General features: G+C 69.2%; 55 protein-coding genes. 41 read left to right on the top strand and 14 right to left on the bottom strand.

Translation table 11 applies throughout. The features are described from left to right. Positions 1-129: 129 nt before the first annotated feature. Both AB0C26_RS45620 and AB0C26_RS45615 read right to left on the bottom strand, forming a co-directional pair. Entirely contained in the window at positions 130-1,407 is a 1,278-nt protein-coding gene (locus tag AB0C26_RS45620; RefSeq protein WP_360261408.1) for a tyrosine-type recombinase/integrase, read from the bottom strand. A gap of 220 nt (positions 1,408-1,627) precedes the next feature. Continuing rightward, positions 1,628-2,080, bottom strand: coding sequence for an XRE family transcriptional regulator (locus AB0C26_RS45615; RefSeq protein WP_360261405.1), 453 nt, complete (start codon positions 2,078-2,080; stop codon positions 1,628-1,630). A 219-nt stretch (positions 2,081-2,299) separates the two neighbouring features. Between AB0C26_RS45615 and AB0C26_RS45610 the strand changes: the two genes are divergently transcribed. From AB0C26_RS45610 to AB0C26_RS45520, 19 genes are all read left to right on the top strand, one after another. After that, positions 2,300-2,527 (top strand): helix-turn-helix domain-containing protein, encoded by a 228-nt coding sequence (locus AB0C26_RS45610; protein ID WP_360261402.1) that lies wholly within the window; start codon positions 2,300-2,302, stop codon positions 2,525-2,527. A gap of 209 nt (positions 2,528-2,736) precedes the next feature. Continuing rightward, on the top strand, positions 2,737-3,432 hold the full coding sequence (locus AB0C26_RS45605; protein WP_360261399.1) for a hypothetical protein: 696 nt from the start codon (positions 2,737-2,739) through the stop codon (positions 3,430-3,432). A 19-nt stretch (positions 3,433-3,451) separates the two neighbouring features. Continuing rightward, entirely contained in the window at positions 3,452-3,613 is a 162-nt protein-coding gene (locus AB0C26_RS45600; RefSeq protein WP_360261397.1) for a hypothetical protein, read from the top strand. After that, positions 3,610-3,801 (top strand): hypothetical protein, encoded by a 192-nt coding sequence (locus AB0C26_RS45595; protein ID WP_360261394.1) that lies wholly within the window; start codon positions 3,610-3,612, stop codon positions 3,799-3,801. The genes AB0C26_RS45600 and AB0C26_RS45595 overlap by 4 nt, the downstream gene beginning before the upstream one ends. Then, positions 3,798-3,935 carry a hypothetical protein gene (locus AB0C26_RS45590; RefSeq protein ID WP_360261391.1) on the top strand — a complete coding sequence of 46 codons (138 nt, stop codon included), beginning with the start codon at positions 3,798-3,800 and terminating at the stop codon, positions 3,933-3,935. The genes AB0C26_RS45595 and AB0C26_RS45590 overlap by 4 nt, the downstream gene beginning before the upstream one ends. Then, complete coding sequence (locus tag AB0C26_RS45585; RefSeq protein ID WP_360261389.1) at positions 3,932-5,053, top strand: ATP-binding protein; 1,122 nt, start codon at positions 3,932-3,934, stop codon at positions 5,051-5,053. The genes AB0C26_RS45590 and AB0C26_RS45585 overlap by 4 nt, the downstream gene beginning before the upstream one ends. Next, the gene (locus tag AB0C26_RS45580; RefSeq protein ID WP_360261387.1) at positions 5,050-6,891 is read left to right on the top strand and encodes an AAA family ATPase; all 1,842 of its coding nucleotides are present in this window, start codon (positions 5,050-5,052) and stop codon (positions 6,889-6,891) included. The genes AB0C26_RS45585 and AB0C26_RS45580 overlap by 4 nt, the downstream gene beginning before the upstream one ends. Continuing rightward, complete coding sequence (locus AB0C26_RS45575; RefSeq protein WP_360261385.1) at positions 6,888-7,112, top strand: hypothetical protein; 225 nt, start codon at positions 6,888-6,890, stop codon at positions 7,110-7,112. The genes AB0C26_RS45580 and AB0C26_RS45575 overlap by 4 nt, the downstream gene beginning before the upstream one ends. A gap of 1 nt (position 7,113) precedes the next feature. Further along, on the top strand, positions 7,114-7,542 hold the full coding sequence (locus AB0C26_RS45570; RefSeq protein WP_360261383.1) for a hypothetical protein: 429 nt from the start codon (positions 7,114-7,116) through the stop codon (positions 7,540-7,542). Positions 7,543-7,704: 162 nt separating this feature from the next. Continuing rightward, positions 7,705-8,550 (top strand): hypothetical protein, encoded by an 846-nt coding sequence (locus AB0C26_RS45565; RefSeq protein ID WP_360261381.1) that lies wholly within the window; start codon positions 7,705-7,707, stop codon positions 8,548-8,550. 183 nt (positions 8,551-8,733) lie between these two features. Next, positions 8,734-9,927 carry a hypothetical protein gene (locus AB0C26_RS45560; protein WP_360261378.1) on the top strand — a complete coding sequence of 398 codons (1,194 nt, stop codon included), beginning with the start codon at positions 8,734-8,736 and terminating at the stop codon, positions 9,925-9,927. 35 nt (positions 9,928-9,962) lie between these two features. Then, positions 9,963-10,160, top strand: coding sequence for a hypothetical protein (locus AB0C26_RS45555; protein WP_360261376.1), 198 nt, complete (start codon positions 9,963-9,965; stop codon positions 10,158-10,160). Then, on the top strand, positions 10,150-10,395 hold the full coding sequence (locus AB0C26_RS45550; RefSeq protein WP_360261374.1) for a hypothetical protein: 246 nt from the start codon (positions 10,150-10,152) through the stop codon (positions 10,393-10,395). Before AB0C26_RS45555 ends, AB0C26_RS45550 begins: the two co-directional genes overlap by 11 nt. Positions 10,396-10,543: 148 nt before the next feature. Beyond that, a complete protein-coding gene (locus tag AB0C26_RS45545) occupies positions 10,544-10,816 on the top strand; it encodes a hypothetical protein (protein ID WP_360261371.1) in 273 nt (90 codons plus the stop codon). After that, positions 10,813-11,385: a hypothetical protein gene (locus tag AB0C26_RS45540; RefSeq protein ID WP_360261369.1), complete on the top strand. Its 573-nt coding sequence runs from the start codon at positions 10,813-10,815 to the stop codon at positions 11,383-11,385. The genes AB0C26_RS45545 and AB0C26_RS45540 overlap by 4 nt, the downstream gene beginning before the upstream one ends. Continuing rightward, entirely contained in the window at positions 11,382-11,615 is a 234-nt protein-coding gene (locus AB0C26_RS45535; RefSeq protein WP_360261367.1) for a hypothetical protein, read from the top strand. The genes AB0C26_RS45540 and AB0C26_RS45535 overlap by 4 nt, the downstream gene beginning before the upstream one ends. Continuing rightward, complete coding sequence (locus AB0C26_RS45530) at positions 11,612-11,809, top strand: hypothetical protein (protein ID WP_360261365.1); 198 nt, start codon at positions 11,612-11,614, stop codon at positions 11,807-11,809. The genes AB0C26_RS45535 and AB0C26_RS45530 overlap by 4 nt, the downstream gene beginning before the upstream one ends. A gap of 327 nt (positions 11,810-12,136) precedes the next feature. Then, the gene (locus tag AB0C26_RS45525; RefSeq protein ID WP_360261363.1) at positions 12,137-12,664 is read left to right on the top strand and encodes a helix-turn-helix domain-containing protein; all 528 of its coding nucleotides are present in this window, start codon (positions 12,137-12,139) and stop codon (positions 12,662-12,664) included. Further along, complete coding sequence (locus AB0C26_RS45520; protein ID WP_360261361.1) at positions 12,654-13,940, top strand: phage terminase large subunit; 1,287 nt, start codon at positions 12,654-12,656, stop codon at positions 13,938-13,940. Before AB0C26_RS45525 ends, AB0C26_RS45520 begins: the two co-directional genes overlap by 11 nt. Here AB0C26_RS45520 and AB0C26_RS45515 read toward each other — a convergent pair. After that, the gene (locus AB0C26_RS45515; protein WP_360261359.1) at positions 13,879-14,496 is read right to left on the bottom strand and encodes a hypothetical protein; all 618 of its coding nucleotides are present in this window, start codon (positions 14,494-14,496) and stop codon (positions 13,879-13,881) included. The genes AB0C26_RS45520 and AB0C26_RS45515 overlap by 62 nt on opposite strands. A gap of 53 nt (positions 14,497-14,549) precedes the next feature. Here AB0C26_RS45515 and AB0C26_RS45510 point away from each other — a divergent pair, with 53 nt between their 5' ends. From AB0C26_RS45510 to AB0C26_RS45500, 3 genes are read left to right on the top strand one after another with little or no spacing between them, the layout of a single operon-like run. Next, the gene (locus AB0C26_RS45510; RefSeq protein ID WP_360261356.1) at positions 14,550-16,169 is read left to right on the top strand and encodes a phage capsid protein; all 1,620 of its coding nucleotides are present in this window, start codon (positions 14,550-14,552) and stop codon (positions 16,167-16,169) included. Between the two features lie 3 nt (positions 16,170-16,172). After that, positions 16,173-18,164 carry a phage minor capsid protein gene (locus tag AB0C26_RS45505; RefSeq protein ID WP_360261354.1) on the top strand — a complete coding sequence of 664 codons (1,992 nt, stop codon included), beginning with the start codon at positions 16,173-16,175 and terminating at the stop codon, positions 18,162-18,164. Continuing rightward, a complete protein-coding gene (locus AB0C26_RS45500) occupies positions 18,161-18,436 on the top strand; it encodes a hypothetical protein (RefSeq protein WP_360261352.1) in 276 nt (91 codons plus the stop codon). Before AB0C26_RS45505 ends, AB0C26_RS45500 begins: the two co-directional genes overlap by 4 nt. 17 nt (positions 18,437-18,453) lie before the next feature. On the opposite strand, the gene AB0C26_RS45495 is transcribed toward AB0C26_RS45500, so the two are convergent. Then, positions 18,454-18,900 (bottom strand): hypothetical protein, encoded by a 447-nt coding sequence (locus AB0C26_RS45495; protein ID WP_360261349.1) that lies wholly within the window; start codon positions 18,898-18,900, stop codon positions 18,454-18,456. A 118-nt stretch (positions 18,901-19,018) separates the two neighbouring features. Here AB0C26_RS45495 and AB0C26_RS45490 point away from each other — a divergent pair, with 118 nt between their 5' ends. The 15 genes from AB0C26_RS45490 to AB0C26_RS45420 all read left to right on the top strand — a co-directional run bounded on the left by AB0C26_RS45490 (position 19,019) and on the right by AB0C26_RS45420 (position 33,725). Continuing rightward, complete coding sequence (locus tag AB0C26_RS45490) at positions 19,019-19,750, top strand: hypothetical protein (protein WP_360261346.1); 732 nt, start codon at positions 19,019-19,021, stop codon at positions 19,748-19,750. A gap of 20 nt (positions 19,751-19,770) precedes the next feature. Then, positions 19,771-20,781: a major capsid protein gene (locus AB0C26_RS45485; protein WP_360261344.1), complete on the top strand. Its 1,011-nt coding sequence runs from the start codon at positions 19,771-19,773 to the stop codon at positions 20,779-20,781. A 2-nt stretch (positions 20,782-20,783) separates the two neighbouring features. Then, the gene (locus AB0C26_RS45480; protein ID WP_360261342.1) at positions 20,784-21,377 is read left to right on the top strand and encodes a hypothetical protein; all 594 of its coding nucleotides are present in this window, start codon (positions 20,784-20,786) and stop codon (positions 21,375-21,377) included. An 11-nt stretch (positions 21,378-21,388) separates the two neighbouring features. After that, positions 21,389-24,256 (top strand): fibronectin type III domain-containing protein, encoded by a 2,868-nt coding sequence (locus tag AB0C26_RS45475; RefSeq protein ID WP_360261340.1) that lies wholly within the window; start codon positions 21,389-21,391, stop codon positions 24,254-24,256. Then, on the top strand, positions 24,253-24,597 hold the full coding sequence (locus AB0C26_RS45470; protein ID WP_360261338.1) for a hypothetical protein: 345 nt from the start codon (positions 24,253-24,255) through the stop codon (positions 24,595-24,597). Before AB0C26_RS45475 ends, AB0C26_RS45470 begins: the two co-directional genes overlap by 4 nt. Positions 24,598-24,599: 2 nt before the next feature. Then, complete coding sequence (locus tag AB0C26_RS45465) at positions 24,600-24,956, top strand: hypothetical protein (protein ID WP_360261336.1); 357 nt, start codon at positions 24,600-24,602, stop codon at positions 24,954-24,956. A gap of 1 nt (position 24,957) precedes the next feature. Then, positions 24,958-25,401, top strand: a complete 444-nt coding sequence (locus AB0C26_RS45460) for a minor capsid protein (RefSeq protein ID WP_360261334.1) — start codon at positions 24,958-24,960, stop codon at positions 25,399-25,401. Positions 25,402-25,413: 12 nt separating this feature from the next. Beyond that, positions 25,414-26,175, top strand: coding sequence for a phage tail tube protein (locus AB0C26_RS45455; protein WP_360261332.1), 762 nt, complete (start codon positions 25,414-25,416; stop codon positions 26,173-26,175). 1 nt (position 26,176) lies between these two features. Then, complete coding sequence (locus AB0C26_RS45450) at positions 26,177-26,740, top strand: hypothetical protein (RefSeq protein ID WP_360261330.1); 564 nt, start codon at positions 26,177-26,179, stop codon at positions 26,738-26,740. 352 nt (positions 26,741-27,092) lie between these two features. Then, entirely contained in the window at positions 27,093-28,880 is a 1,788-nt protein-coding gene (locus tag AB0C26_RS45445) for a phage tail tape measure protein (protein WP_360261328.1), read from the top strand. Between the two features lie 2 nt (positions 28,881-28,882). Then, positions 28,883-31,660 carry a hypothetical protein gene (locus AB0C26_RS45440; RefSeq protein WP_360261326.1) on the top strand — a complete coding sequence of 926 codons (2,778 nt, stop codon included), beginning with the start codon at positions 28,883-28,885 and terminating at the stop codon, positions 31,658-31,660. 31 nt (positions 31,661-31,691) lie between these two features. Beyond that, on the top strand, positions 31,692-32,147 hold the full coding sequence (locus AB0C26_RS45435) for a hypothetical protein (RefSeq protein ID WP_360261324.1): 456 nt from the start codon (positions 31,692-31,694) through the stop codon (positions 32,145-32,147). An 8-nt stretch (positions 32,148-32,155) separates the two neighbouring features. Then, a complete protein-coding gene (locus tag AB0C26_RS45430; protein WP_360261321.1) occupies positions 32,156-32,887 on the top strand; it encodes a hypothetical protein in 732 nt (243 codons plus the stop codon). Continuing rightward, on the top strand, positions 32,884-33,357 hold the full coding sequence (locus tag AB0C26_RS45425; protein WP_360261319.1) for a hypothetical protein: 474 nt from the start codon (positions 32,884-32,886) through the stop codon (positions 33,355-33,357). The genes AB0C26_RS45430 and AB0C26_RS45425 overlap by 4 nt, the downstream gene beginning before the upstream one ends. Further along, positions 33,354-33,725, top strand: a complete 372-nt coding sequence (locus tag AB0C26_RS45420; RefSeq protein ID WP_360261316.1) for a hypothetical protein — start codon at positions 33,354-33,356, stop codon at positions 33,723-33,725. The genes AB0C26_RS45425 and AB0C26_RS45420 overlap by 4 nt, the downstream gene beginning before the upstream one ends. 45 nt (positions 33,726-33,770) lie before the next feature. On the opposite strand, the gene AB0C26_RS45415 is transcribed toward AB0C26_RS45420, so the two are convergent. The 3 genes from AB0C26_RS45415 to AB0C26_RS45405 all read right to left on the bottom strand — a co-directional run bounded on the left by AB0C26_RS45415 (position 33,771) and on the right by AB0C26_RS45405 (position 34,652). Further along, the gene (locus AB0C26_RS45415; RefSeq protein ID WP_360261314.1) at positions 33,771-33,974 is read right to left on the bottom strand and encodes a hypothetical protein; all 204 of its coding nucleotides are present in this window, start codon (positions 33,972-33,974) and stop codon (positions 33,771-33,773) included. An 83-nt stretch (positions 33,975-34,057) separates the two neighbouring features. Beyond that, on the bottom strand, positions 34,058-34,303 hold the full coding sequence (locus tag AB0C26_RS45410; RefSeq protein ID WP_360261311.1) for a hypothetical protein: 246 nt from the start codon (positions 34,301-34,303) through the stop codon (positions 34,058-34,060). 31 nt (positions 34,304-34,334) lie between these two features. Further along, positions 34,335-34,652 carry a hypothetical protein gene (locus tag AB0C26_RS45405; protein WP_360261308.1) on the bottom strand — a complete coding sequence of 106 codons (318 nt, stop codon included), beginning with the start codon at positions 34,650-34,652 and terminating at the stop codon, positions 34,335-34,337. A 38-nt stretch (positions 34,653-34,690) separates the two neighbouring features. On the opposite strand from AB0C26_RS45405, the gene AB0C26_RS45400 reads away from it, so the two are divergent. After that, entirely contained in the window at positions 34,691-34,915 is a 225-nt protein-coding gene (locus tag AB0C26_RS45400; protein ID WP_360261306.1) for a holin, read from the top strand. Positions 34,916-35,066: 151 nt separating this feature from the next. Here AB0C26_RS45400 and AB0C26_RS45395 read toward each other — a convergent pair whose 3' ends face one another. The 7 genes from AB0C26_RS45395 to AB0C26_RS45365 form a co-directional block, all read right to left on the bottom strand. Next, positions 35,067-35,597: a hypothetical protein gene (locus tag AB0C26_RS45395; protein WP_360261303.1), complete on the bottom strand. Its 531-nt coding sequence runs from the start codon at positions 35,595-35,597 to the stop codon at positions 35,067-35,069. An 84-nt stretch (positions 35,598-35,681) separates the two neighbouring features. Beyond that, a complete protein-coding gene (locus AB0C26_RS45390; RefSeq protein WP_360261300.1) occupies positions 35,682-35,969 on the bottom strand; it encodes a hypothetical protein in 288 nt (95 codons plus the stop codon). Between the two features lie 390 nt (positions 35,970-36,359). Then, positions 36,360-37,538: a helix-turn-helix transcriptional regulator gene (locus AB0C26_RS45385; protein ID WP_360261298.1), complete on the bottom strand. Its 1,179-nt coding sequence runs from the start codon at positions 37,536-37,538 to the stop codon at positions 36,360-36,362. Positions 37,539-37,609: 71 nt separating this feature from the next. Continuing rightward, positions 37,610-38,149 carry a hypothetical protein gene (locus AB0C26_RS45380; RefSeq protein ID WP_360261296.1) on the bottom strand — a complete coding sequence of 180 codons (540 nt, stop codon included), beginning with the start codon at positions 38,147-38,149 and terminating at the stop codon, positions 37,610-37,612. Further along, complete coding sequence (locus AB0C26_RS45375) at positions 38,149-38,718, bottom strand: hypothetical protein (protein WP_360261294.1); 570 nt, start codon at positions 38,716-38,718, stop codon at positions 38,149-38,151. Before AB0C26_RS45375 ends, AB0C26_RS45380 begins: the two co-directional genes overlap by 1 nt. Next, on the bottom strand, positions 38,715-38,981 hold the full coding sequence (locus tag AB0C26_RS45370) for a hypothetical protein (protein ID WP_360261291.1): 267 nt from the start codon (positions 38,979-38,981) through the stop codon (positions 38,715-38,717). The genes AB0C26_RS45375 and AB0C26_RS45370 overlap by 4 nt, the downstream gene beginning before the upstream one ends. A gap of 195 nt (positions 38,982-39,176) precedes the next feature. After that, positions 39,177-39,926 (bottom strand): DUF2637 domain-containing protein, encoded by a 750-nt coding sequence (locus tag AB0C26_RS45365; protein ID WP_360261289.1) that lies wholly within the window; start codon positions 39,924-39,926, stop codon positions 39,177-39,179. Positions 39,927-40,071: 145 nt separating this feature from the next. On the opposite strand from AB0C26_RS45365, the gene AB0C26_RS45360 reads away from it, so the two are divergent. The 3 genes from AB0C26_RS45360 (at position 40,072) to AB0C26_RS45350 (ending at position 41,733) form a co-directional block, all read left to right on the top strand. Beyond that, a complete protein-coding gene (locus AB0C26_RS45360; RefSeq protein WP_360261286.1) occupies positions 40,072-40,290 on the top strand; it encodes a hypothetical protein in 219 nt (72 codons plus the stop codon). 307 nt (positions 40,291-40,597) lie between these two features. Next, complete coding sequence (locus AB0C26_RS45355) at positions 40,598-40,813, top strand: winged helix-turn-helix domain-containing protein (protein WP_360261283.1); 216 nt, start codon at positions 40,598-40,600, stop codon at positions 40,811-40,813. A 425-nt stretch (positions 40,814-41,238) separates the two neighbouring features. Next, positions 41,239-41,733 (top strand): hypothetical protein, encoded by a 495-nt coding sequence (locus tag AB0C26_RS45350; protein ID WP_360261280.1) that lies wholly within the window; start codon positions 41,239-41,241, stop codon positions 41,731-41,733. The last annotated feature ends 178 nt before the right edge of the window (positions 41,734-41,911 follow it).

Genomic DNA, 41,911 nt, shown 5'->3' with positions numbered 1-41,911 from the left:
ACTCGTAATGCGTAGGTCGTCGGTTCGATTCCGACAGGCGGCTCGGGTAAGGAAAAGGCCCGTTGACCAGGCGATATGCCAAGGTCAACGGGCCTTCTTCATGTCCCGCACCAAGATCAAGGGTGCGGATTAGGGTGCAGTCGCCTTCGTGAGCAGCACCCGCCCCATACGCTGAGTAGCGTTCTTCGCCATCTCGCTCGCCACGTGCATATAGCCGCGGGTGGTTCGAAGATCCGAGTGGCCAAGGATCTCCTGGACTACTTCGGCCGGTACGCCGAGCAGGATCATGATGGTTGCCGCGGTGTGCCGAGCGTTGTGGAGCTTCGACGCGGGCACGCCGGCCGCCTTCAAGATGTCCTGCCATTCGGCATAGTCCTTCGACGGATCGATCGGTGACCCGTCCGGCTCGCAAAACACCAGATCGTGGTCCTGCCACAGGCTGTCCGCCAGGATCTCCTCGATCGCCTGGGCCCTCAGGTGCTGACGGAGCGCGTCGACCAGCTCGTCCGGCAACGGGATCTCGCGCTTGCTCTTGCCCTTCGGCCGCTTGAAGACCAGGCCCAGCCGCCGATCGGCGCTCTCGGGCTTCGACAGGTCGAGCACGACCTCCTCGCCGGGGCGTAGTTGCATCGTGCGCTGTGGGCAGTTCCCGCCCCGCCTGCGACCGCAGGCGCCGCCACAGCCATGGTCGAACGAACGTCGCCGCAGCTGCCACCACACCTTCATGTTGGCCGCCTCGAGATCGAGGAACTGCTTACGGAGGCCGAGCGCTTCGCCCTGACGCAGGCCGAGGGCTAGGGCAATCTTCCATCGGGCGCTGTTCCGCCCGCGGCGGTCTGCCTCATCGAGGAAGCGTTGCGCTTCCTCCTGGGTCAATGGCGTCTGATCGGGCGCATCGAAAGTGGGCGAGTCCATCAGCTTGAAGACATTGCGGGGAACCAGGCTCCGCCGTAATGCGATCTCGAATGCCCGGCTGAGGATTCTGTGCACCTTCAAGACGGTCGAATCGGCCCGGCCAGCACGGCGCATGGCCAGATAGATGATTTCAGCGTTTTCAGTTTGGACGCGGTCGACGCGCATTTTGCCGATTACCGGCAGGACCCAGTGCTCGATCTTCGATCGGTAATCGCGCACCGTGTCAGGGTCGCATCGCCCTGAACTCGGCAGGACAGTATCGAGGTACAAGTCGAGCCACTGTGAAACGGTCATGCCGGGGCCAGACCTAACGACCGCACCGGACCTGACCTGGTCAAGGATTTCATCGACGCGTTCGATGACTGCGGCCTTCGTGGTGCGCTTGACGTGCCGTCGTTCGGCCTCGCCGTTGGGCTTAGTGCCGACCGGAACCCAGGCATGCCAGTTTCCGTCGTCTCCCTTTGAAATTGTCGGGTAGGGGTTTTTAGGCATAGGGGTATTCCTCACCGAGAAGCATTATTCTGCGGCAAATCAGAGCAGGTGGGGATTTGCTAGAGCGTTACTGCTTCAGCTCTTCCCGGGCGCGTTCAGAATGTGTGCGCAACTGGCCAGCACGCTACGGATGTATTGCTTTTCCGCTTCGCTCGCCGAGGGGTCGGCCAGGTAACGCAGGATGACGCGCATGTCGCGAGAAACAGTGGAGTCCTGTTTCTCAGGCATCAGCGGCAACAGGACCGGACGGCGGCTCGGCGGCCGGTCGGTCGTCGAGCTGGGCAGCGAGCATCTGCAAGACGGACCGGATCGCGAGCTTCTGTGACTCCGAGACGTTGGGGTCCGCGAGCTTCCGCAGGATCGTCAGGACGTCTTCAGGCATCGGAGGCGGCGGAGTCGGCGCGGGCCGGCCCTTCTCGCCCATGCCGAGCGCGTCCAGGGCTTCCGCGAAATCGGCGTCCACGGCACGGCAGAACGCCTGCACCTTCGCGATTTCCGGCATTTCCTTTCCCTCGGCTTTCCGCCAGCGGTGGAAGGTCGAGGTGGCGACGCTGCTGCGGCGCTGGATTTCCCGGTCGGTTAGGCCGCGGGCGCGTGCCCGTTCGAGGGCGCGCTGAACGAACGCCGCGAACCGAGCTCGAGCGACGTCGGGGCTGAGGGGCTGACCGGCCACGGTGTCACGGTAAGTGGCGTTCGCAGGTCGGCTATCCCGTGGACGGGATCGATCCCGTGGACGGGATCGGCCGATGGGCCTGAAGCGTGCAGGGCCGAGCCCTGTTCTGCGTGGCTGTGCGCTGATGTGCATGACATAAAGCTACCTATGCGTAGCGGAGGGGGAATCAGCCGAAAGTATGAGGTGCGCTGTGCATGCAGTCGATCTATGGTTGTTCCCATGCACGCTAACGCACAGCAGGGCAGTCCCATGCACGGGACTGTGAAGACGATAACGCGACTCGCGTACACCGTGAACGACGCGGCCGAGCAGCTGTCCGTGAGTCGCCGCAAGATGTACGACCTCATGGAGAAGGGCGAGATCGCCTCGATCACTGTTGGTCGCTCGCGCCGGATCACTCACGAGGCGCTCGAGGACTACCTCCGCAGCTTGCGGGCCGTCGCATGACGCACCCCGAGGGCGGCGCCGGTACCGGGTCGAGCGGCGGCGCAGGCACTGGCCCCGGCCGCGATCTCCCCGGCCCGAACCCTGCTGACCTGCCGATCGGCCGCATCCCGCGATAGCGCTCGTCGCGCAGCTTCAAGCCCCCAGAAACAGCCCAGCGGCCCCGCCATCGCTCGCCAGCGTCGGGACCGCCAGACAGAAGGAAGCATCTCATGACGAACACGAAACCGGGTCTCTGGCAGGCCTTTCTCCTCGACGAGAGCGGCTGGGTTGCCGAGTCGGCCGCCGACCTGCTCGAGGAGCACGGCCCCGAGTGCACGGTCACTATCGGCATCTACCGCGACAGCGCACTCCCGGTTAAGCAGACGGGTGACGACGAGCTCTCCCGTACGCCCACCAGCCGCTTCACCGAGGACGTCGCCGCGGAATGGGAGCTGGACCTCGTGGACGACGACGGCGAGACCGACCACATCGCGGACAAGGTGAAGCAGGCCCAGGCCATGGCCGCCGGCCTCAACATAGCCGCCGCCAACCAGGGCGAGTACAACCGCGGGACCGACCTCTCCGCCGCCCTGCACACGATGGCCGACAGGCTCGCCGTCTACACCGGCCCGCTGCCCAGTGGCGGGTACGAATGGAGCCACCTCGACTTCCGGTTCGGCGGTGTCAGTCCCAAGACCTACCCGAGCGATGCGGTGAGCGCCGTCGACCAGCTGGCCACGGCGCTGGCCGGTCACCCGGGCGCTGAGAAGCTGACCCCGTACGGCAAGGAGTACGAGGCCAAGGAGGTCTTCGGCAGCCTCCGCCTTCGGGTGTACGCGGACCTGCCGAAGGACGACCCGGCCGCACTCCAGGCCGAGATCGAGTCGCTTCGGGCGCAGCTGGCCGCCAAGGACGGTGCCCAGTGACGCGGGCCCTGGTCCTTGAGTGGGACTTCGCCTCGACGGAGATCTTGCCCGGACGGTGGTCGCGGTGACGCTGCCCTACATCGGCGCCGGGCTCGGCTTGGCCCTTCTGGCCCTTGCCGCCGTTGGACCGCTGCTGGAGATCCGGTACCGCGCCCGCCACCGCAAGGCGGACCACCGATGAACAAGACCCGCGCTCGGCTCGATGGCACCCCGCTCCAGACCACCCACATCATGGCCTGCGATTGCGGCGCCCTCCCCGGCCAGACCTGCACCTGCGAGCTGCCGCCGATCGTCTGCATCCCGGACTCGGCGATCACGTACCGCCTGGTCGGCGGCCGCCTTCGCCGTGTCTGCGAGGTGCCGGCATGAACTACCTGATCGCTGGCCTTTGTGCGGCTGCGCTCGTCGGCATCCTCGCCGCCCTCGGTGTGGTCCTGGAGGACAAGCCGCCCATGGACGCCCCCACCGATTCCCCTCGTACCGACCTGGAGCAGCCCGAATGAGCATCTTCACCTTCACCAAGGCAACCAAGAAGGCCGCCAAGGGCCGCATCGCCCTCGACGGGCCGTCCGGTTCCGGCAAGACCATGACCGCGCTCATCGTCGCCGCGACGCTCGGCGAGAAGGTCGCGCTCATCGACACCGAGCACGGCTCGGCCAGCAAGTACGCGGACCTGTTCGAGTTCGACACGCTCCACCTGGACCGCTACAGCCCGCAGATCCTGATCGACGCGCTCGCCGCCGCGACGGCGGCCGGCTACGACGTCGTCATCGTCGACTCGCTCAGCCACTTCTGGATGGGCACCGACGGCATGCTGGAACAGGTCGACAAGGCCGCCAAGCGGTCTGGCGGACACGGCATGTCCGGCTGGAAGGAGATGCGGCCGGTCGAGCGGCAGATGGTCGAAGCGCTGCTGGCGTACCCCGGCCACATCATCTGCACCCTGCGCGTGAAGACGGACTGGGTGGAGGGCGAGAACGCCCGCGGCAAGCGCCAGATGATGAAGGTCGGTACGAAGGCCGAGCAGCGGGAGGGCCTGGAGTACGAGTTCGACCTGGTCGCCTCCATGGACTTGTCCAACGAGCTGACCGTCGTCAAGTCCCGGTGCCCGGCCCTTTCCGGTGAAATCGTCACGAAGCCCGGCCGGGAGTTCGCCGAGGTTTTCAAGACCTGGTTGGACGACGGCGAGCAGGCCGGTCCGTCGAAGCGCGACCAGCTGCTCGAGCAGATCCGGGCCGCGGCCGACAAAGACCAGCTGGTGGCGGCATGGTCCGCGATCGGTGCCGCTCTCAAGGCGAACCAGGTCACTCAGACCGACGTCGACGCCCTGCTCGTGCCGACCTGGCAGGCGCAGAAGGCCAGCGTCGTCGTCGAGCCGCCGGCCGAGCCGAAGAACCCGGGCAACGACCCGGCCCGCCGCAAGATGATGGCGCTGTTCACCGAGGCCGAGTACACCGACCGGGACGACCGGCTCGACTTCGTGGCCAAGGCGATCGGGCGCAAGGTCGAAACCACCAACGACCTGACCGACGCCGAGGTCAGCACGGTGATCGAGCGCCTGGAGCGCTACATCGACGCCGCCCCGCAGGAGAACGAGCTGGCCGGAGCGGGCGCGCGATGAGCTACAAGCCCACCGACGAGCAGGCCGCCGTCGTGGATGCCTTCACCACCGGCAACGCGCTGGTGGTGGAGGCGGGCGCCGGCGCCGGCAAGACTTCCACCCTCAAGCTCTGCGCGGCGGCTACGCCGCGCCGCCGCGGCCTCTACCTCGCCTACAACCGCGCCCTGAAGGACGAGGCCGTCAAGGCTTTCCCGCGTCAGGTGCGCGCCTCCACCACCCACGGCCTGGCCTACGGCCCGGTGGCCATCCCATATCAGCGGGCTGGCCGGCCGATCAACGGGCCACGCCAGACCGGCCGGCAGGTCGCCGAGATCCTGCGGATCAACGAGCCGATCCGGATCGACGCCGATCGGGCACCGCTCGCCCCGACCCAGCTGGCACGGCTGGCGACCCAGACCGTCGCCCGGTTCTGCATGTCCGGCTCCGAGGACCTGGAGCCGTGGCACGTGCCCACCCAGCCTGGCATGGAAGACAAGCCGATCCGTGCCGAGCTCCGCCGCGCGGTCCTGCCGTTCGCTCGCCGCGCCTGGGCCGACTTGCTCACCGTTGACGGCCGCATCCGGATGGTCCACAACCACTACCTGAAGATGTTCCAGCTGCGACACCCGCGCCTCGATGGTGACTTCCTGCTCGTCGATGAGGCGCAGGACCTCAACCCGTGCGTCGCCGCCCTGGTGGCCGAGCAGGACCACATGCAGGTCGTGTACGTCGGGGACGAAAACCAGGCCATCAACGGCTGGAACGGCGCGGTCAACGCGATGCGCGACGCCCCCGGTGACCGGCTCACCCTCAGCCAGTCGTTCCGGTTCGGCCCGGCCGTCGCTGACGAGGCCAACAAGTGGCTCACCGTGCTCAAGGCCCGGCTGCGGCTGCGCGGCTTCGACCAAATCCCGTCACGGGTCGAGACGCTCGACCTGCCCGACGCGGTCCTCTGCCGCACCAACGGTGAGGCCGTAGGCCAGGTCGCCATCGAGGCCGCCAGCGGGCGCCGGACCGCGCTGGTCGGCGGCGGCGACGACATCCGCTCCCTCGCCGAGGCGGCCATCGACCTCCAAGAGGGCCGTGGCACCGGGCACCCGGAACTGTGCGCCTTCTCGACCTGGGCCGACGTGGAGGACTACGTCACCCAGGACGCCGCTGGATCAGACCTCAAGGTCGCCGTGAAGCTGATCAACAGCTACAGCCCGGAGGGCGTCCTCGACATTCTCAACGCCCTGGTCGCCGAGTCGCGGGCCGAGGTCATCGTGTCGACCGCCCACAAGTCCAAGGGCCGCGAGTGGGGCACGGTGCGAATCGCTTCGGACTTCCGCGAGCCCCGCCCGCTCGAGGACGGCCGGCGGGCCGAGGTGCCTCGCGAGGACGCCATGCTCGCGTACGTCGCTGTGACCCGGGCCCAGCTGGTCTTGGACCGCGAGGGCCTGGCCTGGGTCGACCGCTGGGTCCCGGCGGCCGACTCGTGGATCGCGGCCGCGGTGCTCGAGCACCCGGACGCGGTCATGCCAGACGGGCCGGACCTGCTCGCCGACGTCGACGAGCTGACCGATGCTGGCGTCGACTACCTGGCCGACCCGGCCGAACGGATCGCCGTGGTGGCCGCGATCGCGCCTGAGTACGTGCGGCCGGTCGAGTCAGGGCCCGTCCTCGAGGAGACGCCGCCGGTCGTGAGCCGGCCGACGATAGCCCCGCCGGCGCCGCGTAAGCCGCGCTGCCAGACCGACGGGTGTAGCCACCTGGAGCTGGTTCACCGGGAGGCCGCCGGTCGCCGCGCCAGGTGCTCCGCCGTGGGTTGCCGCTGCCAGGCGTTCGTTGCGCCCGAGATGGCGGGGGCAGCCCGATGAGCGCCGCGACCTCGCGCAGCCCCGTCCCGCAGTTCGGGCCCACGGCCACCAAGCAGGCCAAGCCGCATCCCTACGAGCCCGACGTGGAAACGCCCGGCGTCTGCTCCTGCCAGCTCGTCAAGGGTCACCGCCTGCACGACGAGGCCGCCATCCGCGAGCACCTGGGCCAGATCGACGAAGCCCAGGCGGAGGCCCGGCGCCGCCTCGGGGAGGTGGACTGACGTGGAGCTCACCGACGCCCGCGTGGCCGAACTGGAACGCATCGCCTTCCAGTTCGCGGCCCGCGTCCGGACCTGCGACCCGGAGGACAACCGGCGTTGGCTGGTCGAGCTGCTGCCTGACCCACACGACTGGTTCCGGCTCAACTTCGTACTGGCCGCCGCGGTACCCGAGGACCGGCCGTGGTCCGAGATGACCCGCTGGACCCACCAGACCAAAGAGGAACGCGAGAGCGCGGTGCCGTTGGCCTTCGCCATCGACCCGGCTAGCGGCCGGGTCATGAAGGGCTGCGGTACGCCGGCCGCCGCTCGTCGGCACAAGGAACGCGGCGAGGACCTCGACCCGGCGTGCAGGGACGCGATTCGAGCCGAGAACCGGCTCAAGAAACGCCGCTACCGAGCCAAGGCCACAGCCCAGCTCGTCACCCGCTGACACCAGCTGGCCGGACCTCAGCTCCTGAGGTCCGGCCAGCCTGAACACGCACCACGGAGGCACCCCATCAGCGTCGAGGCAGTCCGCTGGGCCCACTACGAGGCGCCGTGGATCTACACGGCCAAGGGCCACCCGGACACCACCGCTCATGCCGTCCTGGCCGTGCTGGCCGAGCACGCCAACCCGGACGGCGCGGACGCGCGCCCCTCGCCGCTGCGCATCCGCTTCGCCACCGGCTTCGACGTCCGCACCATCGACCGCGCCCTGCAACGCCTGATGGCCGAAAAACTGATCCTGAAGGACGGCCGGCACTACAGCGGCACCCAACGGTGGCGTCTCGCCCTGGACCGCAAGCGGCCGGAGACGTTCTGGGACGACCTGGTGGCCGAGGACGAGAAGGCACGGAAGGTCGAGTCCGACGCTCGGCAGCGCCGCCGGGTGAAGGAGAAAGCCCGCCTGTCCGGCACGCAGAATGCCGGACACATCGAAGCTGACGTATCGATGGCCGAACCCGTCCGGGACGCAAACTCCCGGACGCCGGGATTCTCCGTACCGGACGCCGGGACGCAAAATGCCGGACGCCGGGACGTTAAATCCGGCAGCCGGGACGCAACACCCTCCGAACCACCAGAACCGCCCGGGAACCACCCGAAGAACCCCCCAGGAACCATCCCTGGGGGCACGCTGCCCCCAGACCCCCTGCGACCCCCGTCGCCTTCGGCTCCGGGGCACGAGCAGAAGAACTCACTCTCCGAACCACTCACCCCAGCCCAAGACCAAGAGGGTGAGTCACTACCGCACGCGAGCACGCGCGAGGCCGGCCCCGACCTACGCCTCGTTCCCGGAACCGATCAGTCGCCGCCCGGACCGAAGCAGCGAGGGATCTTCCCCGCCGCCGTGCCCACCCCCGGCCACCGTCGCACCCGGGCCGAAGAAGCCATCGCAGAAGCCGCAGCACGCCGAGCCGCCGCCGTAGCCGCCCACCAGGCCCGAAAAGGCACCGCATGAACCGCCACCTCACCCCACGGGAGAAGGCCGGCCGTGCATCCGCTCAGGCCGCCATCGCTCGAGCCCAAAACCACGTTCGCCCGAAACCCGCCCAGGACGCCGATGACGCCCTCGGCGATCTCTACCCCTACGTCACCCCCGCCCGAGCCCGCCAGATCCGTCTGGAGATCCAGGAGACCCGCAATGCGCGACGCTGAGAACACCGTCGAACTGCCCCTCACCCACGCCACCGCCGCTGAACTGCGCGGCCAGCTCTCCGACGAGCAGGCCGCCCATGCCAAAACGATCTCCAACTTCGAAGAGTTTGCGGACAGCGTCCGCGAGGACTGCATCGCGTACCGGGCCAAGATCCTCGACCTCGACACCCGCCTCCACCAGACCACCCGCGAACGCGACGACCTCCTCCAGCGGAACGACCGGCTCGCCGCCGCCGGCCACCGCCTCGTCCAGGCCGTCCGCGAGCACAACACCAACCCCAACCACGGACCCGGAACCGGCCACACCGACAACCTCGCTGCCCAGCTCCTCGGGGTCATCGCCGCCGACCGGAAGCCCTGGACCCGCGAGACCTCGGCCCACGAGCAGGACGAGCTCTGCACCTGCTCCTGGCTCGGCGTTGGGATGCCCGAACACCAGCCGACCAGCTTCTGCCTCACCCCCGAACAGGACCAGGCCAACCGCAATCGCGCTGCCCTGCCGAACGGCGTAGCCGACTACCGGATGCCCCTGACCGACTTCGAACGACGAGTCGGCGTCGTTGACCACCAGGCGGTGGCCTCGGTTCCTCGTGACGCGCGCGAGTGGCCGCTGGCGTCTGGCGGTGTGATTCCGGCGTCAGCACGCCCGCTTGCGGTTCTCGGCGAGGTTCTGCGTGCTGGCCGGCTACGCCTGGTCGACCAGCACGCGGTGCGGCAGATCGTGAGCCCGGAGCAGCCGGTCGACGAGCTCCCGCCGGCCGGGACGTGGGGACCGTACGAGCTGGAGCGCGAGGTCCTGGCCGAGCCGATGCCGGTGGCGGTGCGCAGCGTCCAGGAGATCGCCGACCGAGAGGACGGCCCGGCCGTCGCGTACACCGTCCAGGCGCACCTCGATGCTGCTCTGGAGTCGGCGCGGCTGACCCGGGGCGCGGTTGAGCACCGCGTTGGTGAGTGGATGGCGCGGAAGCTGAAGATCAGCACGGTCCAGGTGATCCTGGGCTGGATCCGGCGCGCGTACGCCGCGGGCGAGGCGGCCGGCGCCGCGGAGCTGGCCGCGATGACGGAGGCCCGGGACGTGCTGCGCGAGCGCGTCGACCGCCTGGAGCAGGTTCTGGAGCAGGCCGAGGAGTACGCCCGCGATCTTCAGGACAACGGCGTCACCGCCGAGGCCTCTCGGTGAAGCGTTGGGTCGCATGGATTGTGCTGGCCGCTTGCATGGCGGCCACCGTCCTCGCCTTCCAACGCGACGACCAGGCGGGTGGCTTCGAACGCTGGTGCGCCGAGCAGGCCGGCCACATCGTCGACGAGCTCGCCTCGGCCACCGTCGAAGGCGCCCACGGCCCCGTCCCGATCGGCTGGCCAACCCGGCAGGTCTGCCTCAGCCAGGAAGGGGCGTACCTCAGTGCCCGCTAAAAGCATCCGCAACGGCATCGAGCTGGTCGTGGCCAGGCGCTCCCGGAAGGAGCGTCGATGCGAGACGAAGACCCACGTCTGCGTGAAGACGATCTACCCGGGCGAGCGCTACGCCTATTCGTCGCTGCCGCCCTGGAGCGAGATCAGCAACGAACGCTGGTGGCACCACACGACGTGCGTGGCCTGCGTGAACCTGTACCACCCCGAGATCGCCAAGCAGCTCTTCGGGACCTGATGCCCTCCGTCCGTCACACCGACCCTGGCCCGGCAGCCCGCCCCTGTGCGCGCTGCCGGGCCACCCACCGCAGCCACGTCCCCTGCACGACACCCAACACCTGGCTCATCGCCGGAACCAAGGTCAAAACCCGCACCGAGGAGCAGCGTTGATCGACCGCACCAACCGTCCCGGCCAGATCGTCATCACCCAGCCGGCCAACATCGGGCCCGCCCTTGGCGAGATCCGCGAGATCCTCGGCTTCAGCCGCCACGAGCTCTCCCGCCGCATCGCCGCCACGACCGGCCGCAAGCCGAACACCGCCTACGTGCAGCTGTGGAACTGGGAGAGCGGCCGCCACGCCCCCGACGTGGCCTCGGTCGCCCTGGTGCTCAAGGAGCTCGGCCTCGGCCTCGCCCTCTACCCGCTGGAGGACGCATGACCCCGGCCCAGCTCCGCGCCCGTGCCGCCCTCTGGTCCCTGAGGGCGGCGCTCGCCGCGCTCGAAGCCCGCGCCCTCGACGAGGCCCAGCACATCGCCGCCGAGGAAGCCACCACACGCAGCCTGCTCAAATCCCCAACCTGGGGCCGCCGACGCGCCCTCGGCGGCCACGCCGACCCGGTGGCTGGCGCCATCGACGCCCCCGAGCTGGTCCGCGTCAACCAGTGGTCCAAGACCCAGGCCGACGTCATCGTCGAGCTCCGCGGCGTCGCCGAGCATTTGCCCGGCCTGGCCGGACCGCTCGACCGGCTCCAGGCCGCCGTGCCGCACATGAGTGACCGCATGGCCGACGGCACTCGGCTGTTCGCTGACCGGATCGACGGCCGCGTCCGCCGGAAGCTGGTCATTCACGCCGATCGCCTGCTGGTCCCCCGGGCGCTCTGCCCGACGTGCGACACCACCGGGCTGACGATGCGGCTGTCCCCGCCGGCCGAGGAGCGGGTGATCGAGTGCACGACCTGCGGGGGAGCCTGGCTGAGGAACGAGGCGCTGAGGAGCGTGGCGGCATGATGGAGGTGGCAGGGGAGCACTGGGGCACGGCGGCCGAGGTGGCCGAGCACATCGGCCAGGGCGTCACCGAGGACAACGTCCGGCGCTGGGCAGAACGTTACGGGCTGATCTCGGTGACGATGAAGGACGAGAAGGGCCGGAAGCAGGTGCGGTACCTGCTCGGCCAGGCGGTCCGGATCGACAAGGCGAAGCGGGACGAGGCGCGCGGTCGCCCCAGGATGGCAGCATGAGCGGCATGGACGAGCTAAGGCGCTTCGGCGCGACCGGTGCCGAAGCGCTGGAAGCCGCCAACCGTATCGCCGATTTGCTACGCGAGGCCGTGCACGTTCAACCTCAGTACGGCACCAGCATGCACTGGCCGTCCTGCGTCGTCGCCGACTGCACGGGCTGTCTCCCGCCGCTGGCCGGGGAACAGCGGCTGTGAGCGCGCTGGCCGACTGGCGTTTCTGGGCCATGATGGCGATGCTCTGGGGCTCGTTCGCCTACCTGATCTGGTATGCGAGGCGGGGCAGGCGCTCCTGAGCCGGCTTGACGTCGCGATGATCATTGTTCACACTGACGGCGGCAGGAATCTGCCCACAGCCCGGTAGAGCGATTCGCTCCCGGGCTGTCGCCGTCTCCGGGGACCGGAGCGCAGGGGGAACGGCCAGGTCGGCAGGGGGCGCCGGCCTGGCCACACCAATCGGGCACGCAAGGCGTAGCCCCGCGTACTCCGGCAAGGCCGGCACGCACGAGCAACTGGCGGTGAACGATGACAGGAGAACGACGCCCAGTCACCGACGAAGACCGCCAGGCCGTCCGCGAGCTCCACGCCCAAGGCCTCTCCCGCAACGCCATCAGCCGGCGCATCAACCGCTCAGGCCGCACGGTCTCCCGCCTCGCCGACGAGCTCGGCCTGGACTTCGAGCGCGCCCAGACCGCGGCCGCCACCGAAGCCAAGAAGATCGACGGCCGCGCCCGCCGCGCCGCGCTCTCGCTCGGCCTGCTCGACGACGCCGAACGCCTCCGTCAACAGCTCTGGCAGCGGGCACTGGTGTTCAACTTCGGCGGCAAGGAGAACGACTACAACGAGCACACGCTCGACGAACCCACGTTCTCCGACAAGGCCAAGATCATGCAGTCCGTCGGGATCGCCGTCGACCGGTCGCTGCGCCTGGACGAATACGACGCCGACCCCGGCGTCGACGCCGCCAAGTCGATGCTCGGCGCGCTCGCCGCCGGCCTGGGCGCCGCGTACGACGAGCTCAACAAACGCGACGGCACAGCCGATGCCGATTGACCTGGACGCGGTCGGCCGCACGCTGTCCCCGGTCCACCTGCGCAGCGTGGTCGAGTCCACCGCCCGCCAGAACATCTGGCAGGGCAGCGTCCGGTCCGGCAAGACAGTGGCGTCGCTGCTGCGCTTCCTGATGGCCGTCGCCACCGCGCCCAGCTCAGGCCGAATTCTGCTGTTCGGCAAGACCAGGGAAAGCGTCAACCGCAACGTCTTCGCGGTGCTCACCGACCCGGACCTGTTCGGCCCGCTGGCCAAGCTGGTCCACTACAACCCCGGCGCCCCGCTCGGGACGATCCTCGGCCGGCAGGTCGACGTCCTGGGCGCCAACGACGCCAAGGCCGAACCCAAGGTCCGCGGCATGACGCTGTGCCTGGCGTACGGCGACGAGCTGACGACCGTGCCCGAGGCGTTCTACACGCAGGTCCTCGCCCGCCTGTCGGTGAAGGGTGCGCAGCTGTTCGGCACGACCAACCCGGATTCGCCAGCACACTGGCTGCGCAAGAAATACCTGCTCCGGGCCGGTGAGCTGAACCTGCGGACCTGGCATTCGACGCTGCGGGATAACCCGCACCTTGACCCGCAGTACGTCGCCGACCTTGCCCGCGAGTACGTCGGCCTCTGGTACAAGCGGTTCATCCTCGGCGAGTGGCGCTCGGCTGAGGGCGCCGTTTTCGACATGTTCGACGAGGACCGGCACGTCGTCGACGAGCTGCCCGCGATCGTGCGCTGGGTTTCGCTCGGCATCGACTACGGCACCCGGAACGCCACCGCGGCGCTCGTGCTCGGCGTCGGCGCCGATGGCCGGCTGTACCTGACGCACGAGTGGCGCCACGACCCGGCCGTTGCCCGCCGGCAGCTCACCGACCGTGGCCTCTCGCGCGAGCTGCGCAAGTGGCTCAGCGAACTGGAGGTGCCCGGAGCACCCGGCCTGTCCGGCGTTCTGCCGGAATGGACCGTGGTCGACCCGGCCGCCGCGAGCCTCAGGTTGCAGCTGTTCGAGGACGGCATCACCCCGGCCCTGGCTGATAACAGCGTCCTCGACGGGATCCGGCTCATGTCGAGCCTGCTCGGCAACGACCAGTTGAGGATCCACCGGTCGTGCACCGGCCTTCTCGAGGAGCTGCCCGGCTACAGCTGGGACGACAAGGCTGCCGAGCGTGGCCAGGACGCCCCGCTCAAGGCCGACGACCACAGCATCGACGCGGCCCGGTACGCGATCAAGACCCCCGAAGTGCTTTGGCGGCCGCTCGTACGCGGTTCCCTAGACCTCGCGGCTTGACTCCGCTTTCGACCGGATCGAAGAGTCGAAAAGGCTGCTCCCCGGCGCCGGGTCGGATCGCCCAACGGTTTCCATGGACGTCGGTGAAGTGCACTTCGAAATCGAAGAGATTCTGCGAGCGTCCCATGACGAGCTCACCCTCATCCTTCAGTCCGTAGCCCTGAAGGTCCCAACTCAGTTCTTGGGAATCGCCAGAGTCCAGCACCGTGATCGGCGTGGGCCCTCCGATGTGGATACCGATCTCTTGCTTCGTCGGTATGTAGACCAGCTTGCCGACGATGTTTGTTACTGGGTGGAGGCCGTAGTTGCCGATGCTGCCCTTGAAGGTGTCAAGGCGTCCACCGACGTGACCATCGACTCCAAGTGAGTGCAGACGCAGTGTGCGCGCCTGAGCGGCCTGACTTTCCCGCTCAGCCTTTCGTGCCTGTCTAGCGTCTTCCTCTCGGTTTCGCTCACTGATGCGAACACCGCGAGCTGCGTAAATGACGGCCAATCCAGTGCCGACGCCGCCCACCCATGTGCCTATCGCTTCAACCCAATCTGGCGTGAATTTCACGGGGTCCGAGGTTAGGGCTGCCCGTCCAAATCCGGAAGACTGAGGAGGGCCTGGTGCCAATCCCCACTGGCGGCGCCTGGCCGCCTCCCCACCTCGCCCCCGCGTACGACGCCTACCGCGACTGGGACGCCTGGTACACCGGCGACCCTGACGGCCTGCGCAACGTCTACGCCAACCGTGGCCCGCGCGGGCAGAGCCTCCCGCCTTCGCAGCGCGTACGCGGCAGCCAGTACGCCGGCGGCCTGGTCGGCACCGTCTCCCGCTGGCTCTGGGGCGCGCCCCCGCCGGCGGGCGCCCGCGACGGCCGCATCCACGTCCCGCTGCCGGCCGACCTGGCGGCCACCGCCGCCAACCTGCTCTTCTCCGAGCCGCCCCAGGTCACCAGCGAGAATCCGGCGGTCCAGAAGCGCCTCGACCAGCTGGTCGAGGACGGCCTTTACACGATGCTGCTGCACGCCGCCGAGGCCAACTCGGTGCTCGGCGACGTCTACCTCCGGCCGGTCATCGACGTCGACGTCTACCCCGACCGGGCCTTCCTGGCCGCCGTGCACGCTGACGGCGCGATCCCGACCATCCGGTGGGGCAAGCTGATCGAGGTCACCTTCTGGTCCACCCTCGTGGTCGACGGCGACACCCACGTCCGCCTGCTCGAGCACCACGAGGTCGTGAACGGTGCTGGCCGGATCGTCTACGCCGTGCACGAGGGCAACAGCCGCGAGCTCGGCCGCCCGGTCCCGCTGACCGAACACGCCGCAGCAGCGCACCTGGCCGACCTGGTCGACGAGGAAAGCGCCCAGGAAACCAAGCTCACGCGGCTCGACGTCGTCCGGATCCCGAACGCCGGCCCGCAGCGCAGATGGCGCTCCGACGGGCCACTGAAATACCTCGGCCGATCCGACTTCGACGGCAACGAACCATGGTTCGACGCCCTCGACGACGTGTGGACCAGCTGGATGCGCGACATCCGCCAGGCCCGCGGCCGGATCATCGTGCCGTCGTACATGCTCTCGTCCAACGGCCCCGGCCAGGGCGCAACCTTCGACGCCGAACGCGAAGTGTTCGCCCAGCTGGAGATGATGCCCGGCCAGCAGGGCACTGGGATCACCATCAACCAGTTCCAAATCCGGTGGCAGGAGCACCAGGCCAGCGCCGAAGCGGTCGAGCAGGTCGCCATGCGCCACGCCGGGCTGTCCCCGCAGACCCTCGGCGAGCAGGGCGGCGACGTCGCGATGACCGCCACCGAGGCCCAGGCCCGCGAGCGGCTGTCCTTCACGACCCGGGGGAACCGGACCGAGGGCGCGTGGAAGCCCGGCATCGCCGACGCCACCGAGCTGCTGATGGAAGTCGAGGCCGTTAACTTCGGCGGGCCGCCTCCGGAACGGCCGAACGTCGAGTTCGGCGACAGCGTCTCGGAGTCACCGGAGGCCACCGCCCGCACCGTCCAGCTCTACCGGGCCGCGCAGGCCATCTCCATCGACACCGCCGTCCGCATGGTGCACCCCGAATGGGACGACACCGAGGTCGGCCGCGAGGTGAAGCGGATCCAGGACGAGCTCGGCGGCGGCGAGGACCCCGAGGTCGTGCTGGCCGGCGCCGCCGGTAACCGGCCGCCCGGCGAGCAGGACGAGGGCCAGGACGACGAGGAGACCGAAGAGCAGACCGACGAGGAGTAGCCGGTGCCTGTCGACGCCGACCAGATCGCGCAGATCGTCCGGGCCACCGTCGACCTGTACCGCATCGCAGAGGCCTCGCTGCTGCGCAAGGTCACCGACCTGCTCGCCCAGGACATCGACTCCGAGGCGTGGCCGGTGACCCGGCTCGCCGCGCTCGGCCAGCTCCGCAAGGCCGCGCAGGACATCGCCGACCAGCTCAACGGCGCGGCACCGGAGGCGATTCGGCAGGCGGTTGCCGAGGGCTACCGCCGCGGCGGTGACAGCGTCCTTGCTGACCTGCCGCAGGACGAAGCGGCCCGGCTCGGCGCCCGGCAAGCCGCCGGCCAGTTCGCCCGGGGCAACGTGGTCGAGTCCATCGCCGCGGCCCTGGTCAACGACGTCGGCCAGCGGCACTCCAACGTCGTCCGGCACGTCCAGGACGTCTACCGGCAGGTCATCGCCGCAGGCACAGCGGCCAGCATCGCCGGTGGCCTCGGCCGGCGAGAGGCGTCGCAGCTGGCCTACCAGCGGTTTGTCGACCAGGGCATCGCCTCGTTCGTCGACCAGCGCGGCCGCACGTGGCGGCTGTCCTCCTACGTCGAGATGGGCGTCCGCACTGTCACCCAGCGCGCCGCCGTGCAGGGCCAGACCGACCGGCAGCAGTCCCTGGGCCTGCCGTTCGTTATGGTGTCCAACGAGAGCCAGGAATGCGAGCGGTGCAGGCCGTTCGAAGGCCAGATCCTGCGTGTCGGTTCAGGGCCCGTGGGCTGGATCAAGGTTGCTCACCAGCTCACTGGCGAGCCGATCGAGATCTACGTCAAGGCGACACTGGACGACGCTCGGGCCGCTGGGTTCCAGCACCCGAACTGCCGCCACTCGGTCCGCGCCTACCTGCCCGGGGTGACCCGGCTGCCCGAGCAGCCCACCGCCGACCCGCGCGGCGACGAAGCCCGCCAGCGGCAGCGCGCCATCGAACGCCAAATCCGCCGCTGGAAAGAGCGCGAGGCCGGAGCACTCACCCCGGCCGCCAAGCAGGCCGCCGCCGGCAAGGTGAAAGCATGGCAGGGCGCGATGCGCTCGCACCTGGCCGCGCACCCGACGTTGAAGCGGCAGTTTCACCGCGAGCAGATCGGCGCAGGCAACATCCCGGCCGGCCAGCGTCCCGCCACCCCGCCGCAGCCCGCTCCGACGCCCGCGCCCGCGGCGCCGCCACCGTTGCCTCGGCGCACGCGCGTCACCCAGCCGCCGCCCCGGGTCGAAAACCTGGCCAGCCTGCTCGACGTCGACATGCACGCCGAAGCCAACCGCAACATGGTCCGCGACGTCTTCGCCGACATCATCGGCGGCGACTACGCCGGCTTCACCGTCAAGGTGAAACAGGCGGCAGCTCGAGGCGCTCGGACCTCCCGGCCAGGCCTCGCCGTCCTCGGCGAGATCTTCCGCGACGGCAAGGCGGTCGGCCGATTCGAACGGGCCTTCTACCGCGACCGTGACGGGGACCTGGTCGTCGTGCACGCGCTGCTGTACCTCCACAAGGACTATCGCGGTCGAGGTTTCGCCGGCGAATTCAACGGCCACCTCGAGCGCTGGTACCGGCAGCAGGGCATCGTCCGCATCGAGGTCCACGCCAACATCGACGTCGGTGGCTACACCTGGGCCAGCCAGGGCTTCGAGTTCGAGGACACCGAATCGGCCGACTACATCATCGACCGCGTGCGCTTCATGGTCGACGTCTTCAACGAGCTCGTCGACGACTACCGCAAGGCGGCCGGATCGGCGACGGCTGCAAACGCCCGAGCCCTGCGGGAGCGGGCCCGGAAACTGGAAGCCCAGGTGGCCGAGGCGGCCGATATCCTGGAGCGTGCCGACGGGTCGCAGTTCGGAGATCTGGACTTCCCGACCTCGTACGAGATCAGCCAGGTCGGCCGATCCAACGACGTCGACGACGAAAAGCAGCCGTGGCTCGGGAAGGCCGCGATGCTCGGCTCGGACTGGCATGGGGTGAAGTGGCTGTGACCGATCCTGAGGCGCACCGCTACGAGCCGGACCCGGACCGGCCGCCGCCGCGCCGGCCTTCCCCTGAGCGGATCGCCCAGTATCGGGCGCTCGCCGAATGGCAAGCCGAGTGGACGGCCAAGTGGGCCGACCGTGCCGGCTTCTACCCGGCCGAGCACCCGAAGCCGGACAGCGACTACAGCCTTCATCACGTGCTGCTCGACGCTCCGCCTGAGGCGCAGCGTGAGTTCTACGAGCGTGCCGACGAGATCATGGGCATCCGCCGCCGCTAGCTGCTCCGCGACGTGAGTTAGAGCTTCGCGCCAGCCTGGGTCGCGATTTTCACCATGTCGGCGCGGGCGTCCTTGTCGGTCATGTCCTGGTCCCGCGCGGTCCAGGCGAGGGCGAATCGGCCGGCCTGCCGCCAGTCGCCCTGCTTCTTCATCTCGGTCACCCACCGCTTGGCGGTCGCCGCGTCGGCGTACTCGTAGACGCTCACCGCATCGGTGGTGATCAGCTGCACGCAGCCGTCGGCCGCGCCTTCCTTGCCCGCGCAGGCGCTGGTGTTGTCCTCCGGGTTCGGCAGCGGCCACTTCGCGGCGATCGCGTCGACCACCGTTTGCGCCTGGCCCGGCCGCTCACCGGCCGCCGCCGCAGTCGGTGCCGCCGCAGGCTCGTCGCCTCCACCGCCGCATCCGGCCAGCACACCGGCCGCCACCAGCGCGGCAGCACCCAACCAGACCTGACGTACTCGCACAGCTTGCTCCTCGTCCTGAGTGGAGTGGTCCGGCGAGCACGTTACGGCGTCCCGGCAAGGCCCGGGACGGACAAACGGTCGGCGGACAAGGTCCGCCACGACACATCTGGAGTCATCCATGCACCGCACCGCACGCCGCCACGCCCTGGCCGCCCTGTCCGGCATCACCACCATCCGCGCACCCCGCGGCGGCTGGCGCCGCGACGACCCGGGCGACGGCGGAGGCGATGGCTCCAGCGGTCACAGCAACGCCGGCGGTGGCAACACCGACGACAAAGACGGGGACGACGACGCGGGCAAGGCCAGCGGCGACAAGACCCCGAAGATCGAAGGCGACCTCGACCCGGAACGCCACGCCCGCGCCCTGGCCGCCGCCCGTGAAGGCGAGCGCAAGGCCAAGGACGCCCGCAAGGCCTCCGACGACCGGCTCGCCAGCGTCCTCAAGGCCCTCGGCCTCAACGCGGACGGCAAGGCCGACCCCGAAGAGCAGGTCAAGGCACTCACCACCGAACGCGACGACTGGCGCAACAAGGCCACCGGCGCGATCACCAGAAACGCCATCCGAGATGCCGCCGAGACGCACAAGGCCAAGGCCGCCGAGCTGCTCGACTCGCAGAGCTTCCTGAACCAGCTGAAGGACCTCGACGCGACCGCCGACGACTTCGACGACAAGGTCGCCGACCTCGTCAAGGCCGCAGTCAAAGCGAACCCCGCCAAGTACGGCGCGACCGAGCCCGGTGCCAAGGGCACCGGGAAGCAGGGCGCGGACCACTCCGGCGCGGGCGGCAACAACAAGACCAAGCCCAAGGGCCTCGCGGCGGCAGTCACCGCGGCCCTCAGCGGCAACTGACCGACCCAAACGAGGTAGATATGCCCGTCACCCTGGCCGAGGCCAAGCAGAACGCCCAGACCGATCTGGACGTCGCCATCATCGACGAGTTCACCAAGTCGAGCGACATCCTGGACCGGATGACCTTCGACGACGCGGTCAGCCCGACCGGCGGTGGCACGCTCCTCTACGGCTACCGCCGGCTCACCGCGCAGCGCGGCGCCGCGTTCCGCGCCATCAACACCGAGTACACGCCGGCCGAGGTCACCACCACGCCGCAGTCCGTGGAGCTCAAGCCCCTCGGCGGCAGCTTCCAGGTGGACCGCGTCCTCACCCGTGTGGGCCCGGCCGCGTCCGGCGCGGTCACCACCAACATGCAGCAGCTGATCAAGGCGACCCGCGCCAAGTTCGCGGACTCCGTGATCAACGGCGACACCGCCGTGGACGCCAACGGCTTCGACGGTCTCAACAAGATCCTGACCGGCTCCACGACCGAGTACCTGCCGCTCAACAACGGCGTGGCGGCCGGCTACGTGGACTGGACCACGATCAACGACAAGGCGACCGCACTGGCCGCGCAGCGCCACATCAACAACTGGCTCTCGCTGATGGACGAGACCCCGGACGCCATCTACGGCAACCGGCTCACCCTGAGCCTGTTCTCCGTCATTGCCTCCTGGGTCGGCCAGATCACCACCACCCAGGACGCCTTCGGCCGCCAGGTCGAGGCCTACCGCGGGATCCCGCTGGTCGACCTCAAGACCAAGGCCGGCTCGAACACCGACGTCATCGCGCTCGCCACCCGCGACACCGACGGTGCCGGCAGCGGCGGCAACATCACCGGCCTCGGCGACCTCTACGCGGTCCGGTACGGCCTGGACGGCTTCCACGGCGCGTCCATGGCCGGCGACACCGAGCTGGTGCGCCAGTGGCTGCCCCAGTACAACCAGGCCGGCGCCGTCAAGACCGGCGAGGTTGAGATGGGCCCGGTCGCCCCGGTCCTGAAGTCCACCAAGGCCGCCGCGGTCTTCCGTAACGTCAAGAGCGCCTGATCATGGTGAAGATCATCGCTCCGAACCGGGAGTACAACGGCACCGTCGGCGACGTGCAGTTCAAGGACGGCGTCGCCGACACCGACAATCCGGCCGTCCTGGCCTACTGCCGCAGCGCTGGGTACGAGGTCGGCGACGAGCCGGCCGTCGACGTCGAGGACCCGCCTCCGGCCGATCCTCGCGAGGTCGGCGACGGGCTCATCGGGACGCCGCTGCGCGATGCTGCGGTCGACCCGAAGCCGGGCGACTTCCTCCCGCCGGTCAACGCCGGCCAGGAGAACCCGCACGGCCCGAACGTCGTCTCCCCGGAGATCCACGCCGCTCCGGGCCCGACGCCGATCGTGCCGGGCCTGGTGTCCACGGACGCGGCCGTCCAGGCGGCGCGCGAGTCCGACGGCGCCCGGCTGGCCCTCGTCGAGCAGAAGCCCGCGGGCGACGTCGTTGCTCAGCTGGCCGACGAGACCCCGGTCGAGCCGCCCGCGGGTAACGCCTCGGCCGAGGAGTGGCGCGCGTACGCGGTCAACCACCGCGACGCCACCGAGGCCGAGGTGGCCGGCATGAAGCGCGACGACCTGCGCGAGAAGTACGGAAACTGAGGGAGGCCGCTGTGGCGCGGGACTGGAAGACCACCTACACCGCCAGCGCCGCAGCGGCGCAGCACACCGCCACCTTCCCGGCGGCCGCGACCGCCGGCCGGGTCATGGTCGCCATCGGCGCCGCCCCGGCCACGGTCGCCCCGCCGAACACCTGGAACGAGCTGACCGACCCGCTTGCCTCAGCGGGCGAGCTGTCCGCCTCGGTCCTGACTGCCGCCGGGGGAGAGGCCTCGATCGTCTGGGGCCGCGACCCGTCCACCTCCACCGCACCGCGCTCGCTCGCGGGCTGGGTGGAATCTCGCGACGACCTCTCCGGTGTCGTCCACGGGACCCCGTTCGGTGCTGGCGACGTCGACACCGGAGCATCCGGGCAGATCACCACTCTGTCGATCGCCACCACGATCGACGGCTGCCGCATCTACGCGGCCGTCTCCTCCGCTCGGTCGGATGGCCCGGCGACGCTGACGCCGACCTGGAACGGCCCGGTCACGGTCGACGACACGATCGCCGCGCCGGGCCTGGGCAACGAGCCGGTACGGCTGTCGGTCGCCTCCGGTGTGGTGGCTGCCGGCACGCACCCGATCACGATCACCGGGCTGCCGGCCAACCTCAAGACGTGCGTGGTGCTGTTCGCCATGGCCCCGGTCGCTGGCGACCCGCCGCCCGCAGCGGAGACCGCGGTCGAGGCGGAGAACCGGCTCGGAGGCACGGCGAAAGCCACCTGGGACGTGACCGGCGCCGGAGACGCGTCGATCCAGGGCTTCGCCACCGCGATGTCCGTGGCCCGGGGCGGCACCCTCCAGCTCAAAGTGCACAGCGCGGCCGCCGCCTGGACGGGCCGGGTCTACCGGCTCGGCTACTACGGTGGCCAGGGCGCCCGCGACGTCGGCGGTGTGGCCGGCGCGCAGACCACCCAGCCGAACGGCACCACCGACGCGACCACCGGAATGGTTTCCTGCGCCAACTGGTCCGTGAACGGCTCCTGGACGGTCCCGGCCGACGCCACCCCGGGCGTGTACGTGATCAAGATCCAGCGGGCGGACAACGCGGCGCTGAACAGCCACATCGGCCCGTTCGTGGTGACCGACCCGGCCCGCAAGGCCGCGATCGCGGTCAAGCTCAGCGACTCGACGTGGCAGGCGTACAACTGGGCCGGCGCCGACCCGGCCGCGCCCTTCGACGGAAAGTCGATCTACGGCGTCGGTACCGCCAGTGCCTGGACCTGGTCGCAGCCCAACCGGACCCGGGCCGTGTCCTACGACCGGCCGCTCGTGACCAGGCGCCACATCCCGCAGACGACGTTCTGGAACGCCGAGTACCCGTTGGTGCGGTGGCTGGAGCGGCTCGGCTACGACGTCGACTACCTCACCTGCGCCCAGGTCGATGCCGACCCCACGCTCCTACTCGGCCGCAAGGTCATCATCTCGTCCGGGCACGACGAGTACTGGTCGGCCGGCATGCGAGACGCCTTCGTGGGCGCCCGCGACCACGCCACCCAGGCCTCGCACGCGCTCTACCTGTCCGGCAACGAAGCGTTCTGGCGCATTCGCTGGGACGGCGGCCGCCGCACGTACGCGTGCTGGAAGGACTCCCACGACGGCGCGCTCAATGCCTCCGGCGCCTACTCGGGCACCTGGCAGGACACGCGCGGCTTCAATCCGGACCGGCGCCCGGCCGCGCTGCTCAACGGCCAGCGGTTCCGCCTCAACGGCATCAGCGCGCTGGCCATGGCGGCCGGGAGCGCGCATGCGAGCTCGCCGCTCTGGCGCACCACCGCGGTGGCCGGCCTGACCGGCGCGCAGACCTGGGCCAGCCCGGCCGGGATCGTGGGCTTCGAGGCCGACGAGCCGGCCGACATGAACCCGGCAGAGACACCGGCCGGTTTGCTGCGGCTGTCGCAGGTCACGCACCAGGTGACGGACTTGCTGTCCGACGACGACGGCAACACGTACACCGGCGACGGCCTGTACACGCACGCGATCACCGCCTACCGGGCGGCGACCGGCGCCGTGGTGGTCGCGGCCGGCACCGTACAGTTCGCCTGGGGCCTGGACGACGCACACGACCGGCACCCGGGCGGCACGCTCGTCACCCCGGTGCTCCAGCAGGCGCTGACCAACCTGCTCGCCGACCTCGGCACACTGCCGCCGGCTTACCCGTTCCCGGACGAACTCACGATGCCCGTGCCGGTGGCTCTGGCCGCGTACGGCTTCCCGGACACCACCGCCCCAAGCGCCCCGACCGGGCTGGACGCGGCGGCCGGGCAAACCCAGATCAACCTGACCTGGACGGCGGCCGCGGACGACGTCGCCGTCACCGGCTACGACGTCTACCGCAACGGCGCTCTGGTCGCGGTCGGCATCACGGCGACCAGCTACACGCACACCGGGCTCACGGCGGGCACCAACTACACGCTCGGCGTTCGGGCGAAGGACGCTGCCGGCAACGTCTCGCCGCTGGCCACGATCACCGCGGCGACGACCAGCGCGGGCGACACAATCCCCGGCGCCTACGCCACGATCACGCAGCTGCACGACCACCTCGGCCGAACGCCGGCCAACGCGCGGACGCTGCTGATCCGGGCCTCCCGGGCCGTCGACCGGGCGCTGCTCTGCGCCATCTACGACCCGGCCTCGGCTGTGGTCCAGGCCGCGCTCCGTGACGCCGTGCTCGAGCAGATCGCGGGCCAGTTGGAGGGCGGCGACCAGAGCGGCCTCGGCGTCGCTTCGGCGCCGTCGTCGTTCACGATCGGCCGCCTCTCGGTCCAGCGGTCCAGCGCCTCAGCGTCGGCGCCGACAACCGGCGGGCTCGTCGACCAGGCGTACGCCATCTTGCAGGCTGCCGGGCTGACCGGCCATGGACCGGCGGTGATCGGGTGACGTGGGAACAGTTCATCGCCCTTTGCGTCCCCCAGCCGCGAACCATCACCGTCCAGGCGCTGACCGGCTCCGGCGGATACGGCGACGTGTACGCCGACCCCGTCGACGTCCACCTGTGCGTCGTCGACGACACGGCCCGCGTAGTCGCTGTGCAGACGCAGGACGCGGCCGGCACCAACAAGACCTCGTCCACGCAGGTCTACGCGCCACCGGACACGGTGGCGCCGGCCGGGTCGCTCGTGACTTTGCCCGGGGGCCGGACTGCCCGGGTGCTTGCGAGCTCGCGCCTGGATGCTCACGGCCTGGACCTGCCCGAACACGTCGAGCTGGACTTGGAGTAGCCGTGGCCGAGGAAGCGTTCGAGATCAGCTGGGACGGAGACGACGTGGCCGCCCAATTGGCCGGCGCCACATTCGAAGGCCTCGAGCTGGCTGCCGAGCACCTGCTACAGGTCTCCACCAACCTCGCTCCGCACGAGGAAGGCGACCTGGCCCGCTCCGGCGAGGTCAGCTCGGACAAGGCCTCCGGCACGGTCGCCGTCTCCTTTGACCGGCCGTACGCCGTCGTCCAGCACGAAGACCTCACCATGCGCCACGACGACGGCAAGCAGGCCAAATACCTCGAAGAGCCGATGGGCACCGAGGCCGACACCATGCTCGCGCTCACCGCCCGAGCGGCGCGCGGACCACTCGGAGGCTGATATGGCCGGCGACGGCTGGACCTCGAGACTCCTCACCGGCGCCGCGCAGCACCTGGCCGCCGCCGGCATCGGCACCTGGAACCCGAACGGCGTCTACACCGACACCGAAGTCGGCATCGCCATCCGAGCGGTGCCGCCCGGCCCGGACCGGCTCATCACGCTCGCCACCTACCCGGTCACCTCGGAACCGGGCCTGGCCGACGTGACCGAAGGCCTTCAGGTGCGGGTACGGGGCACCAAAGACCCGCGCGTGGTCGCCGACCTGGGTGACGCGGTCTTCGACCTTCTGGACAGCGCTGAAGGCCTCAACTGGGGCGGCGTCGCCGTGGTTCAGGTGTTTCGCCAGTCCTACACGTCCCTCGGCGTCGACACGTCCGGCCGGTGGGAGATCTCGCACAACTACTACGTCCAGGCCATGAGGCCGACGAACCACCGCACCGACTGATCTGGAGGACTCATGGCCACCACGCCCAGCCCGCGCGTGACCGCCCTTGCCCGGCGCGTCCGCATCGACATCGACACGGCCATCTACCCGGCCGTGCAGTACCAGCCGTTGAACGGCAAGCAGGAGGTCAAGCTCATCGAGGAGCTGCGGACCGAGGACGATGAGTCCTACGAGGACAACGGTGCGTACCGCGAGACCGTCACCGGCTACTCCTGGCGCATCGAGGCCAAGATCTTCGTGTCGAAGAACGCCGCTGGCACCGCCCTCGACCCGGTCCACCGCTTCCTCCGCGACAAGTTCGAGACGGCCAAGCTGATCTCCACCGTCGCCGGTGAGTTCGGCGTCCGCTGGTACGACAAAGACGGTCTCGACGACGGCAACAGCAAAGAGGGCCGGGCGTACGTCAAGGCGTACCCGCCGGACGGCGGGGGCGCCGGCGACCTCGACATCGTCTCCCTGGTCATCCAGGGCCAGGGCCCGCTGGTGGCGATCGCCAACCCCGTCGCCGACCCGCTCCCGATCGTCTCTGGCCTGGCTCCGGCTGCGGGTGGCACGGCGGCAGGCGGTCTGGTCAACGTCTACGGCGCCAAGCTGGCCGGCGCCACCGGCGTCTCCTTCGGCGGCACCGCGGCGACTAACTTCGTCGTGATCAACGACAGTCTGATCGTAGCGACCAAGCCGGCGCTGACCGCCGGGTCGAAGGATGTCACGGTCACCACCCCGGGCGGCACGTCGGTCACCGGCGGCACCGCGAACGACTTCGTGGTCAGCTGACGTGGCGAAACTCGGCAGCCTCGGGGAGTACTTCAATCCCGGGCTGGAACTCACGGTCCCCGACAAGGACGGTGTCGAGCGGGACTACGTCGTCCCGCTCGCCTCGGCCGAGCTCGGCCTGTGGTGCCAGCTCCTCGCCGAGCAGGGCGGCCGCATCCACTCCGCCAGTACGGCGGAGGAGATGCAGGAGGTCATCGCGGCGATTGAGGCCGAGCTGCCCGAACTGGGCGTCGACGCGAAGACGATGGCGCAGCGCTGCCTGGGCACGGCGTACGCCGAGATGATGGCCGACGGCGTCTCCCACCTGCACATTCAGTACTGCGGGAACACGGCGTACGCCTGGATCGTCGGTGGCGAGGAAGCGGCCGAACGGTACTGGCGGTCGGGTGGCCAGCTGGGGGAAGCACAGCGCCCGGCGAACCGGCAGGAGCGTCGGGCAGCTGGGCGGACGAATACGGCATCGGCGAACGGGACCCCGTCACCGGCCTCTACGAGGACTACGAAGTCCCGGAGCAGGTCGTCCGGGCGCGGTCGGGGGCGGGCCACACGTGGGCAGACGTCCTGAGCCACTGGGATCTCATCGTCGCTGACCTGCATTCGGAGTACGGCGTCGATGTCGAGCGGCCCGGCCTGCTCGAGCAGAAGTCGTGGCGCTGGCTCCGGCAGCGCATCCAAGGCCTCCTCGCGGCCAAGACCCGGCTGAGCCGGGCGCTCACACCTGAACAGGAAGGCGACCAGGGGTGGCACTGAAATTGGGCGAGCTGGTCGCCTACCTGAAGGCCGACGACGGCCACTTCCGTAAGGGCCTGGCCAAGTCCAAGGAGGACTTCCAGGGCTTCGGCCGGGGCATCGCCGCGGCCGGCCCGGCTCTCGGGGCGGCGGCCGGCGTCGCGCTGGCCGCCGGCCTGACCGGCGCGTTGTCCGTCGACGCCGCTAAGGCCAAGCTCACCGCCCAGCTCGGCGGCGACGCCGCCTACGCGGCCGACATGGGCAAGATCGCGGGCAACGTCTACGCTCGCGGTTTCGGCGAGAGCGCCGAGGCGGTCGCCGAGACACTCCGTGGCGTCCTCACCTCCGGCCTGGTCTCGGACGACGCCACCGACGCCGAAATCGAGGCGTTGACGGTCAAGGCTCAGGCGCTCGCGGACACCTTCGGTCAGGACGTCGTCGGCACCGCCCGGGCGGCCGGCCAGATGATCCGCAACGGGCTCGCCAAGGACTCGAACGAGGCATTCGACATCTTGACCCGGGGCTTCCAGCAGACCGGCGATCATGCCGGCGACCTGCTCGATACCTTCAGCGAGTATTCGACCCAGTTCAGGAAGCTCGGCATCGACGGGGTGACGGCGACCGGCCTGCTCAGCCAGGGGCTGAAGGGTGGAGCTCGCGACGCGGACACGGTGGCGGACGCGCTGAAGGAGTTCAGCATCCTGGCGCTCGACGGCAACAAGAACACTATCGCCGCCTTCAAGGATTTGGGCCTCAACGCCAACCAGGTCGTCGGCGACCTCGGCAAGGGCGGCCCGGCCGCTGCGAAGAGCCTCGACGCCGTCCTCGACCGGCTCCGCGCCGTCGAAGACCCGGTCAAGCGGTCGCAGCTGGCGGTCGCCCTGTTCGGTACCAAGGCCGAGGACCTGGGCGACGCGCTCTACAAGCTCGACCCCAGCACCGCGGCCAAGGGCCTGGGCGAGGTCGGCGGGGCGGCCGACCGGATGGGCCAGGCGCTCGAGCAAAGCGCCTCCCAGAAGCTGGAGGCGTTCAAGCGGCAGGCACAATCGGCGCTGGTGGAAAAGCTGGCGGCCGCCGTGCCGTACATCTCCTCGGTGGCCAGCTGGCTCCAGCAGAACAGCACCTATATCGGCCCGCTCGTCACCGGCCTGGGCGCGCTCGCCATCGTGATCGGCACGATCATCGGCGTCTATCGAGTGTGGACCGCCGTGCAGACCGCGCTGAACATCGTCCAGATGGCATCGCCGCTGACGTGGATGGTGCTCGGCATCGTCGCCCTCATCGCGGTCATCGTGCTGATCGCGACGAAAACACGCTGGTTCCAGCAGCTGTGGGCGTGGGCCTGGGGCGGGATCAAGGCCGGCGCATCGGCCGTCTTCAACTGGGTGCGTTCCAACTGGCCGCTCCTGCTCGCGATCCTGACCGGCCCGATCGGCCTTGCTGTACTCGCGATCGTCCGCAACTGGGACAAGATCAAGTCTGGTGCGACGTCCGTGAAGAACTGGGTGGTCTCCAAGTTTGCCCAGCTCGCTGGCTGGCTGACATCGATGCCAGGCAAGATTTCGGGCAAGCTCGCGTCCATGTGGGACGGCCTGAAATCGGGCTTCCGCAGCGCGATCAACTGGGTGATCGGCAGGTGGAACGGGCTCAGCTTCGGCATCCCCGGCTTCAGCATCGCGGGCATGAGCGTCCCCGGCGTGAACATCGGCACTCCCGACATCCCGTACCTGGCCAAGGGTGGCATCGTGCCGCGCACGCCCGGCGGCCGGCTGGCCGTCATCGGTGAGGGCCGCGAAGACGAGGCCGTTGCGCCACTGTCGAAGTTGGCCGCCATGATCGGCGGCTCTGGTCGAACCGTGCTGGAACTTCGCAGCTCCGGGGACCGCCTGACGAGCCTTCTCCTCGAGATTCTGCGCCTCGCGATCAAGGACAAGGGCGGCTCCGTCCAAACTGTGCTCGGCACCGGAAGGGGGTAGGCGTGGCCAGCAGCACCCGCGTACGCCTCCAGGTCGGCACGGACTGGGTCGATGTCACCCGCGACACGCTGACCAGCGACCTGATCACGATCGAGCGCGGCCGCCGTAACCGCTCGGCCGCGCTCGAATCCTCAACGGCGAAACTGCGGCTACGCGACCAGGGAAAGTACAACTGGCAGAACCCGCGCGGCGAGTACTTCGGGCGACTCGGCCCCAACCCGCCGATCCGGATCGAGAAGGCCAGCGACGGCTACCTCAAGCTGACCGGGGCGAGCGACGGCAACTGGGCCGAGACCCCCGACCACGCCACGCTCGATATCGTCGGCGACCTGGATCTGCGAGCCGACCTCGACGTCGAGTACGGATCCCGGCCGCCGTGGGCCAGCACCGCCGAAATCGGCGTGGCCGGCAAGTACGAAACGGCAGGCAACCAGCGGTCCTGGGCGTTCAGCATCGCAGCGAACGGGATGCTGATGCTGTACTGGTCGCCAGACGGCACCATCGGCAACCGCATCTTCGCGACGTCCACCGCGGCGTTGCCACAGCCAGCCGCACGCGCCCGTATCAGGGCAGTCCTGGACGTCAACAACGGCGCGGCCGGCTGGACCGTACGGTTCTACACCGCTGCGACGATGGCCGGGCCCTGGACACAATTGGGAGCCTCCGTCAGCGGCTCCGGGGTGACATCGGTCTACGCCGGCACAGCACCACTCACGGTGGGAGATGTCCCGGCGATCGACATGCGCTGGTCGGCCGGCCGCGTCCACGCCTTCCAGCTGCGCAACGGCATCGACGGCACTGTGGTCGCCAACCTCGACGCCACCGCAGTGCAGCCCGGAACGGCAACGATCGTCGACAGTGCCGGCCGGACCTGGACGCCGGCTGCTGGCGCTCGGTTCGACACCGGTGACATCCGCTTCTGCGGCCTGGTGCAGCGGCTTCCTACACGCTGGGGTACCTCAGGCCGGGCACGCTGGGCCGAGGTCTCCGCGCGCGGCCTCATCGCCGACCTGGAAGGTATCGACACTCCCGTCGGCACGCCGATTTACCGCGAGGCGACGAGCGAGACTAACCGGGCCAGCCTGATCGCCTACTGGCCCGGCGAGGACGGCAGCCAGGCCACCACGCTGGCCTCAGGCATCGGCGGCCCGGCCATGCAGATCACCGGCGACATCAGCATGGCCAGCCGCGGCGACTTCTACGGCTCCGACCCGCTGCCCGAACTCCAGAACGACACGGTGCTGACCGGGCAGATTCCCACCCACACCGTCAGCGGTGCCGCCACCATCGCGCACCGTGGCCTGTTCGCCATTCCAGCAGCCGGCCTGGCCGACAACGCCCGGCTTGCCGAGGTCACACAGACGGCCGGCGCGATCCGCCGGTGGGTGCTGCGCTACGGCACCGGCGGCAGCATGAAGTTGCAGGGCATCGACAGCGACGGCACGGTGCTGGCCGACAGCGGCCCATTCGGCTTCGGCCTCAACGGGCAACGGGCCATGTGCGGCTTCCACGTCGTGCAGTCCGGCAGCTCCGTCAACTGGGCGATGTTCGCAAGGGTCATCAGGAAGGACCTAACGATCGTGGAAGGCGGCGCGAACGGAACCTTCGCCACCGCCACCGTCAGCCGGGCGAACGCGCTGATCATCGGCGCCACCCTCGCCGGTGTGGCCGTCGGTCACCAAATGGTCGGTCGGACCACCGCGCTTGCCGCAGGCCTCGATCGGGCCTTGGTCGGCAACATCGGCGAGCCGTGTGGGCGCCGCCTCGAGCGGCTCTGCCGGGAGTTCGGTATCACCTTGCGCACGATCGGCGACCCGGATAAGACGATGCCGGCCGGGCCGCAGCGCTCGGGCACACAGATGGCGCTGCTGCGCGCAGCGGCCGACACCGACATGGGCGCGCTGTACGAGGCCCGCGACGAGCTGGCGCTGGTGTACCGGACCCGGCGCAGCCTCTACGTGCAGTCGCCGCGGCTGGCGCTCACGTACGGGCAGGTCGGCGAGAGCCCGGCCTTCGACCCTGACCCGGACGCCGCCGACATCGTCAACGACGTCACGGTCAACAGCGAGCAGGGATCCACCGCCCGGGCCGTACGGGAAACCGGACGGCTCTCCGTGCTGCCCCCGAGCCAGGGCGGGGTCGGCCGAAAGCCGCGCGAGTACCGGGTCGACGTCGCCGACGACTCGCTGCTGCCCAACATCGCGTCGTGGCTGCTGCATCTGGGCACCTTCGGCGAGGCGAGCTACCCGCAGATCACGGTGAACGTCGACAAACTCGCCCGGTACGGGAAGCCGGCCCTGGCCTCGGCGGCCACCCGGCTCGACATCATGGAACGGCTGACGATCAGCAGCCTCCCGGCCTGGATGCCGCCATGGCCGATCGACCAGCTGGCCGAGGGCATGATCGAAACGATCGGACCCCGCTTCTGGACGATCGACTTCTCCGGGTCGCCGGCCCGCGCCTGGGACGTCGCCGTGTACGGCTCCTCCCGGTACGGGACGGCCAAGACCACGGCGGCCAGCACGCTGCCGGCCGCCGGCGGGACGGCGTCGTTGACGCTGACCTTCACGAGCCCTAAGGGCTGGTCGACCACCGCTCTGCCGTACCAGATTCTCGTCGGCGACGCCGAGGTGATGACGGTGACCGCGATGGGCCCGCGCGTCGGCAGCGGCCCCTACACCCAGACCGCGACCGTGATCCGCGGCGTCAACGGCCTCACCATCGCCCACAGCGCCGGCGCCCAGGTTCAGCTCTACCCAGTTCCGAGATACGCGCTGTGAGGAGAACACCGTGGTAGCCAGCGGCGACATTGTGACCGCCGACGACGATCCGCTACGGACCGTCCGCAAGGCGGCCGACCAGGTCGTCACCGCGACCGTGGCCCTGCAAAACGACACCGAGTTGGCGTTGTCGGTCGAGGCCGGCGCGACCTACGCCGTATCGGCGTGGATCTGCTACGCGGCCGCCAGCAACACACCTGACCTGCGAACCAACTACACCTATCCGACAGGCAGCACTTTCAAACGGTCGGAGTACGGGCCGCCGTCCGCGTCGACCACCGTTGCCGACGTCGTCGACGTTGGCATGGCGACCACCGGCGACAACGGCCGCGGCGCTGGCACCGCGGAGAGATCCATGTGGGTCCAGGGAGACCTGGTCGTCGGCCCCAATGCCGGCACCTTCCGATTCGTCTTCGCCCAGGTGACCTCGTCAGCCGACGCGGTCACCGTCAAGGCCGGTTCCCGGCTCACCCTGCAAAAGCTCTAGGAGGGCTCATGCCGGACTGGATCCTCGTTCCTTGCCTGGTCAAGCTGCGGTCCGAGTTCAACACGATCGCCCCGAACCGCGACAAGGACAGCGACGGCTCGATCGGCGACGGCGCGCACCAGGCGACGCAGTCCGATCACAACGACGACGAGGTCGGCAACGTGCCGATCCACGACGCCGACAAGATCCACGAGGTGCACGCGATCGACGTCGACGTCGACCTGCGTGAGCCCGGGCTGACCATGGAGATGGTGGTGCAGTTCCTGCTGCGGCGGTGCCGGTCCGGCGCCGAGAAGCGGCTGCGCTACATCATCTTCAACCGGCGCATCTGGCAGGCCGTCAACGGCTGGCGCGAGCAGCCGTACCGCGGCGCCAACCCGCACGACCACCACGCGCACTTCTCGTCGTCGTACACCACATCCCTCGAAGCCTCGACGGCTTCCTGGCACCTGGAGGACATTCCCGTGGCGCTCACTTCCGCCGACAAGTCCTGGATCTCCAGCGAGATCAACAAGCTGAAGACCGAAATCGAGCAGGTCCCCAGCGACTCTGCCAAGCAGGTCTGGGCCACCAAGTTCACTCGCCCCGACCCCGAGCCGGGACAGACGACGGTGGTCACGGCCGGCGCCGCCCAGCAGTTCGGGGAAAAGATCATCACGGACGCCGTCGACCAGCTCTCAAAGCAGGTCGCCGCCCTTCAGAAGCAGATCGCGGCGATCAGCACGCCGACCAAGTCGTGAGCTCGCAGCCGCGGTTGCGTCCCGTCCGCATCGTTGGGGGCCGCCACCCCTTCGAGGTCGCCACGCTCGCCGCGGCTGCCGTCTGCGGAACCGCGCTCATCCTCACAGACACCTCACCCCGATCGGCCGCCGCGGCCATGCCCGGCGCGGTCGAGGTGCTTTGGCAGATCCTCCTCATCGCCGGTGGAGTCATCGGTCTGGTCGGTGTGTGGTGGCCGGGCCGGCTCGTCGCCCAGCTGGGCACCGAGGCCGCCGGCGTCGTCCTGCTCGGCGCAGCCACGAGCATGTATGCGGTGGCGCTATTCGCCACCTCAGGCGCCCAAGCGCTCGTGGCCGGCTCGTTTGTTGCGGCCGTAGCCGTTGCGTCCTGGTCCCGGTTCGGCCAGATCGGCCGAGACCTGTACCGCGCGTTCGCCGCCGAGGCCCGCGGCCAGGTCGAGGCCGTGCCCCTGCTCGTGGAGGAACGTTGACCGTCCAGGACATCACCACGATCATCGGCGCGATCGGTGGTCTCGGCGGGCTTGGCGCCCTGGTCGCCAGCGTGCTTGGCCGGCGGAAGTTGAGGGCGGAGGCGGCTGACGTCATCACCGACACCGCGTTGACTTTGGTCGAGCCGCTCCAGGCGCGCGTGCGCGAGGTGACTGCGGAGGCCAAGGAGGCTCGCGAGGAGACCCGGCAGGCGCGGGAGGAGATGTTCGAGCTGCGTACGTCGCTGGCGGAGGTAATGACGCTGTTGCGCCGTTGGCGGGCGGCCGTGCTGTCGCCGCACGTGAGCCGGGAGGAGCTGCGGGAGATGGTGCGGGCCGAGCCGGTGGCCACGTCCAAAGCGATGGAATGAAACGTATCAAGTCAGGCGAAAAGGGAAGGGCCGAAGCCCTTCCCTTCAGTTCCAGGTCGCTGTGCCTGCCGGCTGGATCCGCAGCGCCGACCAGACCACCCCGTAGCGGTCGACGTCCAGCTCGCCCCACTCGGCGTCCATGTCGGCGATCAGGGTCTGCATCTGCCGCTCCATCTGGCGCATGGTCCCGGTCCCGAGCAGCTGGTCCGCGTCGCCGGTCTGCGGATCGATCTCGATCAGCTCGTACATCTCTTGGCCCCTCTCTCGCCTGCCCTGTAAGTAATACTCTAGGGTATTAGAAAGAGGGGTGTCAACACCCTACGGTATTGGAATTAGGCTTTAGAGCGTGAGCGGTGGCGCGTGACCGCCTTGTTGATCGTCGCCTCCGACACGCCCAGGGCGCCTGCCGCCGCCTTGTACCCGACCTCACCAGCTAGTTCCGCCGTGGCCTGATCGCCCACCTGAGACAGGGCGGTCTTTGCCAGGTCGATCAGATCGCGCGCCTGGCGGGCGCGATCGGCCAGCGGCAGATGCGGCAGGGCGGCGATCTTACCGGCTAGCTCGGTCACATCAGTCATGCCATGAGATTACCCTAGGGTGTTGGTACTGTCAGCCCCGAGGTCCGCCGCGCCGTTCCCGCTCGCGGCGCCCGCGCTGCCACTCCGCGTTCGCCGCAGCGACCGTCTCGTCGGCGCCGGCCGCCCGCAGCAGCTCGGCCACAGCAGCGCCGCCGGCAGTCGGCGGATCCTCCGCAAGGTACGGCCCCAGGACGTGCCCGAAGACTGCCGGATCCTGGCTGATCTGCCACAACGACTCGATCTTGCGCGGGAACGGCATCCCGCTGAGGTTGCCGTACGCCAGCCGGACGACGTGCCCACTCACCTCGGCGACGGCCATCCGCGTCGCGCTGCTTGGCAGGTCGCTCATGACCTGACCGTACAACCGTTCGAAACCATGGAGGAACCGTGTTCACCACCAAGTTCTGGAAGAGCGCGCTCGAGCGCGCGGTCAAGACGTTCGCCCAGGCCGCGCTCGCGCTGCTGACCGGCGACGGCCTCGGCATCGTCGACGTCGACTGGGGCAACGTCGTCTCCGTGGCAGCGCTGGCCACCCTGGCGTCCCTTCTGACGTCGATCGTTTCCCTGCCGGTCGGGGAGCCGCACAGCCCCAGCATCGTCGACGAGGGCTGACCACAGTCTGGCCGTCGACATAAAGCCGCCCCGCGACCCTGGTGGTCGCGGGGCGGCTTTATGCGTTACATGGTCGGCTGACCTGAGCCGGGGCATCGCGACCGGTCGCCAGCCGCCTGATGCGGCGGGCAGGCGCTACCCGGCGGCACGCCTACCTTTGCGCCGCACTGGGAGCATTGACTCTGAGGTGCTTCTTCCATGACGTGACCTCCGAGGGGATTTGGTACTCGGGGTGCGGGTCAATCTCGGGCTCCTTGATCTGCCCGGAGCCGTAGGTCGCGTGGAGCACGATGGCCTTGCCGTCGGCGCCTACGAGGCGTACGCCAGCAGGCACGGTGCCGCTCTGGCCCTTAGGGCCGATATCGGCCAGGGCGACCAGCTCCCACGAACGAATGACGTCCGTGGGTTGCGCCACGTCGAGCAGCTGCACAACGAAGACGGGCAGCCGCGAAAGCTTCTCCTGGGGCGCCGGGATACGGGCCGGCGTCGGCAGGACCGATTCCACCTTCAGGCGCGAGTCGGCCAGATAGGAGGAGGCCCCGTTCCCGTACTGCCAGCGCACGGCCACGCCGCCGGGAGACTGCTCGGTGCCCTGTCCATAGCGCCGGACTTCGGCGATGTCCGGGTGGCCGCTGGCGTCCAGCGCCGCCGCGATGACGTCGAGGACCTGGGCGAGCTGCATGCTGTGCTCCCGATCTGTTTGGCCTGGCCAGAGTCGCTGGGGAGTCTATCTGCGGCGGGCCGCGCTCCCGTTCCGTCGGGGCCGTCACCTCTTGCTCCGCTGTATGGGGCCGCTGCTTAGGCCGACTTGCCGGCCGTTTCGCGCCCGGGGGTCGGGCGCCTTGGCGATGGCACGCAGCCCGGCGAGCTGAACGAAGATGGACCGTCGTTCGACCGCGTCGCCCTGTGGGTTCAACTCGTAGCCGTCGAGCCAGATCCAACCCTGGTAGGTATCCGTGATCAGTACGCGGATGACGCGGAAGAGGATCGGCGCGGCGAACTGCACGCTGGCCGCCTTGCCCACGTGAAGTATGTCGCCGGCGCGAGGCAGCATTGTGTCACCGCCGCTCGTTGTGGCGCGTGCGGTGCGCCTGGCCCGGGGTCATCAGGGGTCGGTGCAGGGCGGTCGGCTCGGTGTACCAGGATGGCGCGGCCGGCGGCTGGAAGTACTGCTGGCGTTCGATCGTTGCGGCGACAACGCAGGGCAGCTGGTTGCCGCAGCTGCACTTCCGGGCCCAGGGCCTGAACCGCAGCCGTCGGGGTGTGTGGTCGCCTGCTCTCCCGTGCCTTCCCATGCTGGTCCGCCTCCGCGTCCTGATCCGTCAGGGGGGAGGCGGCGGCCGTTGGGGTGCCCATGTCCAGCGCGCCAGCCCAGGGATGGGCCGGCCGCCGCCTCTGCCACGGGACGTTAGATGCGGATCACAGACAGTGTTATAGCTCAGTGCTATACCGGGCTGATGCCGAGCCGGTTTGCCATCGCGGCCAGATCCTCGGCGACGGCCCGCTGCTGAGCGCGCGTGATCATCGTAGAGACGACATCCCGCGTTATCGGGTTCAACCGGAACGGCGCCGGCGCTGCCCGCTCCGCCTTCGCCAGCTCCACGAGCGCTTCTTTATCTCGCGTGCCGGAATGCGCCAGTGAGCGCCCCACGCTCATGTGGAAGCTCTGCCGCCGGTTCGCCACCGGGATGCCCGCCACGGAAACCTGGCGCGACATCTCCAAGACCTTCCCGTACTCGCCCAGCTCGGTGAAGATCGCCATCTTCCACAGGTGGATGTTCGTCGGGCCGAAGAACGACAGGTTGAACCCGGGACCGTCCGGGTCGCCGAGCGTCGCGGCCTCCCGCTCCGCCTCGGCCAGGTGCGCGGCCGCGTTCTGCTCCTGCCGGGCCACCGCGCTCGACAACGCCGCCGACAGGTGCACCTGCCCAAGCATCTGCCGGGCCTGCGGATCGGCCGCCGCAGCCTGCAACTGCGACAGGCTCTTCTCCCCGACGCTGCGCGACACCTGCGCAGCCTCCATCGGCAGGCTCAACGTAAAGATGAAGTCGGCCGCCCCCATCCAGGCCGGATCGGCGAGCTCGCGGGAGGCGTTCACCGCGATCCGCGCAGCCGGCCACGAGAGGTCCCGGTAGCCGAGGTTCCGCAACGCCACCGACGTCTCGTAGGCGATTCGTACGAGCGCATCGGTGCCTGGGTAGTTGGCCGCGTCGAGCAGCAGGCTCGGCAGCTGTGGCGCCAACGTCAGGTAGTCGCTGGACTGGCGCAGCCCCATGGCCTGCTCCACCGCGGCGGCCATCTCGTCGGGCCCGCGGGTTGGTGGGTCGAGGGCGTCGGCCTCCAGCTGGACCATGGCGAGCCGGATGGACGAGACTGCCTGCGAGGCTTTGATCCGGAGCGGGTCGGTCGGGTCGCCGCTTTGCCCAAGGAGGTCGGCGACGGAGACGTCCAGGGCGCCGGCGAGCGCGACGAGAGTGCTGCGCCGTTCGACGCCGCGGATGCCCTTTTCGATCTGGCTGAGGTAGCCCTGGCTGAGTCCTGCGAGGCCTGCGACTGCGACCTGGGAAAGGCCGCGTCGGCGTCGCCATAGGCGGACCCTGGCTCCGATGTGTTCGTCGGTCACGATGGTGCTCCCCTGGTAGCGGTCAGGGCGGGGTGGCCGGCCGCTACTCCGGCCACCCGTTGCCTCCGAGGCTAGCGCGAGCTGTCCTTGCGGGCTTGCCGCTCGTCGGCGATCCGGCGCTTGACGGTCCGCTCGCTGACCTGCCACAAGCGCATTCCTTCGCGCACCAGGTCGGCGTAGCCCAGGCGGCCGAGGTTCTGGGCAACCCATGCCTTGAGGGAATCCGGCTCGGCCGGCTCGTCGAGGGTCAGGTCGATGTCGTCCTCGACGAGTTCGCCGTCGACCGGCTCGTCGTCCTCCGGCAGTCGGGACGAGCCCGTGGCCAGGACGGCCTTCACCCGGCGTACTCGCCGTCCGTCGCCGAGGTCCACGATCGACCCCCACCAGCCGGTGCCAGCGTCGGTGTCATCGGTGTCAGACACCACGCTGACCTGCGTTTTGGCACCACGAGGCAGGGGCTTGGGTGGAGTGGGGGAGGGGGTCTTCAGGTTCTCGTTGCGGACTTTGATCAGGTGCATGATGCCGATGACCGCGAAGGCGACCAGGATGGCCAGCGGGCCGCCCCAACCTCGGCGCGGTTCGGCAGCAGTAACGGCGAGAACTGTGATCATCAGGCAGCTCCAAACAGCGTCATAGGGAGCGGTTGCACGATGCCGACGAGCATGGACACCGCGCCGTTGGTGAGGTCGCCGACCAGGCCCTGGGCGAGGTCGCACAGTACGCCGAGCAGGAAGGCGCACGCCCAGAGCCGCCAGTTGATCCGGAACACGCTCGTCTTCGGGAACGTGAGCGTTGCGAACCGTCCAAGCTTCTTGGAGGCCTTGACCGGCAGTAGGCAGCCAACCGTGTAGATGAACAGGATGCCGACGCCGGCGCCGACGAGCGTGTTGATGCTGGCACCGGCGATGCGGGCGCCGCCTGTCTGCTCGAGCAGGTAGCCGATCAGGTTCGATAGTTGCTGGACGGTCCACCTGTCCGCCGGTGATCCGTCGAAGCCGTCATGGAAGGCCGGCACCGCGAGCAGGAACGCCAGGCGGTCGCGCAGGCTGTCGGGCCCGACGGACATGTAGTCGACGACGAGGCCGAGTAGCAGCAGGACGGCAACGCCGGTCGGGGAGATCACATACTCGATGGCCTTGGTGGCCGGCTCGGGCGGGGTCGCGGCGAGAAGCGGGATCACCGGCCCACCCAGTCCATCACGTACTGCCCGTCAGGCCAGGTGTGCACGGCCAATCGAAAGGTCGGCAGGTCGCCGTCCTTGACGCCGACGAGGAAGGCGAGGCTGCGCCGCAGTGCCTCCAGGCTGGTTCGTGCCTCCTTAAAGCCGCCATACGCATCGAGGTCCAACCACTCCAGATGCACCTTGTCAGCGAGCACCTCGTAGTCGTTGTCGTAGGCGCGCACCCGGTACCGCTTCGGCCCGGGGCGGGCTTCGTCCGTCATGATCGTGCCTCTCGGGTAGAGAGCAGCGCGCGGTGCGCGGGCGCTCGTATGGGTGGCCATCGGTGGTGCGTCAGCGGCCGCTGAGGATCGCGATGACGGCGGCGAGGAGCAGGAAGACGCCGCCGCAGATGGACAGGGCAATGGCCCGGTCGGGCACAGGGGTTACCTCTTGTCTGGGATGTGGGAGTGGTGGCGTCAGGCCGGGACTCGCTCGCGCTGGCGCTCAGCGCCGGGCTCGCGGCCGGCGTTGCGCTTCGCGGCGAGAATGCGTGACACGTTCGACGGCGACGTACAAGCGAGGGCCGCGATCTCCCGCTGCGAGCGGTCCGGAAACGACGCCCGCATGGCACGGACCACCGCCTCAACCTGCTGTGCAGTCCGGGAGTCCTCGCGTGCCCGCTGACCTGCTGGGACGTCGTCCGACGGCGTTTCAGCCCGCGGCTTCTCCGAGGGCGGCAGCGGAACGACGATCGGGTCGAGCATGAGATGCGGTGCGGGGATCTGGATCCGTTCCACGATCCGTACCGGTGAGGCCGCCGGCGCCGCATGGTCGCGTTGCTGGATGCGCCCGCCCAGCTCGATGAGGCAGATGGACGCGACGACGATCATGCCGTCGACGCTGACCGGGATCAGGTACGGGCTGGCGTCGGTTTCGCCGTACCGGACCGCGACTCCGACCATGTGCCAGTAGGACACCCAGGCGGCGATGCCGGCGATCACCGTGGTGGCGATCAGGCGGGCGAACGCGAGCAGCGGCCGGTGGACCGGGACGCGTGAGATCAGCTCGACGGTGAGCAGCAGGGCAACCGGCGGCCATGCCGCGATGGCCTGGCTGATCGGGTTGTCCAAGGCGTGCAGGACGTTGGCGATCACGGAGACGACCACGCCGAGCATCAGCGATGCGCGGACGGCCCAGCGCAGCCTCACGAGTTGGTCTCGGGTCATGTCGGCCATGCTGCACGGTCCTTGACAGATATGCAAGACCTGACAGATTTGGAAGAAGAGCGATCCGGTGGGAGTGCGCTGTTCACCAGCGGCGCGATCTCTGCGAGACTGAGCCAGAGCTGACAGATGCGACAGGAGGAAGCGAGTGGCCGACGAAGCGACGTGGCTCAGCCTCGGCGACGTCATCGCGCGCTTCCGCGCCGCGGGCTACTCCGACAGCGAGAGCACGATCCGCCGGCTGATCGACGACGGCGAGATCGAGTCGTACCGGGCCGAGCGGCGCCCGGGCGTGAGGGGCCACCGCCGAATGCGGGCCAGCTCGGTCGACGCGCTCCTGACTCGCCGCGGCGAACCTCAGTCGTAGCCGTCGCCGCATACGAATGAGCCCCGACCGTTTCCGGATCGGGGCTCGCGTGTTTTTGCGCCGGAGCGGCTCGTGTAGCCGCGGGAGGACGTACTGGCGCGCTCCGGCCCCTGCTGGGCGGCAGGGCGGAGCGATCCCACCGACGCCAGCCAGGGCGATCGCTCCGCGGCCAGCATAGGTCACATAGTGCACAGTGTGACCGGTGTGCACTGTGTGACCTATGCGCACTGTGTGCTTGATGACCCCAGATGCGTCGTGATCGAATCCCTGGGCCAGCCAGGGAGTCCATAGCACCGTGCCCGTACCCATGTCATCGCGCCAGGTCGCGGATGACCTCTCCGCACGCATCCGTGACGGGGAGTATCCGCCTGGCTCCCGCCTGCCCTCACTCCGTGAGCTCGCGGCGCTCTACTCCGTCTCGGTGAGCACCATCCAGCGCGTGATGGTCCGGCTGGATGAGCGCCGGCTGATCGTGGCGTCGCAGGGGCGCGGGACCTACGTGGTGGACGACCTCCCTCAGTAAAACGGACAGCCGATCCGATAAACGGACACGTTAACACCGTCCAATGAGGATATTTCACTTTCCGTGTTGATCTCGTAACCTAACTCGATCAAGTTCAGGGCTTGATCGAGGTACTAAGGTTATTCGAACACACGTTCGAATCATGGGGGAACAGATGCGGATCGGCGCATGCAGCACGGGCAGCTGCTCACCGACGACGGCCACGACCCGTCTGGGGCCCGGTCGACCCGTCGCCAACGCAACCGACGAGGAAGCGATGCATCTTGTATCGCCTGACGCGAACCCGGCGCACCCTCTGCGGCCTTAGGACCCTGCTGACCGGCTAGCGGGAGTGAAGCCGGTCACACCAGGGCATCTCGCGTTGCCGCGCGAATGCCACGGAGGCGTCCGCCAGCCACGTCTCCTCCGCCACACCGTCTCGGTACGTGATCGGAGAGAAGAAACCCATGCCTCATACCCGCAGTCCCTGGGTCTACGTCGTCCTCAGCGGGGCTGCCGCTCTACTCGGTGCCGCAACCTTGCTTCTCTTCGGCGTCGACCTTCAGCCGATCAGCGCCCCCCGCGCTGCCGCAGGCCTCGCCGTCGTCGGGATCGCAATGATGGCCATCGTCGTGGTGCTCCGCTCCAGCCCGAGGCGACAATGCGAGACCTGCGACGGACTCGCCGACGTCGCCCAGGCCGTCGACCACATGCAGAAGCAACTCAATGCACTCGACTCCCGCACGGAGCTCCGCGCCGCCGCCACCAGACAAGCGCTCGGCCGGTCGGGCCGCGAGTGGGGAGCCGATGAGCTTCGGGACGTGGTCTACGGGACCGGTGAGGTTCCGGTCGGTCTGGACCCCGAGGCGATAGCCGCAGCACGTCGAATCGCCCGCGCCCTGTCCGGTGTCACAGCCGGTAGCCAGAGAAGGGTGCACTAAAGGGTGCAGTGCACTGTTGTGCAAGGCCGTGCGTGGACAGGCAAAACGCAGGTCACGCACAACAGTGCACGTAGTACCAACAGACTCGTAATGCGTAGGTCGTCGGTTCGATTCCGACAGGCGGCTCGGGTAAGGAAAAGGCCCGTTGACCAGGCGATATGCCAAGGTCAACGGGCCT

Source organism: Actinoplanes sp. NPDC048796 (assembly GCF_040650035.1).
Classification (GTDB): domain Bacteria; phylum Actinomycetota; class Actinomycetes; order Mycobacteriales; family Micromonosporaceae; genus Actinoplanes.
This window is presented reverse-complemented; position numbering and strand designations above follow the sequence as displayed.

Bases quoted from the DNA above. Each gene is read 5' to 3' on its own strand.
- AB0C26_RS45620 (WP_360261408.1), bottom strand. From the start codon at position 1,407: ATGCCTAAAAACCCCTACCCGACAATTTCAAAGGGAGACGACGGAAAC.
- AB0C26_RS45610 (WP_360261402.1), top strand. From the start codon at position 2,300: ATGCACGCTAACGCACAGCAGGGCAGTCCCATGCACGGGACTGTGAAG.
- AB0C26_RS45605 (WP_360261399.1), top strand. From the start codon at position 2,737: ATGACGAACACGAAACCGGGTCTCTGGCAGGCCTTTCTCCTCGACGAG.
- AB0C26_RS45595 (WP_360261394.1), top strand. From the start codon at position 3,610: ATGAACAAGACCCGCGCTCGGCTCGATGGCACCCCGCTCCAGACCACC.
- AB0C26_RS45590 (WP_360261391.1), top strand. From the start codon at position 3,798: ATGAACTACCTGATCGCTGGCCTTTGTGCGGCTGCGCTCGTCGGCATC.
- AB0C26_RS45585 (WP_360261389.1), top strand. From the start codon at position 3,932: ATGAGCATCTTCACCTTCACCAAGGCAACCAAGAAGGCCGCCAAGGGC.
- AB0C26_RS45580 (WP_360261387.1), top strand. From the start codon at position 5,050: ATGAGCTACAAGCCCACCGACGAGCAGGCCGCCGTCGTGGATGCCTTC.
- AB0C26_RS45575 (WP_360261385.1), top strand. From the start codon at position 6,888: ATGAGCGCCGCGACCTCGCGCAGCCCCGTCCCGCAGTTCGGGCCCACG.
- AB0C26_RS45560 (WP_360261378.1), top strand. From the start codon at position 8,734: ATGCGCGACGCTGAGAACACCGTCGAACTGCCCCTCACCCACGCCACC.
- AB0C26_RS45555 (WP_360261376.1), top strand. From the start codon at position 9,963: ATGGCGGCCACCGTCCTCGCCTTCCAACGCGACGACCAGGCGGGTGGC.
- AB0C26_RS45540 (WP_360261369.1), top strand. From the start codon at position 10,813: ATGACCCCGGCCCAGCTCCGCGCCCGTGCCGCCCTCTGGTCCCTGAGG.
- AB0C26_RS45535 (WP_360261367.1), top strand. From the start codon at position 11,382: ATGATGGAGGTGGCAGGGGAGCACTGGGGCACGGCGGCCGAGGTGGCC.
- AB0C26_RS45530 (WP_360261365.1), top strand. From the start codon at position 11,612: ATGAGCGGCATGGACGAGCTAAGGCGCTTCGGCGCGACCGGTGCCGAA.
- AB0C26_RS45525 (WP_360261363.1), top strand. From the start codon at position 12,137: ATGACAGGAGAACGACGCCCAGTCACCGACGAAGACCGCCAGGCCGTC.
- AB0C26_RS45520 (WP_360261361.1), top strand. From the start codon at position 12,654: ATGCCGATTGACCTGGACGCGGTCGGCCGCACGCTGTCCCCGGTCCAC.
- AB0C26_RS45490 (WP_360261346.1), top strand. From the start codon at position 19,019: ATGCACCGCACCGCACGCCGCCACGCCCTGGCCGCCCTGTCCGGCATC.
- AB0C26_RS45485 (WP_360261344.1), top strand. From the start codon at position 19,771: ATGCCCGTCACCCTGGCCGAGGCCAAGCAGAACGCCCAGACCGATCTG.
- AB0C26_RS45480 (WP_360261342.1), top strand. From the start codon at position 20,784: ATGGTGAAGATCATCGCTCCGAACCGGGAGTACAACGGCACCGTCGGC.
- AB0C26_RS45460 (WP_360261334.1), top strand. From the start codon at position 24,958: ATGGCCGGCGACGGCTGGACCTCGAGACTCCTCACCGGCGCCGCGCAG.
- AB0C26_RS45455 (WP_360261332.1), top strand. From the start codon at position 25,414: ATGGCCACCACGCCCAGCCCGCGCGTGACCGCCCTTGCCCGGCGCGTC.
- AB0C26_RS45430 (WP_360261321.1), top strand. From the start codon at position 32,156: ATGCCGGACTGGATCCTCGTTCCTTGCCTGGTCAAGCTGCGGTCCGAG.
- AB0C26_RS45415 (WP_360261314.1), bottom strand. From the start codon at position 33,974: ATGTACGAGCTGATCGAGATCGATCCGCAGACCGGCGACGCGGACCAG.
- AB0C26_RS45410 (WP_360261311.1), bottom strand. From the start codon at position 34,303: ATGACTGATGTGACCGAGCTAGCCGGTAAGATCGCCGCCCTGCCGCAT.
- AB0C26_RS45405 (WP_360261308.1), bottom strand. From the start codon at position 34,652: ATGAGCGACCTGCCAAGCAGCGCGACGCGGATGGCCGTCGCCGAGGTG.
- AB0C26_RS45395 (WP_360261303.1), bottom strand. From the start codon at position 35,597: ATGCAGCTCGCCCAGGTCCTCGACGTCATCGCGGCGGCGCTGGACGCC.
- AB0C26_RS45390 (WP_360261300.1), bottom strand. From the start codon at position 35,969: ATGCTGCCTCGCGCCGGCGACATACTTCACGTGGGCAAGGCGGCCAGC.
- AB0C26_RS45380 (WP_360261296.1), bottom strand. From the start codon at position 38,149: ATGATCACAGTTCTCGCCGTTACTGCTGCCGAACCGCGCCGAGGTTGG.
- AB0C26_RS45370 (WP_360261291.1), bottom strand. From the start codon at position 38,981: ATGACGGACGAAGCCCGCCCCGGGCCGAAGCGGTACCGGGTGCGCGCC.
- AB0C26_RS45365 (WP_360261289.1), bottom strand. From the start codon at position 39,926: ATGACCCGAGACCAACTCGTGAGGCTGCGCTGGGCCGTCCGCGCATCG.
- AB0C26_RS45355 (WP_360261283.1), top strand. From the start codon at position 40,598: ATGTCATCGCGCCAGGTCGCGGATGACCTCTCCGCACGCATCCGTGAC.